Origin of the sequence: Okeania sp. SIO1H4 (genome assembly GCF_010672695.1) — a bacterium.
Taxonomy (GTDB): Bacteria; Cyanobacteriota; Cyanobacteriia; order Cyanobacteriales; family Microcoleaceae; genus Okeania; species Okeania hirsuta.
Genome location: NZ_JAAHGB010000003.1, coordinates 172,415 through 230,085 on the forward strand (window position 1 = coordinate 172,415; position 57,671 = coordinate 230,085).

Here is a 57,671-nt window from a genome sequence, read left to right on the forward strand (position 1 = left end):
AACGGGGAATGAGCGAGGAGGTAGGATTCATTAATTGATAATGGATAATGGATAATTACCTCGGATTTTAACCGTTACGGAATTGAATATAAGGAAATATCCTAGCAATTTTTTCCCCTTAAAAGGGCAGGCTTTAAACCACAATTATTTAATTAGTATATGTTGATAATTCTATAATTACTTCAAGCCTTTAATCTCCCCCACTCCCCTACTCCCAACTATACAATAACTATTCAACCGGATTCTATATTAGAACTCAAAAATGCGTAATTCCTCAAACTATATCTTCAGGAGACAACCCACCCCTAACCCCTCCCAGGAGGGGAGGGGAAGACAGGAATAACGGGGAATGAGCGAGGAGGTAGGATTCATTAATTGATAATGGATAATGGATAATTACCTCGGATTTTAACCGTTACGGAATTGAATATAAGGAAATATCCTAGCAATTTTTTCCCCTTAAAAGGGCAGGCTTTAAACCACAATTATTTAATTAGTATATGTTGATAATTCTATAATTACTTCAAGCCTTTAATCTCCCCCACTCCCCTACTCTCAACTATACAATAACTATTCAACCGGATTCTATATTAGAACTCAAAAATGCGTAATTCCTCAAACTATATCTTGTTGTTGGGTTGCGCTTGCGCTTAACCCAACCTACAGTTTTATCCCTCGGAAGCTATTAGCTATTAGTCGTTTTTTCTGGTGTTTTCATAGCATCAGAATTACCGTTACCATTTCCATTACCATTGGGCATTTCTAATTTTCGAGCTGCCAAATATTCATACATCGCATAACGAGTATTGACATCTTCCTGCGCTTGTGCTAATAACTCTTTGGCATCAGCTGGTTTACTCTTGGTGAGCATTTTGAACCTATTCTCCTGATACATCGACTCGCCTACTGGTTTCTTGGGCGATCGCGTATCTAGTTGCAAAGGATTTTTACCTTGTTGTACCAAGTCTGGGTTATACCGATACAACAACCACCGACCGCTTTCCACCAGAGCTTTCTGATGACTCATGGCAGTGGTCATATTAATTCCATGAGCAATACAATGACTGTAAGCAATAATTAAAGATGGTCCTTCATAAGCTTCAGCTTCCAAAAATGCTTTGAGGGTATGTTCGTCTCGCGCTCCCATGGCAACGCTGGCAACATAAACATTGCCATAAGTCATTGCTATCAAACCTAAATCTTTCTTACCTGATGGTTTTCCTCCTGCTGCAAATTTTGCAACTGCTGCGCGAGGAGTTGCTTTGGAAGACTGACCGCCAGTATTAGAATAAACCTCCGTATCCATAACCAAAATATTCACATTTCGACCGCTAGCGATAACGTGGTCTAAACCACCAAAACCAATATCATACGCCCAACCATCACCACCAACTATCCAAACAGATTTTTTCACCAGATAATCTGCTAAAGTCAGCATTTGCTTTGCTTCTGGCGAATCTACCCCTTGCAATTTTTCCTTGACTTGGGCGACTCGCTCCCGTTGTTCCCAAATATCAGCTTCAGATTTTTGGGAAGCGTTCAGAATGGCATCAACTAAATTATCTCCCACACTTCCCGCTACTTTTTGTAAAAGCTCCGCAGCAAATTGACTATGTTTGTCGAGAGACATACGGAAACCCAAACCAAATTCGGCGTTATCCTCAAACAGACTATTTGACCAAGCGGGCCCGCGACCATCGGCGTTTTTGGTCCAAGGAGTTGTAGGTAAGTTACCGCCGTAAATAGACGAACATCCAGTCGCATTCGCCACAACAGAGCGATCGCCAAATAGTTGACTAATTAATTTAACATAAGGAGTTTCTCCACAACCTGCACAAGCACCAGAAAACTCAAACAAAGGTTCTTGCCATTGTTGTTGACGAATACGGTCGGGATGGAGGGAGCGACGGTCGGGGTTAGGTAGACCCAGGAAGAAATCCCAATTTTCCCTTTCTTGTTCCCGCAATGGTAACTGCGCTTCCATATTTATTGCCTTGCGGGATGGCATAGATTTATTTTTTGCCGGGCAAATATCTACACACACACCACAACCAGTACAGTCTTCGGGTGCGACTTGGATAGTAAATTTCTGTCCGGAAAAATCTTTATCCTTGACATTTGTAGATTTGAAAGTTGCCGGAGCATTATCTAACAAAGTCTCCTCATAAGCTTTACCACGGATGACCGAATGAGGACAAACCATAATACACTTACCGCACTGCACGCAGACATTGGGGTCCCAAGCTGGAATTTCTTGAGTAACATTACGTTTTTCCCACTTAGTTGTTCCGGTGGGGTAAGTTCCATCACATGGTAAAGCGCTGACTGGTAGTTGGTCGCCTTCGCGAGAAATCATTTTGCCCAAAACATCCCGCACAAATTCTGGCGCTGTGTCAGGAATGGGTGGTAAACGGTGGAGACTACTGCTAACTTCCGTGGGAATTTTAACTTCGTAGAGATTATCCAAAGTATTGTCAACCGCTTGTAAATTCATATTGACAATTTCCTGACCTTTTTTGCCGTAGGTCTTTTGGATGTATTTTTTAATTTGAGCGATCGCCTCTTCTTTGGGCAAAACATTAGCTAAGGCAAAGAAACAGGTTTGCATTACTGTATTAATGCGTCCCCTCATCCCACTGTCACTAGCAACTTTATTGGCATTGATGACGTAGACTTTTAAATTCTTGCGGATAATTTGTTCTTGAATTTCTACTGGCAACTGTTGCCAAACTTCATCGGGAGCGTAGGGACTATTCATCAGAAAAATAGAACCATTAGCTGCGGAGGTCAGAACGTCTAATTTTTCTAGAAAACTCCATTGGTGACAACCGACAAAATTTGCTTGGTCGATGAGATAAGTGGAACGAATGGGGTTAGCACCGAAGCGGAGGTGGGAGACAGTAACAGCACCAGATTTTTTGGAGTCGTAGACAAAGTAACCTTGAGCATAGTTGTCAGTTTCTCCCCCAATAATTTTAATGGAGTTTTTATTTGCACCCACAGTACCATCAGAACCCAAACCGTAAAACATTGCCCGCACCACATTATCTGCTTCGATAGAGAAACCTGCATCGAAAGGTAAAGATGTGTGAGAAAGGTCATCGTTGATGCCGACTGTAAAATGATTTTTGGGTTTATCGGCACTGAGGTTGTCAAAAACGCTCTTCACCATTGCCGGGTTAAACTCTTTAGAAGATAAACCATAACGACCGCCGACTACTTTTGGCATTGCGTCTGACCATTCTTCATTCAGAGCAGTAACTATATCTTGATACAGAGGTTCGCCACTTGCACCGGGTTCTTTTGTCCTATCTAACACAGCAATTTTTTTCACTGTTTCAGGTAATGCTGCGACTAACCTTCTGGCATCGAATGGTCTATATAGTCTAACTTTCAATACCCCAACTTTTTCACCATTGGCAGTTAAGTAGTCTACAGTTTCGTGAACTGTTTCACAACCAGACCCCATGAGAATAATAACCCTGTCTGCATCAACAGCACCGTGATATTCAAAACATTGATATTGTCGCCCTGTCAGTTCGGCAAATTTATCCATTGCTTTCTGAACAATATCCGGAGTTGCCGTGTAAAAAGGATTAACACTTTCCCTAGCTTGGAAATAAACATCCGGGTTTTGAGCTGTACCCCGTAAAACTGGTCGGTCAGGAGTCAAACCACGAGCGCGGTGAGCAAAAACAAATTCATCATCGATCATTTCCCGCAAAACCATTTCTGGCAGAAGTTCAATTTTCTGTACCTCATGGGAAGTGCGGAAACCATCAAAGAAATGAATAAATGGCAGTCTTGCTTCCATAGTGGCAACTTGGGAAACAAGTGCCAAGTCGTGAGCTTCTTGTACCGAAGCAGAACACAACATCGCAAAACCAGTAGCGCGGGCAGCCATCACATCACTGTGGTCGCCAAATATAGACAGACCTTGAGCTGCCAAAGAACGAGCTGCAACATGAATAACACAACAAGTGAGTTCCCCAGCAATTTTATAAAGATTAGGAATCATTAATAATAATCCCTGAGATGCTGTGAACGTTGTAGTTAGAGAACCTGTTTGCAACGAACCATGTACTGCTCCGGCCGCCCCACCCTCACTCTGCATTTCAACCACACTCGGAACTGTACCCCAAATATTCGGCGTGCCTTGGGATGACCAAGCATCTGCCCATTCACCCATTGGTGAGGAGGGGGTAATGGGATAGATGGCAATAACTTCATTGAGTTTGTGGGCAACACGGGCAACTGCTTCGTTACCATCCACTGTTGCAAAAGTTTTGTCACTCATAGATATTCTCCTGTTGAAATTCTCTGGTTATTTACAAATATTGTGGATTTTTGACATCTCCAGGGGTTGAAACACCCTGGATTCTGCGGTTAACCCACCGCAAATGGGACGGGGCGTTTAAAGTGCGGAATTTACTTCCGCACGCAGCCCCTCATAAATCCACATTTGCTTCAAGCCTGAAGGGCAGACTTCTAGGCTTCTCGGCATAGACTATTATCTAGCTGTTAGCTTACTTTTTTTCAATAGCTTTCACGAGTGGTTTTACTTAATATGTTGGAGCAATCTTCTCGCTGCTCTAGCTGCCTTCTTGCTTTTCGGTGCTGAATGCGGAGCTAACAGCCGTCGTAGGAAATCTATTCCCCGTCTCCTGTCCACCGGAATTTCACCGCACTAGCTAGAGATCATGGCAACAAACCTTGTTCTTACTTGCTATTTCTATTATAGCAGAACTTCACTCCGCTTTATTACCCGCGTGTCGTTATTCAACCAGCCGTTAAAACGGGCACTGCGTACTTCCTCCCGAAGCTTTTTAGGTTTAGTAATTTATTAATTAGATCTATTTTGAATATTCTACCTGTTTCTTACTTCTAAAAATTGATGTTTTTTTTACACCTATATGCAGCTTTTTTTGCTAAATCTTTTGTTGAGTTGGTATTGGACGAGAACAAAATGGGGGTCATGTATTTTTTAATACACAAGGCTTTTGAAAATTAACTCTTGGGATTTATTAATAAAAAAGCTTTAAAACTTATCTAACAATAAAATTTGTGTTAAAGCGTCGTGAATACCTATTTCTGCCATCGGAGAAAGTTCCTCCCCAAATTGAAAATTGAATACAGGAATTAATATCCACCAAGCGGGAGGTACGTAACTGTAAATAGGGTCTGCTGAAAAAATTGGTTGGTGGAGGTAGGACACGGGGACGCGGAGACGCGGAGACGGGTCGATGTGTGGGGAACAGGCAACAGTTTCGGCCATTTTATGTGAAGAAATTTTCTTGAATTTCAGCAGAAAATTTCAGTAAATTGATGCCAATAAGAGCCAAGAACGACGATATAATACCAAATTCACGCAAAGGCAGTTACATCTTAATTTGTGATTTATTCCTAAAAGAAAAAATTATAAATTCTATAAATTCTAAAATTTCCACCTTTTTTCCTCTTTAATATTTATGTTTTTCTTTCTCTGTTCCCAGCTTCGGTGTTCCCTGTTCCCTGTGTCTTCACGCTTTGCAATATTTTATGAAATTGGTATAAACTGAATATAAAAAGCTCATAAGCCTTAGCTATACTGACTTTTAGCTTTATTCAGCAAGCCCTAAATAAACTGACTGAGAGCAAGTAGCGATAGAGGATCTACAACTTGCCCCACACAATTTTTAAGGTGAGGAAGGGGTGGAGCGTAATTGTAATAACCAACAAGTAATTCAGGCGAGTCCCAAGGGCGATAAACATCAACAAAAATGACTAACTTGGCTTCAGACATTGGTTTTGCTAGGTCAGGGGTAAGTTGGAGGAGAGGGAGCGATCGCAAATTCAACAATTTCCAGTTTGCTACGAACTCTGCTACTCTTCTGCCTGCACCATAATCACTGTAGAAAATATTCCCATAACCTATTATTAATATTTCAGCCATTATTTATCTGCACTCTACCTTTTGCCTTCTCACATTATTGAACTATTAGGTTATGACTTTTGAAGATATTAATAGTTCTTTCTAATAATTCATCTGAAGGAGGTTCTGTTGTTTTGAGTTGATAATCATATCCTAGTTGTTGCCATTTGTATTCTCCCATTTTATGAAAGGGTAAAACTTCAACTCTTTCAACATTATCAAAAGGCTCTATAAATTCAGCTAATCCAGTTACATTATCAATGGGATCTGTCAAGTCAGGGACTAACACAAACCTTATCCATGTTGGCTTATGAATTTCGTTGAGATACCGAGCAAAATTAAGGGTTGGTTCCAGAGAAACATTGGTTACTTTCTGGTAAATTTTTGGATCAAAAGATTTAATATCTAATAATACCAAATCTGTATATTCTAAAACAGATTTAGCAACGTTCAAATGGACATATCCCGATGTATCTAAAGCAGTATGAATTCCTAGCAGACGACATCTTTGAAAAATTTCTTTGACAAATTCAGGCTGCATCAGAGGTTCACCACCAGTTACCGTGACACCGCCACCAGAAAATTTAAAGTAAGACTGATATTTTTCAATTTCTAAAATCAATTCATCAACAGACATTGACTTGCCATTTTCCGTATGACGACAATCAGCATTATGGCAGTATAAACATCTTAAGGGACAACCTTTAGTAAAAATAACAAATCGAATTCCCGGACCATCGACCGTCCCACAAGTCTCTATTGAATGAATAATGCCAGTCGATCCCATGTAAATTACTCCTCTCGAAAATGCCTAAGTCCTGTTTTTATTATTGGAGATTGGAGAGGTGAACAGCTGTTCACCCCTACAAAATAATCAGCGATCGAGAAACTTTATCCTTTCTAACCTTTTCTTTCCTCCTGCCTCCTGCCTTCTGCCTTCTACAACTGATTGTGGAATGTTCGGTTAATCACATCTAATTGTTGTTCACGACTCAGTTTAATGAAGTTAACTGCATAACCTGATACTCGAATAGTCAACTGAGGATATTCTTCAGGACGGTTCATTGCATCTAGCAAAGTTTCTCGGTTGAGAACGTTAATATTGATATGATGTCCCGTGTCGTGGAAATAACCATCTAACATTCCTACCAAATTGTTGACTTTTCCATCGTCAGTTTTCCCTAATGCTTCTGGCACAATAGAGAATGTGTATGAAATTCCATCTTTAGCATTTTCATAAGGTAATTTGGCAATGGAAGCCATAGAAGCGATCGCTCCTTTAGTATCTCGTCCGTGCATGGGGTTTGCTCCCGGTGCAAATGGTTCTCCTGCTTTTCGTCCATCAGGTGTGCTGCCAGTTTTCTTACCATAAACCACATTTGAGGTAATAGTTAAAATTGACTGAGTAGGTGTTGCATGACGATAGGTTTTGTTTTTGCGGATTTTATCCATAAAACTGCTTAAAACGCCAGAAGTGATTTCGTCAACCCGCTCATCATTATTGCCAAACTTTGGATAATCTCCTGTCACTTCGTAATCAACCGCTAACCCCTCTTCATTCCGAATAACTTTGACACTTCCATATTTAATTGCCGCCAGCGCATCTCCTACCACAGACAAACCAGCTATTCCACAAGCCATAGTTCGATATACATCGCGGTCGTGTAATGCCATTTCTAAAGTTTCGTAGCAATATTTATCGTGCATATAATGAATGACATTCAGACTATTAACATACAATTTCGCTAACCAGTCCATCAAAACATCAAACTTAGCTTTCACTTCTTCATAATCTAGGTACTCACTGGTAATAGGAGCATAAGCAGGGGCAATTTGATCGCCATGTTTTTCATCCTTACCACCATTAATAGCGTAGAGTAACGCTTTTGCTAGATTAACTCGTGCCCCAAAAAACTGCATTTGTTTACCAATTCTCATTGCCGAGACACAACAAGCGATACCATAATCATCCCCAAATTCTGGACGCATTAAGTCATCATTTTCATACTGAATAGAACTGGTATCAATGGAAACCCTAGCACAATATTGTTTAAAAGCGCGGGGCAACTGTTCAGACCAAAGAATCGTTAAATTTGGCTCAGGTGCAGGTCCTAAATTGTAGAGAGTATGCAAGAAACGGAAACTATTTTTAGTCACGAGGGGACGACCATCTGTTCCCATTCCACCAATTACTTCTGTCACCCAAACCGGATCTGCTGCAAATAACTGATTATATTCAGGAGCGCGCAAAAAGCGAACCATCCGCAGTTTCATCACGAATTGATCGATTAATTCTTGAACTTCAGCTTCAGCGATCGCTCCTGATTTCAAATCCCTTTCAATGTAAATATCCAGGAAACTAGAGACACGTCCTAAAGACATAGCTGCACCATTTTGCTCTTTAACAGCAGCTAAATATCCGAAATACGTCCATTGTACAGCTTGTTGACTATTCGTTGCGGGATTTCCCAAATCAAAACCATAACTTGCTCCCATGGTTTTCAATTTTTTCAAGGCTTTGATTTGGTCTGATATTTCTTCTCGTAAACGAATTACTTCCTCATCCATGACATCGTATTCAAGGGAATACAACTGTTCCTGTTTATCTTCAATCAGAAAATCAACCCCATATAGGGCAATGCGACGATAATCTCCAATGATACGTCCCCGTCCATAGGAATCAGGTAAACCTGTGATAATGCCAGAGTGACGAGCTTTCCGCATTTCCCGGGTATAAGCATCGAAAACCCCGTCATTATGGGTTTTACGATATTGAGTAAACACTTCATGGGTTTGAGGATCTATTTGATAACCATAAGCTTCTAAAGATTTCTCAACCACTCGAATGCCCCCAAAAGGCATAATTGCCCTTTTGAGGGGTTTATTCGTTTGTAAACCGACAATTTTTTCTAAATTTTGATTGATGTAACCTGCCCCGTAAGCAGTAATACCAGAAGGGATTTTCGTTTCTGCATCTAAAATGCCTTTTTCCCGTTCTTGGTTCATTAATTCTTTAACTTCAGTCCAGAGAAAGTCTGTTGATTCACTGATGTTTTCCAGAAAAGATTCATCCCCTGTATATGGAGTATAATTTTTCTGAATAAAATCTCTAACGTTAACTTCTTTTGTCCACGTTCCTTGTTTAAATCCTTGCCATGCTTCGTCTTTTGAAGTTATTTTGCTTTGTAGTTGCGAGAGGTTTTGTTCCGTATTAATATTGCTAACCATAAAACTTTATTGAGTGTATTTCTATTCTTTAACACCCACCTCCTTCACTATTATTATCCAACTATTTTTTGCTAATTGAACTATCACTTAAAGTTTTTTTACAAAACTTGATTTTGGCACATAACAAAAACTTGAGAAAATAACTGCTAAATTAAAAAAAAATTGTCAATAAAACTTTTAAACTTTAATTAACAAAAATATGTTGAATTTGTGCTAAAGCATCTGTAATTCCTTGAGCTGTTTCCCTCGAAAAATCTTCCCCAAATTCAAAATTAACTGCGGGTATTAATATCCACCAACTCGGAGGTACATTTTTATAAACAAATTGACTAAGAGCAAGTAGCGATCGCGGATCTCCTGTATGCCCAATATTTAAACCCTGACTCTCAAGTTCCCCCGTTTCTAGAGTGTGTGGAGTGTGGGGAACGCAAAGTTGATGTATCTGTAAACCTTGTTCAGAAGTTGCCGGATAAACATCAACAAAAATAACTAATTCTGCTTGAGATATAGGTTCTGCCAATTCTGGAGTAAGTTGATGAACTGGGAGCGATCGGATGTTCTGAAATTCCCACTCTGCTACTAACTCTGCCACCCGTTGACCAGCACCATCATCACTGCGGAGAGTATTACCGTAACCTATTACTAATATTTCAGTCATAATTTATAAGTATTTTTGTATTGCAGTAATTAAATTATAAGTAGACATCTCCAAAAATAAAAATATAGCAATGTGCGCTGGCATATTTACAAATTGTAGGAATTGTCCAATAGCTAAAAGTCTTATATTATTCCAACGGAGATGCTGCGCAAACAGATTTTTATTCCCCCTATTGCCTCACAGGAGTGCGCATTCCGCAAGCGAGCTGGCGTCGTCGCGGGGTCGCACCGCTGTTGCCTTCCGGAGCTGTTGCCTGCGCGCAGCGCTATAAAATCAATTATCGTATAGAAATTATCAATTATTTCTTCCTATTCCCTCTTTTGGAGGAGATGTTTAGTGTTTCATCAAATACGATCTCAAGAAAGTTTGACCAACAAGAGTAATGAAATTATTGACTATGCAGAAGAAATTGATTTGGATTATAGTTTAGAAGACTTACCTAAAATAATTGATTCGATGACTATAGCGTGGGACAGATTAAAAAATATTAGCACTTCTCTGGGTACTTTTTCTCGTGCAGATAAAGATTATCAAGTACCTTTTAATATCCATGAAGGTATTGATAGTACTCTGTTAATTCTCAAACATCGCCTCAAAGCAAATCAACATCGCCCTGGGATTGAAGTAATTACAAATTATGGAGATTTACCAAAAAATTATTGTTTTACCGGTCAGTTAAATCAGGTATTTATGAATATTATTGCCAATGCTATTGATGCGTTAGATGAATCAAATACAGGTTTAAGTTTTGCAGAAATTGAGGTTAATCCTAACCGAATTAAAATTACAACTTCAATGGAAAATCAAGGAGTTAAAATTTCTCTTGCTGATAATGGTCAGGGGATGAATCAAGAAGTTAAAGCCAAGATTTTTGACCACTTATTTACAACTAAAGATGTGGGAAAAGGGACGGGTTTAGGATTAGCGATCGCCCATCAAATTATCGAACATAAACATGGAGGAAATCTTGGTAGTGCAGAGCGCAAAGTGTGGGATCAGTAATTATATCATTCCAGTCCCAAGGGGCGATATAGCTGCCGCACTTGCTCCACCAACGCCAACCCCGAGCTTTGGGCAGCAGTATTGTGATGGCGATTATGAACCCAAATCCAATTCAAGTAGGCCATACGCCTGACACCACGCTCCGCGAACGCTAACCTAACTGTGATCTTTGTTTGTTCCCCTTCCTGACCAAATTTATTCTGGGGTGCGATGCCACGGACCTATCTGCTGTCTGACATTCCCTTGAGCGCTCTAGTTGTTGAGTCTGGTCTTTACCGATCATATGCTTGACTTCTGGGGGCCAAACTCGTTGAGACCCACCCCAATCATCAGTATGCCACTGTTGACAATTAATTTTCCCTTCTGTGTTGGCGATTAATTCTAGGGTGAACTGGTCACTGTGTTTTCCGACTAAGCGTGGCCAAAATCAATCCACGTTCTGGATGGTTGAGTCATCCCCATCTCACAATCCCCTTGTGTCAATTCATTGATCTGAGAGTTTTTTTGTGTCTTGAGTACGTCTTACATTCTGGGGAGACCCCAGAATTACCCACTCGCTTTTTTTGGACGAATGACCAAAACTCGCCACTGCTGATTTGTGGGGTATTGATATTCTCGACATCAGCTAGATCAATCATTTACTTATCTTTCTATGATACCCGAGTTTGATGATGGCCACATAGAGGACATTCCATGATCATAGAAAGTGTTTGAGGACAATGATTATATTACCATTCCCACACTTTCGCACAGGCACTACCGAAATCTTTATGTGACTTCAACTCCTCGAGAAGGAACAGAATTTACAATTGTCCTTCCTCTTCAGTCAACAATTTCCTGAAACTGATAAAAAAGTCTTTATTCTAAATAATACAACCTAAAAACATGAAAGAATAACTGAAACTGAGTCGAAATCTTATATCAAATCCGTTGGCTACGGTTCCCGAGAAATCGGAGTAATATAATTTCTTCGATCTTCATACAATGGGTAAGGGCGAATGGCCATTTGCTAACGCCAAGCTGCCGCTAACGCCCCTACAATAGACATCTGGTAAAAATCAAAAATTAAATCAATTCTTATCCATAAATTATCAATTACTCCCCTCCTGGGAGGGGGAGGGGCGAGGGGTGGGTTCCCTGTTCCCTGTTTCCTGTTCCCTATTTTCTGGAGATGTCTAATATAGACTCTGATCTTTAAAATACTGAATAACATCGATGCTACCGGATTTGATGTTACTAGCACAATTCTATCAAACTTTATTTTAATACTAAATTTTAACACTAATTGAGAAAACAATGGCAGGAAATATTGCAGAATCTTGGAACTCACATAGAAACAAACATCGGTGGAGAACGACAATTGTTTTGCTCTGCTTGCTGTTGGCAGGGTATATGGGTAATTACTTCAAAATTCCCATAATTCTTCATATCGACTGGCTGTTTGGTAGTATTTTTACCATGCTGGTCGTCAGACTGTACGGGTTCGGTTGGGGCACGATCGCTGCCGCGATTTCCAGTTCCTATACAATTTTGTTGTGGCACCACCCCTCTGCCTTTATTCTCTACACCCTGGAAGCGATTTTTGTCGGTTGGGGACTGCGACGGCGCAGCAGCAACTTATTACTCCTTGATGTTTTTTATTGGGGAATTATCGGATTTCCACTTCTGTGGTTCCTCTATATCGTTGTCGCTAAAATTCCCCCTGAAAGTGTTTTATTCATTTCCTTCAAAAATCCACTCAACCAAATTTGCAATGCCTTAATTGCCAGTATGATTCTAACTCACACACCCATTGCTCAATGGTTTAGCATCAAGAATAAAACTCATGCCTTTGAGCAGACCCTCCTTAATTTGCTAGTAGCTTTTGTCTTACTCCCAGCAATGGTACTGACCATGTGGAACTGTCAGGATGCTACCTCTGTTCAAGAGAACAACGTTTTAGTTCGCCTAGAAGAAACCAGACAAAATGTCAGTACCGATATACAGAACTGGCATCAACAAAACCTGGAGAAGTTGGAAGCACTCGCATCCAATATTCAAGATAGCGTTCCGCTGTGGAATCGCTCAAACCGTTCCCAGAACCAGGAAACAATTCAAATTGCTCAACAAACCGTTCCCGATTTCCGCAATCTTTATATTACAAACACATATGGGCAGATTCTCAATTCAACCACTGTCGAAAACGCTAATCAAAATGTTACTCAACTAAACAGTTTACCACTTCAGGGTTTGTTAACAGCAAAACAGCCAATGCTCTCTGAGATGATAATGATATCCGATTCGCCAACGATCTTTCAGAGTATACCCATTTGGCAAGATGACAACCTAGTGGGTCAATTTGTTGCAGAAATTGATGTAAATAACCTGAAAAAAAGATGGCTATCCAGTCAGTCTACATCAACTCGGCTAGTGAGTTTACTAGATATACGAGACCGGGTCATTACTACCACTCGCGAAGATCTGAAAGTAGGGCAACCCTTTGATCGAGACCGGAATGGTGAAATTTATTGGATCGATCAAAATAGCTACCTTTGGGTACCGAATATTCCCAACACTGCTAAAGCCGTGCTTTGGAGAAAGTCATTTTACGTGCACAAGAGTGCTATTGACGGCGAGCTTCCATGGATAGTGGCGATCGAAACACCGACTGCTTACTATTTGGTAAAACTTGAGGGATTTTACACCAAAAGCTTCGCTATTCTGATGGCGATCGCTATCCTAGCACCTCTTTTAGCAAAACCCATTAGCAGTAGTCTAGTTAAACCCTTACTGCAACTTGCCAATCTCACCAGCAATTTACCCGATAAACTCACAGAACATCAATCGCTACAAATTCCAGCCAGTTCAATTACTGAAATTGAAACCCTGTCTAGTAACTTTCAATGTATGACAAGTGTTCTGCAAGATAAATTTCAGGAAATTCAGCAAGCCAGTTTGGAACTTCAGCAAGCAAAAGAAACTGCTGACAGGGCCAACCAAGCCAAAAGCGAATTCCTCGCTAACATGAGTCACGAGTTACGCACTCCACTTAATGGTATTCTTGGCTATGCCCAAATCTTAAAACGCAGCGAACCTCTCACCCAAAAAGGGCAAAACGGCATTGATATTATTTACCAATCCGGTTCTCACTTGATGAACCTAATCAACGATATATTGGACCTCGCCAAAATCGAAGCCCGAAAATTAGAACTGCATCCCACAGCCATCCATCTGCCTTCCTTCCTGCAAAGTGTTGTTGAAATCATCCGCATTCGTGGCGAACAAAAAGGGATTACCTTTAATTTCCAGGTTAGCTCTCAATTGCCTACGGGTATTTGCGCGGATGAAAAACGTTTGCGTCAGGTTTTGATCAACCTTCTGGGCAATGCCATTAAATTTACCGAACGCGGTAGCGTGACTTTTAAGGTTGAATCCATTGGGGCAAAAATTCGCTTTCAGGTAGAAGATACTGGGGTGGGGATGACTCCAGAACAAACCGAAAAAATCTTTTTGCCCTTTGAGCAAGTTGGCGATCATAAAAAGCAAGCAGAAGGCACGGGACTCGGACTAACTATTACCCGTCAAATTGCTGCGTTGATGCAAAGTGAAATCCAGGTTCAAAGTATTTTAGGTGAAGGCAGCACCTTCTGTTGGGAAGTTGAACTGCCTGAAGCAGAAGATTGGGCAGACACTTTGAGAGTCATGCAACAAGGCGTAATTCAGGGTTACAAAGGTGAGAAACGCAAAATATTGGTTGTTGATGACCGTTGGGAAAATCGTTCCGTATTAATTAATATTCTAGAACCCATCGGCTTTGAAATGATCGAAGCTAACAATGGAAAAGAGGGTATCGAACAGGTACTAAAAACATCGCCGGATTTAGTTATTACTGACTTATCTATGCCTATAATGAATGGGTTTGAGTTTTTACATAAGTTGCGTTCAGGAACTGACTCCGAAGGAGTATGCCATCCCCAACTACAAAACAAAATTGTTCTGGTCTCTTCCGCCAGTATTTTTGATATTGATCGCCACAAAAGTCTAGATGCTGGGGGAAATGATTTCTTACCAAAACCAGTGCAAGCTAAAACTTTACTAGAACTGCTGCAAAAACATCTACAATTAGATTGGATTTATGACGCAAATAACACTGAAAAACAGAATATAGAGGTTGTTGCCGATGAAATCCAGCCACCTGAAACAGAAATCTTGCAGCAAATCTGGGAATTAGCCCAAGATGGAGAAGTTGATGGCATCATAGAAATCGCTGAACAACTTCAGGATAACAATACTGCTGCCTTTACCCAAGAATTGATCCGCCTTGCAGAAGCTTGCGAAATCAAACAAATGCGAGCATTTATTCAAAACTACCTCGTTTAATAAGGAGCAGAAACCCATGCCAGATCCAACCCAACCATTTATTTTGATTGTGGATGACAAACCCACTAACTTATCTGTGTTGTCAAAAGCCTTAAAAGCTGCGGGCTATAAAGTCCGCATGGCAGTTGATGGTGAAGATGCTCTAGCCCAAGTACAACGCCATCACCCAGACATGATTCTGCTGGACATTGATATGCCGAAAATAGATGGTTTTGAAACCTGCATTCGTCTTCAGGCAAATCAAGCAACTAAAGGAATTCCAGTCATTTTTATGACAGCTATCGCTGATACCGAAGACAAAGTCAAAGGTTTGTCATTAGGTGCAGTCGATTACATCACCAAACCCTTTGAAGAAGCGGAAGTGTTAGCTCGCGTCAAAGTCCACTGGCGATTAAAGCGACTGACGGATACTTTAGAACAGCAGGTGAGTGAACGGACTCAGGCGCTGCAACAAGCTCAAGTGCAATTGGTACAACAGGAGAAACTCTCGGCGCTGGGGCAATTAGTGGCTGGGGTTGCCCATGAAATTAATAATCCAATTGGTTCCATGGTCGGTAATGTTAGTGTTGCACAAGATTACATCAACGATCTATTAGGTATCATCGATCTCTATCGCGAGAAATTTCCTCAACCCGGTGCAGAAATTGAAGAAGCACTGGAAGCAAGCGACTTAAACTATATGCGAGAAGATTTACCAAAGTTAGTTAAATCTATGAAAGACGCTGGCGATCGCATTCAATCAATTAGCAGAAGTCTTCGCACCTTCTCCCGCGCTGATAGCGATACAAAAAGACCTTTTGACTTACATGAAGGGATTGATAGCACTATCCTGATTTTACGCCATCGCCTCAACGCTAACGAAAATCGTTCCGCCATTGAAGTTGTCACCGACTACGGCAATATTCCGAAAATTGTTTGTTTTTCTGGACAATTAAATCAGGTGTTTATGAATATTTTAGCCAATGCCATTGATGCTTTAGATGAATCCGATCGGGGAAGAGATACAGAAAATCAAGCTCATTCTAATCTAATTACCATTAAGACGCAACTGGTAGATGAACAGGTGAAAATTGCGATCGCTGATAATGGCAAAGGAATGTCACAAGAAGTGAAAGCCAAGATTTTCGACCATCTATTTACGACTAAAGCAATAGGGAAAGGAACAGGATTAGGATTGGCGATCGCTCGTCAAATCATAGTCGAAAAACATGGTGGAGAGATTCACGTTGATTCTATACTAGGAGAAGGCACTGAATTTATAATTAGTTTACCTACAACAGCAAACAGAAAAATTTAACTAAGCTGGATAGCAAAAGTCATCTAAAGATGACTAAAGGGAACTGACTATTATGATTAATTAACTAGGTACCAGCTTTTCGCTCCGGAATGCGACCCTTGCCAGCATTTAGCTGGAGTGCTTGAAATTCGAGGGTAACGGTCCCCCACAAGAGCTTGAAAAAATTAGTGGTGCGCCTTTTATGAGGGGAAAGAATCCCCCATTATACACCGTGAAAAGCTGTTTTGCTACGCAACATGTTTGCGTAGCATTCCGCAGGAAAAGGCCGTAGCCTTGGGTTAGCAATATGCTGTTAAGGTTTGCGCAGCATGACCTAGGAAAGTTCCTCCTACGGAGGCTAGCTGAGTGCTGACTGCTACTTCAATGAGACTTGATATAAAGCCTTCCCTCTTTCTTCTTCCTTTTTAAATTATAACTGTTAAACCCAATATGGTATTATTGAACTCTATTTGACTAATATCGGATAATTATGGAAGCAATTTGGCAAATCATCAAAAATCTCACAATTCTGAATATACCAGTAAGAATAATATTTTTTATAGTCCTGGTTTTAATAGCCACATTAGCCTTAAAACAATTATTAACCACAATTGTAATTAACCGAATTGAGGCTTTAACTCGTAATACAAAAACAACCCTTGACGATCAATTAATTGCAATTATTAAACAACCTATCGCATGGTTCATATATTTACTGGGATTTCGAGTTACACAATTAATCTTAACAGATTATATTTATCCCCAATTCAATCAAACAATTACAGGAATTATTAACCTAGCAATAGTAGGTAATGTCACACTAATTATCTACCGTACATCTCCAATTGTAGGAGGATTTTTTAGAATTTTATCAGCTCAAACAGACACTGAATTGGATGATATTATTAGCCCCTATATTCCGAAACTATTGAGGTTAACTGCCATAGTAATTTTTGCCCTAAAAGCAGGAGAAGTATTACTGGGAACTTCTGCTACTGCAATATTTGGTTTAATCGGCGGTTTTGGTCTGTCATTAGGCTTATTATTTAAGGATGTTATTGTTGATTGGGTAGGGACAATTGTAATTTATACTGACGCTTTGTATCGAGTAAATGACTGGCTTTTACTGCCAAGTGGTCTGAAGTGTACTGTACAACATATAGGTATTAGAAGTACAACAATTTATATACCCGATAAGGGAGTTACCCAGAAAATTCCTAACTCTAAAATGATTGATGGTAGCATCAAAAATTTCTCTCAACAACCAATTGAAAATAAGACAGCAGCTTTTATGTCGTATATTAAAATTGACGGAATTTCATCTAAAAAAGTAGTCGATCTTAATGATAAAATTCGAGCAATTCCCAAAAATTTTGACCTTTTATATGATTCTTGTATAGTCAGATTTAATGGTTTGGAAAGAAATGCTCGTGTGATTAGAGTAATTGGATTTACTAATGATTTAGATAATTATTCGAGAGCTTATGACCAATTAAATTTAGCAATATTGGCTTTATTAGAGCAGGAGGGAATAGATTTATTTTATGTGAATATTCTTAGTGACACAGAAACTTATAAAACTTGGCAGTATAGTGAAAATTAGGCAATAAATATCTAATATTATGTTCAGTGCTCAGTTGCATTTAATCCTGGCTCAAATGTTAATCTAGTTGGAATTAATTCTGGCTGAAAAAGTTCCTTATTGCTAGTCCACGGCTTTCTTATTGCTGGTCGCTACAATTTATAATCAAGGAGCAAATTTCACTTCTGTGATCGCTTAGTTCTAGGGAGTATGGCAAAAAAAAGAAATGGAAATTAATTACCCAAAATATAGGTAAACAATTTGTATTTATTTGCTAAAATCTTGCTAATTAAAGAAAGAAAGGTCTATTCTACCAAAATTTGTACTGAGGGCTATTTGCATATTTTCCAATACTTTGACTAACCATTGAACTTTTTTTTGTGTTGAAAATTGATAATGCTTAAATAAGAGTGCAAATCGTTTTTCTAAGTTAGGTTTAAGTTGTTGACAAACTAATAAGATTTTTAGTAGTAGTCCTGTTGTGATTACAGGTCCTAAATTACCAATCAGATTAATAAAAAAGAAATGCTGTGACTTCTTTGAACTATGGACAATAAAAAAGCTTAATAATTTATGGCAAGTCTTCATCATTAAAGATTCATTTAATAACTCATCATTACGTTCAGACATAATACTTCTTAAATAGTGGTAGAGTTTATTCTTAAAGTGAACTTGAATATGATGAGATTCAACATCAAATGATGAACTTAGATATTCATAAAAACTGTGTTTAAAAAGGTGATATGATTGGGGGACTGTGGTATAAGCTAAAAACCGTTTAGCATAATTTCGATATGTTTCATTCCCTTCTACTTTTCCCACAAATTGTTTGATAGATAATAATAGTTCGTCATTAGACAATAAGGTAGGATTTTTAGCTGATGTAGACTTTTTAACTTGACTAACTTGTAGTCTAGCTTGGTGACTAACATAATGGGATAAATCAATTTCATATTTTTGCTGTTTTTCTACTTGCATTTTTCTGATAGCTTGTTGATGTTCTTTACTGCTATTTGGAGTAATTAATAAATATTTATATAAATAAGGATAGTGGGAATTAAGATTTTTTAAAGGTTGATTTAGAGGATCGTGGGTATGATTTGCAGATGATATATTTATTACTTCTACCATCCGTTTTAAACTCAAATACTGTTGGCTTTGAGTAAAACCTTTGACAAGTTCTAACATTTTTTTTGTTAGGCGAGGTCTGTCATAGGAAGAGTCATATTTATCAATTGCTTGCTCAAATAAATTCATCAGTTGTTTTAAAACATTTTTTTTATCTTGAGGTAGTTGTTGATGATTAATCAAGATATAACAACAACGATTCAGCAGATAATTAAATTTTTCTTGGCATTCTGGGAGTTGTATGATTTTCGAGAGTGCTGTAGATATTTCTGGAATTCGGTATGGGGAACATCGAGTAAATAGTATCCGAAATCTCTCAATTATTTGATCGATTGATTCAGTTAAAACCAATTCCAAAAAGTGATGATAAATCTTTTGTTCTTCTCTATAGATTTGTTGATCATCAAAATCTGTAGTGATGATTTTTTTTCCTGTAGATTTCATCGAAATTTGCCTCCCTGAAAAAAGAACGTTATTAGTCACTAGGTATAATATACACTAACAATCATTTATTGGTTAGAAAGTTAGGTTTGTGACTGGATAGTTTTAGATATTGTATTATGTACTTCTATCACCGCCTTCACTCCAGTTATCAAACTGTAGCATTGGTTTGTATCCTGAATATAGTCGTTTAACTTAAGGATGAGACAAAAACAGAGTAAAATTTTCAAATAGAATTGAGAGTAGTTGAAAGTAATGACTTATAGTTTAGATATAAGACAAAAGGTAATAGATTACATAGAAAGTGGTGGGAAGATAACCAAGGCAGCAAAAGTATTTGCTTGGAGGAAGAGCGTCCATATATAGATGGTTAGAGAGGAAAAAGCTTGAAGCCACAAAGGTAAAGCATCGTCACAGAAAACTAGATTGGAAAGAATTAGAAAAATATATAAAGGAAAATCCGCAAGTAAAATTAAAACTCATAGCAGAAAAATTTGAAGTTAGTACAACGGCAATCTGGACTGCCTTGAAAAAAATGAAAATAACTAGAAAAAAAAGAACTTCGTTATCAAGAAAGAAATAGAGAAGAAAGAATAAAGTATAATAGAACCATTCGAGAATTAATAAAAATATATGGAAGTAACAGTTTAGTATATATTGATGAATCAGGATTTGAAGAGGTAAGTACTTGTATTTATGCTTGGTCAAAAAGAGGAAAGAAAATCTATGGAGACCAACAAGGAAAACGAGGGAAAAGAGAAAACCTAGTAGCAGGGAGAAGAAAAAGAAATCCATGACTTAATAGCCCCAATGATATTCACAGGAAGTTTGAATGCAGAAGGTTTTGAAGGATGGTTATCACAATATTTATTACCATCATTAGAAATTATCGAGCGTCTTAATCATGGATAATGCTCCAATCCACCGCAAAAATGTAATTAGAGAAATGGTAGAAGAGGCAGGGCATCAAGTAATATTCCTTCCCAAATATTCTCCTGATTTAAATGATATTGAACATGATTTCAGTGCATTAAAAAGAGCCATAATGTATGCTCCTACCCATAAATCTTTAGATGAAATAATCCGTGATTATTGTGTAGCTTAATGTCTCACTCTTAAGTTAAATAACTATATATTCTCATTATTAATGTATTTATGGATGAGGAGCGATAATGTGTATCAATTGTCACAAAAAATTCTGCTGCTGTTCTGAGATGTGCAAAAAAATACACATTGACCTAACTTATATCATGTTTAAAATAATGCTGTTTAAAACTTCTGGCGTAAAGGGATTTTCATCTTTTTTCAGAGATTCAATCCAAAGCAGTCGTTGTGCTTTTTGTTCAGTGTTTTTTACCTGCTTAATAAACGCTTCAAAATCTTCAACAGCACTGTTAAAATCACCTGTTAATGCTCTGGCCAAACCTCGACTATCTCTAAACTGTTCATTTTCTGGCTCAAGCTCCACTGCTTTATCACAAGCAAACATCACATCCGTTGCATGACCATGTAAACTACCGTATCGACAGAGTTTATCCCAGTGTTTGCCCAGAATTTGTAAGTTCGGATGATAGTTTTGAGCCACATTATAAGCACGAATTGCTTCCTTAATTTTTCCTTCTTTTGCTAATATTCCCCCTTCATCCCGCACGCCTGGAGCTGCAATCATTTTGGCTTCTGTTAATGGATCAAACTTCAAATTAGGATTTAGTTCTAACGCTTTGCGATATTCAGCAGCAGCACCTTCAACATCGCCATTATTGGTTACTATTCTGTTACCTTTTTCTAGGAAAAGTTGTGCTGAAGGTTGAACATCATCACACAGATGCTTATTAGGATAATCTTCAGGTCTACTTTTGAGATAGTCCTCCACCCAGTCGCAACCTCTAGCTAGCAGATCGTCGATATCCAAATTCCATAGTCTAATAGTTTTGTCATCACTAATTGAAACTATCTGGTTATTATTAGGGTTAAAAGCCAGATTCTCCACCTGTTCTGTATGACCGCTAAGAGTAAGTAGTAGAGTGCCATCAGGTTTCCAAACTCTGACTGTTTTGTCATTACTTGCTGTAGCAATTAAGTCTCCCTTGGAATTAAAAGCAATGCCAAGCACTGAATTAGTATGCCCACTTAAAGTATGTTTGACGGTTCCATTAGGAGTCCAGAGTTTGACCGTTGTATCTCGACTAGCAGTAGCAATGAGGTCTCCCTGAGGACTGAAAGCAATACTGTAAATAGAGCCTTTATGTTCTTCAAATGTATTGAGTAGTTTGAGTCTATCTCCATCAATTTTCCATACTTTTGCAGTCCCGGTTAGACTGGCAGTAACAATGAGGTCTTCTTTGGGACTGATGGCAACATCGGTAATTTGATGGCCATGTTTTGTGTCTATTTCTAGGAATTCTTCAACTAAATTACCATCAACTTTCCATAGTTTGACTTTTTTGTTTAAGCCAGCAACAATAAAATTGCCCTTGGAACTGAAGGCAATATTATAAGAGTTGCGAGCACCTAATTTTTTATCGGTCAGGTCAATGACTTTTGTACCATCAGGTTTCCAGAGTTTGGCTATACCGCGATGGGTCATGGTAGCGATCAACTCACCGTTAGGACTAAAGGCGACATCTGTTACCCAATTATTGTGCTTGATGTTAGGCTGTATTAAAGTACCATCAAGTTTTCGCAGTTGAAGTGTATTTTCGTAATAACAACCCAAAGCAATGAGGTTATTAGGACTAACGGCAACACGCCTACAATGATAATTATCAAGTTGGCTTTTGCCGAATGTGTCTTGATAAGGGATGGTATTCCAAAGTCTTACTGTTTGGTCAGCACTAGCACTCGCTATTAAGTCTCCTTTGGGACTGAAGGCAATGCTATAAATTTTTTTGTTGTGTCCTTGAAGGGTGTCTACAAGAGTACCATCTGGTTTCCAAATTCTGACGGTATTATCTTCACTAGCACTAGCTATTTGTTCGCCGTTTTTGCTGTATACAACACTATAAACTTTATCGGCATGAGAGAGGGTATCTAAGAAAGTACCATCAATTTTCCAGAGTTTGACCTTATTGTCAAAACTAGCAGAAGCAATTTGGTCTCCGTTAGGACTGAAAGCAACATCAAAGACTATTTTTTCGTGTCCTTCAAGGGTTTTTACTGCGTTACCATCAGGTTTCCAAAGTTTGACTTTGCCACCCTCATCTCCAGTAGCAATGAGGTCTCCTTTGGGGCTAAATTCAATATCATATACATTCCCCTCAGCAGGAAGAGTTGCAACCAAACTACCATCTACCCAACTACCATCTGTAGATTTCCAAATTTTGGCTGTGTCATCTTTACTACCAGTAACAATAAGGTCTCCTTTTGGGCTGAAGGCAATACTACGAAGCTCTCCTGTATGTCCTGTTAGAGTTTTTACGAAAGTGCCATCAGATTTCCAAATTTTAGCTGTGTTATCTTTACTCGCAGTGGCAACAAAGTCTCCGTTGGGGCTAAACACTACTCTGGTAACTTGGTTATCGTGATTTAAGGTTGCTACTAATGTGCCATCAGATTTCCAAATTTTAGCAGTTTTATCTTTACTTGCTGTCGCAACAAGGTCTCCCTTGGGACTAAAAACTGCTCTATAGACTGCTCCGCCATGGCCTAGAATTGCCATCAAAGTACCATCTGCTTTCGAGAGTTTAGCAACGTTATCGCTACCTGTCGTGGCAATGAGGTCTTCTGTGGGGCTAAATGCCACGCTAATAACTTCGTTATCGTGATTTAAACGATTATATTCCATCTTCCCAGGGGTAGAAATTATCTCTCGTAATGTATCTATACCTAATAGTCGAGTCTCAGGTTTTGCCCAACCAGCATTTTTTAATTTTTTCCCCAGCTTAATACCGTTAACGAGTGTATCCCATGTTTGAGTAGAATTGAAACTGTCTTTTAGACTCTCAAACTTATTTCTAATTTTGGTATTCCAGTTGTTAACAGTAGCACGTCTCCATCCGAACACAGCAACTCCAGCCAAAACTGATATCAAAACAAAACTGCTAGTAACTGCCACAATATTCCGTCGCCGTTTTTGATCGCGAAATTTCACACTCTCTCGAATAAACTCTTGTTCTTTTTCTGAAAGTTCATCGCGACGGTCTTTTAGTTGTTCCTGGGCCTGAGCGAGTGCTGCCCCCCGTAATAGTTGTCCCTCATCTCGCCCCATTTCTTGCCACTGACGCATAAAACCCCGCAGTCTTTCTTGCCATGCACGAAATTCTCGGTCTGTTTCCATCCATCCTTTCAGTTGACCCCAATTTCTAATTAAGGCTTCATGGACTACCTCAACTGTTTCTTGCCCTGAATTTTCTTCTGTTTCACTGGTAATAACAGTACGACTGGTGACAACTAACCGTGCATCAGCTAATTTTTTGACTAAATTCCATGTCTGGTTTAATTCTGCTTTAGTTGCCACTCTTCGGGTGTCTTCTGTACCTTCTCCGGGTCGTACTAATTGCACAAAAATTCGATGGACTTGTTGTTGTTCTTCTGGTTTAAGTTTACTAAATTTGTCATCAGCATAACGAGTTAATGCACCAGAAACTTGACCTATTTCTTCATAAGCTTTATGAGTTAATTGTTTGCTTTTTCGTTGTTTCCAAAGTTCTGTCAGAGCAAATTCTAATAAGGGTAAATTTCCTGGTTCTTTATCTACATCTTCAAGAATACGTTCTACCAGTCCGCTTTCAAAATTGATACCTAATTTTTGAGCAGGTTTTTCAATAACATCTCTTAGTTCTTTTGAGTTCATGGAGCGGATTTTTACATCCCCATTTCGCAAGACATCTGCTAATGGTGGATAAGATAATACATTCCCTAAAAAATCAGCCCGCATTGTGGCAACTAATACGGTTGATAAGGATGATTGTTTGCTGAAAGACCGGAATGTATATAAGAGAAGATCGAGAAATTTTCGGCGGGTTTGTTCATCATTACAAAGGGTGTAAATTTCCTCAAATTGGTCGGCAATTAATAAAGTTCTGCTATTGGGATGATTATGTTGTATTTGTGTAAAAACTTTGGATAATTGATTGGTTTTTTTTGTATCTTTTAGATACTCAGATAAGTCGTCAGTTTGAGTCAGAAGTTGAGTTTCATTTAGGTTCGGTGCGTAGAGTGGAATTAAAGCACGAGCTAGAGCATAAAATGGGTCTCCTCCTGGACGAAAATGGGTAAATTGCCAATGTCCAGCTTTGACTAATTTCGGTACTAATCCTGCTAAAATAACTGAAGATTTGCCACTGCCAGAGGCTCCTAATACGGGAATAAAATTACGAGTTTCTGTATATTCATAGAGTTCTTCAATAAATACTTCGCGCCCAAAGAAATATTCAGCATTTTCTGAGTTAAAGTGATATAAACCTTGATAGGGACAAAGTAATTTATCGTCTATATCTTCTTCAGTAGATGTTGTAATTGTTTGTTTTTCATAATAATAGTTATAGATTACAGTACGAGATTGATTAATACTTGTAGTGCCCTCTGTTGTATTGACAAAATTTACAGGATTTTCACTACCTGAAACTGTCAAATCTCTGGCTGTTTGATTTTGATTGGATAGGGATTTGTCATTTTGTTCCGTAGTCATAATATAGTTATTGAAGATATTATTTGAATCTAATTAACTAATACCAATTCACTTTACCTCTCCCCTACTCCCTCACTCCCCTACTCCCCCGCTCAAGAAAATGTAGCAAACATTTATCAAATTGGTATAAATAGGGCTTGCTGATTAAATCTAAAAGTATTTACAGATAAAGGTTTTAGCCTTTTTGATATCGAAAAAAGTGCGCCTGTTTCAGCTCTTCACGCTCAAAAAGTAGCGTATTTTAGGTGCATAGTTAGGCAGAAAAATCATTCTTACAAAACTTAGCTCCTACCTCCTCGCTCATTCCCTTTTCTCCTGTCTCCTGTCTCCTGTCTCCTGTCTCCTACCCTCACCCATAAGGCTTTTTCAGCAAACCCTAAATAGGTAGACGCAAACCCCCTGAAGCAATCTCACCCTTGATTAAGAGAGAAAATTAAATCCAAACTTTGGCTAAAATTGTTGCAACTTTCATCACAGGTCCAGCTAATTTTTCTACACCTTCTAATCCTTTTTTAAGTGCCTCAACTGCTTCATCTATCAAGCCTTTGTCAGGTTGAGGTTTCTTTAATTCTGTTTCTAGTATTTCAACAGGAATTTCTGCTTGTTTTTTCTGAATTAAACTTAGAGCATTTGTGGCAGCAATTTCCTGTTTAAGCTTTCCTAATTCAGCTAATGCTGTATCTATTTTTGATTCAGAATTTTCTCCGATAGTTTGAGTGTGGCTTTGGTCAATATTCACATTGCTACTTCTAGTATTTGTTGGGTTAAAAGGATTATTTGTTCCACCAATACTAATGTTGCCAAAATTTTGGGATTGATTGAAAGATTTGGGATTTGATTGAGAAGAATTATGATTAAATTTGTTTTGAGAATTCATGGCTAAATTTTCCTTCCTAGGTCGATATTTTAATTGCGGTTTGTCTGACTCTGGAATACTGTTTAAATCAATTAAAGTACAGCCAGATTCAAAGCAGCGATCGTAGGGTTCTCCAGCACCTAATGCTCGATAAAAACCAACGGCAAATTTGATCGCAGCTTCGTCTCCCATAGCTTGATTTATGCCAATAACACAATCAATATGTTGATGAATAGCTTGAGCTTGAATTTCACTATAACAAGCATTAAGTAAAACACATTCTAATTGATTTTGAAAACTTTGAAATAATCGAGCTAAAGCTTCTTCACTAACTAATACAGTTTTACCATAATTATCTTCTAAAACTAACCCATTATTTCCTGTTCCATGACCGGAAAAGTGGACAATTGTGGGATGATAATCATAGAGTGTTTGTTGTAAATCATCAATCTGAACCGCTCCAACTGGAATAATTTGAAATTCGTTTCTATGGTTTGATTGTCTAAGAGTTTTGCGGATATCGTTGACTTCTTTTCCCAGACGTAATCGACTTGTATCTGAGGGATTTGCTGAGAGAATTAAAATGTTTTTCATAAGTTTAAGTTACTAAATCAAATCTATAAAATTAGTTGAATATTATCGCCAATTTATCACCATTAATATCATGTCCGGTTAAACAGTTATAGCGGGGAACAGGGGGAAAAATATTTCCCTGTCTGAGGTTCATCATCAGCATAAGTCCTAAGCAACTTGTTCATTGCTATATGAGGGGAAAATTTAAGCATTATTTTGGTCAAGAGTTGAGCAGAACAATCTTGGGACAAAACTTAGCTCCTACCTCCTCCAAATTCCCATTTCTCCTGTCTCCTGTCTCCTGTCTCCTGTCTCCTACCCTCACCCATAAGACTTTTTCAGCAAACCCTAATTAATAATTAATAATTAATAATTAAATAATTCTGGTTTAAAGCCTCCCCTTTTAAGGGGAAAAAAGCGGTTGAGGGATGGCGAGGTCCCCTCGCCATATCCAATCAACCAAGACAGCGGTCGTTAGCGCAGCTTCCCGAAGGGTGAGATGGCGATCTTCGGAGCGGCTCTGTCAAGAGCGGGTCTCCTCGCCATCTCCAATCGACCAAGATAAGAAATAATATTTCCTTATATTCAATTCCGTAACGGTTTTAACCAGAGGTAATTATCAATTATCCATGATCAATTATCAATTAATGAACGCCTCGCCATGACATGATTAATATTATTTCTTCACCACTAGCACCACTTTTTCTGTTGTCCATTCCTCACTAGCGTCAGTAACAACTTTAATATTTCGCTGAGGACTATCTTCATCTACAACAGCAGCCAATAATTCCTCTAATTTATTAGTAGGTTGTTGATTACCAAAACCTCTTCGAGATTGGTCTAATACTGGTAATTCCAACAATTCAAAATTCGTTCCATCCACAGTCGCAAATACTTTAACTATATCCACCCCTTCCTGATAATTTTTTGGCAGTTCGAGGTCAAAGCGAGTGTCTTTATATTTTCCTGGTTCTAACACTTCATAAGGCACAGCTTTTGGATAGAATTTTACAATACTTAAATCTTCCTGAAGTATCAAAGCCGTAATATTTAAAGTTTGATTAGATAGATTATGAATTCGGAGAAAAACCCGTTCGCCCTCTTCCAATTCATAAATATTATTGTCAGTTTCTAAAGGTACAAATTCTCGTTTCACTGACGTACCTAATTCAAGCTTAAGCTTTCCATTTAATGGGGCAGAATATTCTTCGTTATCCAAATCCCAAATAGTCTGATATTTGGCAAGATGAATTAAGCGATTAATTAGCTTTTCACTAGCTTCTGGATCATCCGCTTTTATTGGAAAAATAATATTTTTAATTGGCTGTTTCAGAGCATCTAAAACCCAATATTCTCCAGCAGCATTCAGTGAAACAAAATAATCTACATCAATTTCTGTTTCCGAACAAAATTCTATCCAGCGATGACCTTCAATTTGTTCTTTCTTAGCTGCGAGAATATTAGGCAATAATGCCACATTTACACCAGGAATTTGCGGTAATGGGTCTGGAAAAAGAACACAAACTTTACGAATTTGTTTCACCCCTGGTCCTAAATATATTGCAGGTGAACCTATTTCAATCATTCCTTCGCTCAAGTTATTATTGATGGTTCTGATATTGTGTAATTCTGTTACTTCTGCCCAACAATCAGATGCTCCTAATTCTACTACTTTTACTGTAGCAATTAGATTTTGGCTGTCTTGAAAATCCCTGGTTGTAAATCGGAAAATATCAAATTCCGCCCCTTTTTTGATGCCATTAGCTTGACCAGCTTGGATTTTGACTCGGTTTTTAGTAATATCTACATCCATGACCGTAGGAGTAGGCCTACTAACAACAGATTGACCACCAAAAAAAGTCTGCTTTGTCTGTCCAATTAGCATCGGTGTTTGTCGCTCAAAGCGATTATGAACGAAATTAGAAATGCGATTAAATAGCTCTTCTACAGCAATTTCTGTGCCAAATTTGCGCAGATTTTTTAAGAGAAAATAAGTTAAAGCGCCGTTGCGTTCTGTTCCTTCAAAAACATCCTCATAAGCAAATTCATTATCCCGACAAGCTGCGATTAAAGTATAACCTTTTGGTTGTGGCAACAAACCATTGGCCACGGTAAGGTTGCGACTATTTGCTGTTAGATTTTGCCAATTTTTTGTTAGTTCTTGAATAGGTGCAACTAAACTATTAGTTCGTCGGGGAGTCATATCAATAAAACCTCCAGCACGAATCTTGTCTTCTCCACCTCTTGTTGCACCACCGGAATGACAGCTATCGAGTACCAAAGTTACAACTAATTTTTTATTCACCATTTCTTCGAGAAGTTGGGCAAATTCTAAGTCACGTAAATAGCGTGAATTTGGTTGACCAATATCTGTGGGAACTAAGCCTTGATCTATACCAGAAATACCCTTAATATCTGTAAAAATTGTTTTCGCTTGTCCACCATGACCAGAGTAATGAATATATACTTGGTCTTGAGGTTTTGCTTTAGCAGTTACCTCTTTAAATTTAGCAACTATATTCTCATAAGTTGGTAAAAATTCGGGTGATTCTTTGGGTTGCTTAGGATTATCTGAAGCAGTAGCTGTGAGTTTAATAATTTGGTCGGATGTGAGGTTGAAAGTATTTTTTAAATAGGTTTCAACATGATTAATATCTCGAACACAACCCCGTAAATTTTTATAGCTGCCACCTTCTAATTCATGGGGAAAATAGAAGTCAATTCCGATGAGCAAAGCGTGAAAGTTGGGGGTTTGGTTAGGTGTTTCAGGAAATAATATTGAATCATCATCTGTATTTCCTCGACGGCCTCCGTCTGTTCTATTTTCTGGTCTATCTGCAACCCTAGATGTACTTCCTCGACGGCCTCCGTCTGTTCTATTTTCTGGTCTATCTGAAACCCTAGAACTTCCTCTACGACCTCCGTCTGTTCTATTTTTTGGTCTGTCTGAAGCCCTGGATTTTTCGGAGTGCAAAATATTAGTAGTTGTTATGCCAAGATTTTCTTCGGATGTTACTAATAATCGAAGCTGATGAATAACAGTAGTTAAAACAGCTCTTACAGAAAAAATTGACCAATTATTTGATGATAATAATGTTGTTAAATTCATAGTCTTCCTCTGTTAATTTTTTTGTTATTGAAACTTCATTTTTAAGGATGGGGGTTGATATTTTAAGCTGAAAAAACTTTCAGCAAAAGCAAAACATTTCCTACTCTATTTCAGGTGGTTTAGACCCATCAAAACTGTCTTGCCACATTGAGCAAATTGTCTCACCTGCTGCACTAGCAATTTTCTGCACAATTAAGGTAGCAACAATAGCAGCGATCGCCGGAGCTAACCCTAAATTAGTAACCAAAATGGGAGTTAACATACCCGCAGCTTTTGTGGAACTTTCATTGTAAGCATCCTCAATTTTTTGCATTGTTTTACAACCGTCACCAAAGGGGTCACGATCGCATAAGAAATCGTAAGCTTCTCCATTCAGGCGTTTAAAAAAATTCTGACCAAATTCTATAAATTTATTACCCTCTAGACCTCTGGGAACAGCCGTCAGGGTATTGATATTGATAGATTCTACAGAAGCACTTGTGGTTAAATCATCTTCCAAGCTTTGTAGTTGCATCCCAAGTTGAGCTTGCAATGTCTCCTCATCAAGTTCTGCCAGTTTTTCAATTAACTCATTAATGTCTGCCATAAAGTTCCTCTAATATTTTCTCAAGTTGTTGTATTGACCTCTGAGAGAATTTGTAGGAGTCCAAGTAATTCAGGACAGCAAAGTCCCAATAAAGCTTGTGAAATTACCTATGACTATCATATCACAGTAATTATGCTGGCAATTCCGGTCAAAAATATTATTGGGTATTCTAGTATTTATACTTAGAAACCTTTGTACTCGTAGGCTCAGTTGCAACGCACCTTATGCCACAAGTAGGCCTTAACGAAGTCAGAAGTTAGAAGTCAGAAGTCAGAAGTTAACCCACCCCCGCCCCTCCCAGGAGGCAGGGCTAATTCATTGTCGCCAGAGAAAAATATTGAGGAGTACAAGTTTGGCCATGTTATCAAGTATTTCATGGTTTTTTCCCGAAATTATCACTCTTAAACAGAAAAAATTGTTACGGAGTCAGTCGCGATNAAAATTTTGGTATTTTTGACAGTGATTTGAGAAGCGATAGACTGCCAGTCCGCAACGCGATCGCATATTCTCCATTTGAAATTTTATTTTTGGTCATTTGTCAAAAAAATTAGATGCGTTTTCCCTGGCTAAACAACTTGCTCCTTACCTTCAAGACCCTGAAGCTTTTCGTCGAGAGAGTGGTGCTTTGCTCAAACGACTGCAAAATATTCAGGATTTGCTCGCTAAACACAATAATTCTGGAAAACCAGCAACCCTCAAAGATTTGCAAGCTTTTTTAGAAGACTATGCAGTAACTGTTGAGGAGTTTAGGGAGCGTGCAATTACCTTTACAAAAACAGTACAACCCCTGACCCAGAAACTTGAGGGTTTAGAAACTGCTGAACAACTCTTGATAAATTTAGTTAAAAGTCCAGAATTTGTTGCTTTTATTGAAGCTCCCGATATGATGGGAGAGTTTTATCAGCTCACAATTCAAAGAGAAATAGATGCCGAGCAAGCCTTAAATAATGCCCAACTTCTACGAAATCAAATCATTGTTTTTAGCTTTGGCCTTTCAGGAGGGGTGGCTCTGATTCTAGCTTTATATACCAGTCATGCAATCGCCAAGCCACTGCAAACAGTTACAGATGTTGCTCAATTAGTTACTCGTGATTCTAACTTCAATCTGCAAGTACCAGTTCAAACTAATGATGAAGTAGGTGTATTAGCAACATCCCTAAATCAACTGATCTGCCGTGTCAAACAGTTAATGACCGAAGAACAAGCTTACATCTGGCAATTGGAACAAGCGAAAGAAACTGCTAATGCAGCCAACCAAGCCAAAAGTGAATTTCTTGCCAATATGAGCCATGAACTCCGCACCCCCCTCAATGGTATCCTTGGCTATGCTCAAATCCTTCAGTATTCTGAAACCATGAGTGAGGAAGAAAACAAAGGTCTTGATATTATCAAACAATGTGGTCTTCACTTACTGAAATTAATCAATGATATTCTCGACCTCTCCAAAATTGAAGCCGGCAAACTCGACCTCTTGGCAAGCGAGTTTCTTTTCCCTCTTTTCTCCAAGGAGTGGTGGAAATATGTCGCATTCGAGCCGAACAAAAAGGCATAAATTTTTACTACTCCCCCGATAAAAATTTACCTATAGGCATTTGCGCTGACGAAAAACGACTACAGCAGGTATTGATCAATCTCCTGAGCAATGGGATTAAATTTACCGATATTGGTAGCGTTACCTTTAGCGTCACCGCACAAAAATTGTCAGACCAATATCGCCTCAACTTTGAAGTTAAAGATACAGGAGTAGGTATGACCCCAGAACAACAAGAGAAAATATTCCTGCCATTTGAACAGGTGGGTGACTGCAAAAAACAGACAGAAGGCACAGGTTTGGGGTTAGCCATTAGTCAAAAGATTGTCAAACTCATGGGTAGTCAACTGGAAGTAAAGAGTGAAGTAGGTAAAGGCAGTACTTTCTGGTTTGATGTGGAAGTTCCAGAAGCAAAAGAATGGGCAGTGGCTTCGAGAACTGTGAAGCAGGGAACTATATTGGGTTATCAAGGTAAAAAATGTCGTGTCTTAGTTGTTGATGACCGTTCGGAAAATCGCTCGGTGGTGGTGATCTTGCTAGAAATGCTTGGCTTTGAAATGAGTGAAGCGAAAAATGGAAAGGAAGCTCTAGAAAAAATGATGGTATCTCTGCCGGATGTGGTGATTACTGATTTAATGATGCCAGTAATGAATGGTTATGAATTACTTAAATATATCCGCAGTTCGGAAAAGTTGAAGGATGTAGTGGCGATCGCTTCTTCTGCTAGTGTGTTTGAAAGTAATCAACAAGAGGCAATTGATAACGGAGCTGATGTATTTTTGCCCAAACCTATACAGACTGACAGATTATTAGAAATTTTACAGCAGTGTCTTGACTTAGAGTGGGTTTATGAGCAAAAGACCGCAGCATCAGCTCAGGTGACTGAGGTTAGAAAAAGTGAAGAAATTGTTTCTCCAGCTATGGAAGTCTTACAAGAATTACTCACTTTAGTAGAAGATGGCGATATTCAAGGTATTGTGGAAGTTGCTGAACAGCTTCTAGAATCGGATGTTACTTTAACTCCTTTTGCCCAAGAAATTTTGCAATTGGCGAATAGTTTCCAACTTAAACGGTTGAAAACTTTCATTAAAGAGTATCTTGATTCGGCGTTGCTGAACTAATGGATGAATCTTTGCAGAAAAAGTAACCCATCTTTATACTTCCTGTTTTTCTCAAACAAGAATTCCAATGCGCACTCTATGTAAGGTCCCCTACACTCCCCACACTCCTTGCAATACGCAAATATGCAACGCCTAATTCTGATGATGGGTGAATGGTTGTAGGTAGTGTGTTGATCTTTTCTCCGTCCTCAATACACCGAAATAAATTATTAGAATCACAAAGCTTCCTTAACCTATTAGCTATTGTCGTAAAAGTAGTCTTATATCAAGTCTCATTCATTAGCCATAATAAATTAGCTATCTTTAGTCATCTAAAGATGACTTCTGCTTTGATCCAAGAAATAAATTTCTTGGCGGATGATATGGTTCGCCAAGCCAAGGATTTAAATCCTTGGCTAATAGTTTAAGTCATCTTAAGATGACTCTTGAGGAGTATGCCATCTTTTTTATCTTTTTATATTGTGGTTAATCAGTAGAACTTGATATGACAAGAACAATGCTTGAGACCCATATTTTCCTCAGACTTTTCACCTACCACCTAATACCTACCACCTACAACCTTCTTTATTCTTTAGCCTTAGCCTCCAAATTTTCCAAACGACTTTTCAATTCCTGATTTTCCTTTTTAATCTTATCAAATTCCTGACGTAACTGTTTCAAAGCCTTATCAGAACCAATATTTTTCTGCACTCTCTGTACCGCTTCCTCAGCTCGACGACGTACTCGACCATCAGTAGTTTGATCGACTATACTCTGCAAAATTGAAATCGCTGTAGCAGTTTCCATTTGCGACAAAGCAGCTACTACAGACATCTGAGTTAAGAAAAAATTTTCCCGTGATAATTCCGTTAGTCGTTGCAAAATACGTTCCAAATTAACAGGAGACTGAGCAGTAGAAATTGTCCCTAGAGACCGAATAGCACTCAAACGTAACGTCTGCGGTACGCCAAGAACAGTATATTTCAAAATCAGATTTAGAGCAGTTTCAGAAGTCTTCATCTTACTCAACGCTGATATAGCAGCAGAACGCACGACCTCATTCCAACCCCGTTTTTCTGCCAATACCCACTTCAACAATTTAATTACCTTTTCCTGAGTTGGCTTTTGATCGGAGTTAGCATTGGCAGCAGCAATATCCCCAATTCCAGACACAGCAGCAGCTTCTACATAATAACTAGCATCGCCATTTTTCACTATAGATTTTAGTTGCTGATAACTTTTATTGGTTTTTATTTGTGTTAGTGCTTCCACCACAGCACGACGCACGCGAGCATCTTCGTCGTTTAAACCTGTAACCAAACTATCAAAGACCTGGTCTAGTTGAATTTTTGCCAGTTGCTTCACTACTTCAACACGCACGCCCCAAAAAGATTCCTCTATCAGCGCTTTTGATAATACTTTCACAACTTCTAAACCACCCTTTTTCACCAACGCTTCGGCAGCATAAATACGAGATATAGGGTCTGGATCGAATTGTAATTGTGCTTTTAGCTCCGCCAATGGATATGCCAATTTCACTGTTTTGAGATAGTTATTACCAACATCAAAGCTGATAAATTTTGGTTTTTCTGCCAGGGGAAAATAAAAGGTTTGTTCCTGCTCATGTATTCGTACAGTAAAAGTTGTCAATTCTGGCTTTTCTTCTTTGAGATAACCGAAAGCAATAGGAATTTTTAGGTCAAATAATTCTTTACTTGAATCCCCATTTTTATCATTATTTACCAGAGTTTGTTTAACTGTTACTTTAGCTAATTTACTATCACCATCCCAAACATAATTAACCTGATAATCAGGATGACCGCCCCGAAAAACATATTGGTCAAATAAGAATAATAAATTCCGTCCTGTTGTCTGTTCAATTGCTCTTAATAAATCGATAGTTTCCACCGTTTTATGAGCATTATTTTCCACAAAAGTATGAATAGCTTTTGTAAATAATTCATCTCCTAATTCAGTTTTAATCATGTGATAAACACAAGCAGCTTTTTCATAAAGATGACGGTCATAAAGCTCTATTGCTTCCCGATAAACATTAGTAACAATCGGACGACGATAGCGAGACTTATCCTCAGCAATATAACTTCGAGCTTCTTTCAATCGATAATAAGCAGCATCATCTTGACCATATTCATGCTCTGTCCATAATACTTCTGAATAGGTAGCCATTCCTTCTTTAATCCAGGCATGAGACCAATGTTTAATTACAATTAAATCGCCGAACCATTGATGGGCAAGTTCGTGAGCAACTAAACTTTCAGAATTACGATTATCTAAAGCTGCTCTTTCATCTAGTAAACATCTATCTGTTAGTAAAGTTGTAGAGGTATTTTCCATCCCTCCAAAAATAAATTCATTAACGCAAACTTGAGCATATTTAGGATAGGGATATTTATAGCCAAATTCTTGACTAAAAAATTCTATCATTTGGGGAGTTTTTCCCATAGTTCGTAGAGCATCATCTTGACGTTTTTTTTCTACATAATAAGTAACAGGAATACCATTCCATTCATCTTTAATTTCGACAAATTTACCCACTGCTAAGGTCATTAAATATGTAGGGTGAACTTGTTTTTGCATCCAATGATAAGTTTTGTTATCTTCACTTTCTTCGGTGTTAATAAGTTCACCATTGGAGATAGCAATAAATTTATGGGGTACTTTGACACGAATTTCTGATGTCGATAGTTGACCGGGGTAGTCGAAACAGGGAAACCAGTAACGAGAGTCTTCGTCTTCGCCTTGAGTCCAGACTTGGGTGGGTTTGTTTGGATAATGTTTGTCAGGAGTGATGAAATAGATCCCTCTTTGAGGGTTGTTGGCCGCGTAGGCGATCGCTACTTTTATTCGTTTACCTGCTTCAGTCGTTGGTTGTAGATAAATCTGTAATTCTTCGCCGTCGTAGTCAAAAGTTTGTTCAGTGTTGTTAACTTTAATAGATTTAATTTCTAAGTCAACTGCATCAAGAGTTAATTTATCAATCCCACTCCGTACAGGGTTTAAACTAATGATACAATTGCCATGAAAACTGTGATTAGGAATGTCGAGTTCTAGATCGAGGAAAATATGTTCTACTTTGCCTGGACTATCAGGGTTATAATGGGGTTTAGCACCTGGTAATTCAAAAGATTTGGAATTATTTTCAGAATCAAAGTAAATATTGGACATTCGATGTGATTTATTGATATGTATTGGACAAAAATCTAGTATATCTGTTAGTCGTAGCCCTGACAGCAATACCTAGATTATTGTAAAATACCATTATACAATTATCCTACAGCTTAATCCTGGGATTGATACGAATTTAATATTCTCAAAATTTGTATTCAGTAATACATACAGCAGATTCCACTAGGGGTGAGGTACACCCATAGCAGGCAAGATGTTATGGCGGGCAAGATGCTATGGCGGGCAAGATGCCCGCACTAGGAATATTTAATTGTTAATAGTAGTCTACCAAAATGAAAACCGCTGTATAATATAGCGCTATCAAAAAAACTATACTAACTCCTGATAAAAATTAAATAACTGTCTGGCTAAAGCTTGATTTGTATACTGATTCATTGCTTTTTCATAACCCTTTTTCCCTAATTCCTCAGTTAATTCTTTTTGCTCCATCAACTGCATTAAACAACTTCTCAATTCCTCAACATTTCCCTCTGGAAATACCAAACCAGCATCCCCAATTACATAAGGAATTTCTCCAGAATCAGAACCTATTACAGGCACTTGACAAGCCATTGCTTCAATTAAAACATGACCAAATTGTTCTTTCCAACCCACAGAAGTTAAAGTTTTAAACTTATAAGTAGTTTCTGATGGCAATACTAAAGTATTCATCAGATTAATATATTTTTGTACATGGTCATGGGGAACACTTTCTACTAAAATTAGCCTCTCTTTAATTCCTAATTTTGCTGCTTTTTCTAATAAAGTTGATTGTAATTCACCCCTTCCTAATAATAACCATTTCCAAGGTTTTTCTTGTAAACCTCCCAAGGCTTCAGTTAATGTGAGTAAGCCCTTTTCCTCAACAAAACGACCTACAAAACCCACCACAAAATCATCAGTTTTAATTCCCAAACTATCTTTTAATTCTGGTTGTGTTTCTGGTTTAAACAAACTTTCATCTACTCCCAATTGAGGCATGACTTTAATCGGCCCTTTGTAGCCTCGTTCTCTTAAAATATCTTCTCCATCTTTATTTCCAGCAACAATTCCATCAGTATTTTTGAGATTATAAGATTCTAGTAAAGAAATGGGAAACTTAAGTTCATAAGGTAGATTCCACCAAGTAAAAAAGAGATTTTTTGCTTTGAGTCCTAAAAGTTTATTAAAAGTAATGAACTGAGCATAAGTTAAAGCTTTAGAACCCTGTTCTACTTGAATAATATCGGGCTTGAATTTTCTTAGTAAACTAATTAAGTCAGGGCCAAAAGTCAGTAAAGCTTGATTATTTTCGCTGTAATTAGAAATAGGTACTACTTGAAAAGAACCTTCATCAATAAATTGGGTTTCAACTATTTGACTTTGTACTCCTTTTGGATTCCAACGTTTAGGAACAACAACCATAACTTCAATACCCGGTTCAAGTTGAGCTAAAGCGCGTAATTTTTCCCGGTTTAAATCAACAATATAGGTGTGGCTCGCTACTAATATTTTCATGGTTATTATTGGGTGATTTAGTATTTATGAAGGAGTATTTGTTAGAAGTTTTCAGAAAAAAATTGAAGTCAGCAGTATTATTTTTACTTTCTCTTAGTATGACTTAAATATTGATTTTTTATCAAAAAAATAGTTTCCCTATTTATTACCTATTTGTGTCACTCTTCATCTCTGACTTGCTCTAACCAAGCTACTAAATCAGATATATTTTTGAACTCTAACATTACCTGACTTAATTCTTCTAATTCCCTATTTGATAATTGATTAAAGCGTTCTTTTATATTGGAATCAATTGTTCCTAATAAACGCTCTATTAAATTTATAATTAATTCCCTTTTCCCTTCTTCACGACCTTCTATTTTCCCTTCTTCACGACCTTCTTCTTTACTAAAAGCAATTGCCCCTTTCCGGTCAAGAAGAAATTGCTCTTGCTTTTCCAATTGTTGCAATTCATCTATAGTTAAATTAGCCTTATTAGCAATAGTAAAAGCTTGACTAATTTCAGGAACTACTTCCATTGATTCCGGTACGACCTCCAAACTATTAGTATGTTTCATAAAGTAGAGCCATTTATCTGTAATATTTTCTAAATTTGCCAATTTTTTCTTAAATTTAGGTAACTCCACAAAAAATAGTTCTATATCGCTGTCTGGATAAACAAAAGAATTCTCCCATTCTTTAAATGCAAAGCGTGTAATAATTTTTTCACTCTCCTTAAACATCGTAAAATCAGCAATAGTTAAAGAAATTACTGGTTTTAGACCTGTATAAACTTTACCTCGCTGGAGTTGATTAACATAAACTTTTGCAGCATAATAAATAACTCGTTTATTAAAACCTTCGATATTTAAAACCTGCATTTCAATAATCACTGTAGAGCCATTATCAAGTTTAGCCCTCACATCTAAATATGAATCTTTGAGAATGGCTACTGACCCAGGTTCATAGGTATCAATAAATTCTAAGTCACGGATAGTATTCTGACCTTCATAAAGTAGTGCATTGAGAAAACTAATTATAATATCTTTACTCTGTGCAGAACTAAAGATTTTTTTGAAGGCATAATCTGTTTTAGGATCGATAAATTTCATAATAAATAGCGTGTTAATTCTTGATTTTTTTACTTCAACCTATGGACTGATGTTGCATACAAAGTCTCTACTTATTTCTAATTTTTAACTTTCTTTAAAGACATCTCCAAAAATCAACAGTAAAATCAATTATTATCCATAAATTATCAATTATTCCTCCCTGTTCCCTGTTCCCTATTCCCTGTTCCCTATTCCCTGTTCCCTTGTATAAATTTGCCCATCATCCCAAATAGATTTAACCTTTGTTTGAACAGCACTCAAAAAACCAAGAGTATAGAAACCTCCACGGGTAATTATTTTGATAGGGGAGCCACCTTTATAACAAGGAGGGTTGCCCAACACATGACAATCAAATAATTTGGCAAAGAAACGCAGACATTGATTAAGAGTCAGATTTTTTAATCCCATGAAAAAGTGATTGTGATAAAAAGTAACTTGATATTTGAGCGATCGCGTTGAAATATCATGACAACCTCCACTTTCTTCACCCAAGTGAACTAGAGAAGCTTCTGGGTCAAACCAAACCTGATAACCAGTTTGTCGTAACCTCAAACAAAAATCTGACTCTTCCCGTACTGCACTACCTCGAAACCGCTCATCAAAACTCAGACCATACTTAGTAAAAATATCTCGGCGATAAGACATATTACAACCTCTTGCTGATATCACTCGTTGAGCCTTAACTGTATGTACCAAATCGATATGATACCAAGCAATACCGGGGTCTGATGCTTCAGGGGGTAAATCTTCTATTTCCAGCTCTCCACCAGAATCTCCTAATTTCATGCGATCGAATACTCGTCCCGCCACTGCTCCTACTTCTGGGCGATCAACATAGTTACGAGCATGGGCAGCCAAAAATCCTTTTTCCAAGCGTACATCATCATCAATAAAAAGAATTATTTCGCCACTACAATGTCTGACCGCATAATTCCTTGCCCCTGGTAAACTCGCCCAAGTCAGACGGAACAATTTAATTTTTCCAGAACTTGCTTGTTCTTCTAAATAAGCTTGAGTCTCTGGTTTATGAGTAGCAGTTTGGTCAACTACCAAAACTTCAAAATTAGGATAGTCTTGTGCAATAACATCCGCGATCGTATCTACCAGAGCTTCTTCACGATTATAGGTAGGAATGACAACAGAAATAGGAATAGCTAATTGTTGATTTTTTTCTTTTAGAGATTGTGCGTTCATTTTTCTCCTTCTTATTTACCATTTTCCATTTCTTCTTCCGCTTTAATTCTTGCTTGTTCCTGTTTATCAATTGCTGGCAACCTCAGAACTACTCCAGCAAAATACCAGTAATAAACCGTAACTGGATCTACATCTAGAGGATAGTAATAAGTGTTGTAGCTAATAATCAAAACAAAAACCCAATAGCATGCACCATAACTGCGTAGACTCTTGTCTTTAATAGAGCGATAAGCTTTGAAACTAGTAAAAGTAATAGTGGTTAGCAAGACTAACATTGCAATTGCGCCGAACTGTCCTATTTCATAAATTAACTTAGGATAATAAGTCTCAATTAACCTAGTTCTACCAAAAGTTCGGGCTGAATTAGTAGCCCGTCCTAACCCTTTGCCCAAAACTCCTACATAGCTGACTTCGTGAAATTGTCCGGTAATAAAAGCAGTGGGTGGTGCAGCTTGCCAGCGACTAACAAAACTATCTATCCGCTCCTGAACAACTACAGGATTGGATACTATTACTCCTCCCAGTACAACACCTAGTCCAATACCTATAGGAAGAAACCTTTTGAGGTTAGCGATCTGACCTGTCAGCACCAGAAGAATTATAGTTACTGTGGGAACCAGAGCTAGAGCAATTCTTTGACCGCTAATAGCTGCATTAACAAAAACCACTGCCATTCCAAATAAACCTCCTATTCGCCAGATAGGAGAGGGGTCACTAAAAGCAACTGCAAAGGTAAAGGCAGCATTAGAAATCAAAAACCATCCCCACTGCCAAGGTGCAACAAAAGTACCCGGTAAACGAATCACACCCTGACTAGGACTAAATAATAGAGCGCCTCCTACTAAACATTTAGCTTTTAGAGTTGCTCTAAATAGTTGTTGTCCAGTAAAACCACGAGTACCTTTACACTTACCTGAACTGAGAAATTGGTACTGTACTATACCAAGTAAACAACAGATAATAGCTAAAATTAGTGTAAGACGCGCAGCAAGTAATAATTCTTTTTTAGTTTTGAGTTTATAGTAAGCACCTGTAATTAAAGGTAGGTAGCCGATCAATGCTTTGAGTCCCAATATTCCCATCAATATTGGTTGTTCATTAACTTGTTCATTAACATTTGGTCTGAGTGGGTCTGGTGGTTCCAACTGTTGAGCACCATTAACGAATAGTAAAGTAAGTAGACAAAAGCCCAATAAAATGTATAAGGGATTTTTCACTACCTTGGGAATGATGAATGGATTTCCTGTTTTTTTGCACCACATACCAATGCCAATCATTGCTGGAATGAAAAAGCCATCTTTTGCTAACTGAAAAATGGGACTTCCTCCACCGATCCAGTAAGTCACAGTGCCAGCAAAGGGCATATAAATTAGGAAGGCCCAAAGTCCTAAAATTGGATACTTGAAGGAAAAACCTAAAACTGCCACACCACCACCACCAGCGAGGGCTATTTTTGGCTCCGCTATGAAAAATAACGTTATACCAATAACAAGACCAAGACCACCATAAGTAACAAGAGCGCCAATAACCTGCTGAATTTGTTTAGCTCTTTGGCGCTTTCTGGCAGCTAATTCCTTTTTGCTAACCTGGGGAGCAGCAGGTTTGCCTTTCTTTTTTGATTTGCTTTTTGATTTTTTTTTAGACTTTTGTTTTGTCGGCATTGTTAAGTCAGTTTTAGGCCAGATATTGCTGGACTGCTAAAACTAAGTTCTCTGTCCAGTAGCTTGCGAGTTCAGCATTAATTGCCTCTACCATAACTCTAATTAGTGGTTCTGTGCCAGAGGCTCGGACTAAAACCCGCCCTACATCTGCTAAAGCTGTTTCTGCTTCTTCTATAGCTCTGACTAATGGTTCGCAGTTTTTCCAGTTAGCTCGGCGATCGCGGTCTTCTACCCGGACATTTCGGAGCAATTGGGGATAGGTCTGGAAGCTTTGGTCTACTAATTCTGCTAGGGAGACTTCTGAGCTTTTGACTAGAGCTGCTAAATGTAGGGCTGTCATTAGACCATCTCCTGTAAGGCCATAGTGAGGACAGAGAATATGTCCTGATTGCTCGCCGCCTAACATTGAGCCTGTCCGCTGCATTTCTGCATGAACATATTGGTCTCCTACTTTAGTCCTCAATATTTGTCCACCCTGTTTGTGCCAAGCACGTTCAAATCCTAAATTGGCCATGACTGTCGTGACAATCAAGTTGTTTGGCAATAACCCGGCTTTACTTAAGCTTTGGCCCCAGAAGTAGAGTATATAATCTCCATCTATTGAACGACCTTGAGAATCTACTGCTAATACTCGGTCAGCATCTCCATCAAAGGCAAATCCTATATCAGCTTTGTTTTCTACTACTGCTTGTTGCAGGGAATGGAGATGAGTAGACCCACAGTTGACATTGATACGATCGCCGTTTGGTTGGTCATGTAAACAAATGACTTCTGCCCCCATTCCCTGGAAAACTTCTGGGGCGGTATGAACTGCTGCTCCCCAAGCTAAGTCCAGAACTATTTTCATTCCCTGGAAATGTCCTGGTATTAAAGGAGAATGTAGAGATGCTTGGTACTCCTTGACTAATTCTGGTCTATGGTAATGCTGTCCCCAGTTATTGTGAATAGCTGGAAAATCTGCCATTCCTCTAATTCCAGATTCTATTTGTTTCTGTAATTCTGAAGAGAGTTTTGTACCATCGGAACCAAAAAATTTAATCCCATTATCTTCGGGTGGGTTATGACTAGCAGAAATCATTACCCCGCCTATTGCTTCTGAAACGCTAGTAAGATAAGCAACACAAGGGGTAGGGCATAAACCTAAATTCCAAACTTCTAACCCTGCTGCGGTTAAACCTGCTGATAGAGCCATTCCTAGCATATTGCCTGAATTTCTGGTATCTTGACCCATAATTACAAGGCCACAGTTTGGAGAATATTGGCGCAATACCTGTCCTGCCCAAAAGCCTATTTGTAAGGCTAGGGGGGCGTTTAGTAGTTCTCCTGCTTTGCCCCGGATGCCATCTGTACCGAATAGGGGTGTTGTGGGCAGTAAGGTATGGTTCCAAGGCAATGTTGTTGTTATTGCTGTGGGTGATAAGTTAAAAGTATTTTGTCCATAAGTTGGTTTGAATGATGGTATTGCTACCATAATTTTCACTCCTCGTCAATATTTAGTTATTCTCACTCTCAAGAAAGAGAATAGCACTTCCTGATTGAATAGATAATTTTGAATTATTTATAGCGCTGTGTGCAGGCAACAGGCAATAGTGTCAGTCCAGTAGGGTGTGTTAGCGGTAGCGTAACACAAAACCCTATATTTATTGTCAGTGCCTAATTCCTGAGAGTTTCGACTTAGTTAACGATTTGCGATACGGAGCGCGATATAATACGCTAGTTCTCTTCACATATTTGTAACGAAGGTGAAATTTGTATCTTCTGCACTAATCGCTGCAAGTAACATTTCTGGGGTGTCTATCTATGAAAGGGCGATCGCTCCATAGCTAAGAAGGAGGCGATCGCTTTTTTTCCAGCCTACTCCTGGGCCTTTGAAGTATAGCGCTGCGCGCAGGCAACAGGCAACAACTCCGGAAGGCAATAGGGGGAATAAATTGCGGATAGTATAAGACTTTTAGCTATTGGACACCTCCTGCAATTTGTAAATATGCCAGCGCACATTGCTATAGGAGTTTCTGGCCTCCCTCTGGGGAGTAGGGGAGATGGAGATCAGATGGAATATTTAACTTCTGACTTCTGACTTTTGACTTCGTTAATGCTTGCTGTCTATTGTTTGTTGAATAAATATTCATATAGATTTTATGAGATTGACAAATGATTCAATTTGTGCAGGTAGCTAATAACGGTTGATTTTCACTATGAAGAAAAGCCTAATTATATGAACTTTTATATGAACTTTGATGAGTCATATCAGTAAATATCCTTACGTCTTTAGAAAGGGTAGGAGATATAAGTCCTGAAGAATACTTCCCACAGTTTAGTACATCACAACCTCCTATAAAACTTAAACTGTCTGGTGGAAGTGGAGTAATAAAAGATGGAGACACAGTAAAAATAGAGACGACGAAGCTTCTGTAGGAGACAAGAAAACTCTTGGTGCATGGAGTACTCCCGCACTATACTACTATGATGGCTTGTACGAACAACAAAAATGGACTATTCGGAAAAGAGATAATAGTGATCCAATTATTAATTATGGTGATGAAGTTTATTTTCTGAATAATTATTATGAAGGGCAGTGGTTGTGTATTGAAAATAATGGAAGGTGGCTAACAACAAAAACAAACGCAAATGTTTATTGGGTAATCAAATAGTTGAATAGTTCTCAAGAAAAAATAGAGTTTTCAAAGCTCTATTTTTTTCTTATCATCTTAAATTATTAATCAGATAATTCTGAATTATCTCCCTAGTAGCTAAACCAGTTTTTTTCCAACTAAACTCTTTAGCTCTAGCCAAACTTAAGGTCGAGAGGCGCGATCGCTCTCCTCCATCTTTAGCAATAATATTCATCGCATCTGTTATTTCTCCTACATTTTTCGGGTTAACTAAAATAGCAGCATCTCCCGCAACTTCTGGCAGGGATGAAATATTAGAAGTAATAACAGGAGTACCACAGGCCATTGCTTCTAATACGGGAAAACCAAACCCTTCCCACAGACTAGGAAAAACCAGAGCGATCGCTTGATTGATTATTTTGGGTAATTCTGAATCAGGAACATAGTCTAGAAATTTGACTAATTTTGTTAAACCTAATTCTTTAATTTGAGTTTTTAATGTTGGTGTATAAGTATTATCTGTAGGTCCGGCAAACCATAATTCATACTCGGAAAAATTCGGCAATTTAGCAAATGCTTCTATCAACCGATGCAGATTTTTATAATGGTCATGGCGACCGAGATAAAGAAAGTAATTTTGTGTAGGTAAGTCTAAAAATTGGAATATTTGAGAGTCATAACCTAAAGGAATAGGTGTAATTTTTTGAGGTGGTATTTGGAAAAAATCAGTAATATCTGTTGCCGTTGCTTGAGAATTACAAATAATATGTTCTGCCTGGTTTAATACTTGAGGAATATAATATTTGAAATAAGCAGTTAAGCGAGAACCAGGTTTAGGAAAACGTAAAGGAATTAAATCGTGAGCCATTACTATATAACGACACTGAGAAAATAAAGGCGCTTCTGGAAGGGGAGAAAAAAGTAGATTTGCTTGTAATTTTTTATAGATATTTGATAATTGAAATTGAGTCCATAATAATCGTCGTAAATGACCTTTTGTTCCCTGAGCGGGCGTCATGTTGTTAGGGATTAGATGGCAGTTAAAATTGGAAATATTATTGGCTACTAACAGGGTAGGATTAAGTTGTTGAAGTTGTGGCAGGATGTTATTAGCGTAGATGGATATTCCTGTTGGTTTTGGAATTAATACTGATAGATTAATTAGAAGTTCCTTAGACATTTGCGCTCACAGGGATTATGGCACGGATATATGGATTAAGAATCCAGCAATAAGTGTAGGTTGGGTTGAGGAACGTTAGCGCCAGCTTATCCGTTAGGATAAACCCAACATTTTCAGCAAACTAGGTTCAAATCAGACAAAAATTCTTCCTAATTAAATGATACTTTGTTGGGTTTCCCTTCAGGAAGCTCCGCTAACACTTGGTTCTACCCAACCTACAATTATATCTGATAAATTTCCTAATTGCTTTGATTTTAACATGAGCTATTTGATAATTTATTGGTAGCTTAACTAAAGCAGCTATAGACATTTATAGTTAGAGTCAAAAATTTTGAATAGTTTAGGTTGGGTTGAGGAACGTTAGCGCCAGCTTATCCGTTAGGATAAACCCAAAATTTTCAGCAAACTAGGTTCAAATCAGACAAAAATTCTTCCTAATTAAATGATACTTTGTTGGGTTTCCCTTCAGGAAGCTCCGCTAACACTTGGTTCTACCCAACATACAATTATATCTGATAAATTTCCTAATGGCTTTGATTTTAACACGAGCTATTTTATAATTTATAGGTAGCAGAATCAAGGCTGCTATAGTAATTCTGAGTAATCTATATATTAAAACTAATTTATTTGTATGTTTTTCTAAGCTTAGTAGATAACTATAGATGCTATGCTCAAGTTTTAATTCGGGATTTTTATTGGTAATGGAAGATGGTTGATGAATTACAGATATTTTTTGGGTTATGGCAATTTTATGACCTTGTTTTACATAGCGTCTACAGAAGTCAAAGTCTTCATAATATAAAAAATAATCTTTATCAAATTCAGGACAGTTTTTAAAGTTTTTGAAGTTAATTAACATACTGCATCCTGTCACCCAATCTGCGATTGATGTTTCTGTGTTGGAGATAAATTCATTAGCAATTATTTTGCCAGTTTTAGGAATAAATTTTCCGCCACTAAACCAAACTTTTCCTGTGGGTTCGTAGACGGTTGTTCCTAATATGGAAAATTCGGGATTTTTGGCTAAAAAATGATGTGCTTTTTCCAGGGAGTTTGGTAATAAATAAGCGTCGGGATTAATTAACCAAATTATGGCTTGAGGGTTTTGGTCATAAATCCAGTTTAATCCTAAATTGCAAGCTTTTCCATATCCTAAATTAGTTTCTGAGTCAATAATAATTGTGGTGTTCTTTTGGAGTTGATAAATAGAATTATCATCCGTAGAATTATTGATGATAATAATTTCCTGAAATAGTTGGGGAGTTAATGTAATGGAATTGATTAATTTTTGAATTAATTGAGTGGAATAGTAATTAACTGTGAGAAAGTATATAGTTTTTATATTAGTTTCTCCTTCGGGGTGGGGTAAAAGTTCAGTTAAGTGAAGCTAAAACAACTAAAATGGTGCGTTACGATGGATTTCTAAATACCGTTCCGAGTCTAAATTTTAGCCGTCTAACGCACCTACTGGACCGACTAAAATGGTGCGTTACGATGGATTTCTAAATACCATTCCGAGTCTAAATTTTAGCCGTCTAACGCACCTACTGGACCGACTAAAATGGTGTGTTACGACGGATTTCTAAATACCGTTCCGAGTCTAAATTTTAGCCGTCTAACGCACCTACTAGACCGACTAAAATGGTGCGTTACGACGGATTTATAATACCGTTCCGAGTCTAAATTTTAGCCGTCTAACGCACCTACTAGACCGACTAAAATGGTGCGTTACGACGGATTTATAATACCGTTCCGAGTCTAAATTTTAGCCGTCTAACGCACCCTACAATAATGCTAAAAATACATAAAAACTCGGAAACTTTTATCCCTTATCCCTTATCCCTGTTGCCTGTTGCCTGTTGCCTGTTGTCTATTGCCTAATTATGTTAATTCTATTTGACTATCATCACCAATCATAAATCGTAATGCTTTAGGACGTTGTGGAGCATTAATTAGTTGGGCACGACGACCGAGTAAACTATCAACAATACGTTGGTGAATTTCAATAATTTTTGCTCCTTGTAATATCACACTATGCTCAATGTCAACATCAATTAAAGTTACATTATCGGCAATACTACTATAAGGACCAATAAAACAATTTTCCAAGTGACAATTATCTCCTATAATCACCGGACCTCGAATACTACAATTAATTAGTTTAGTATTTTCACCAATTTTTACTCGCCCAATAATTTGACTTTGAGAATCTATTTCCCCATTTACTGAATTAGTTAAACGAGTATCTAAAATAATTTGATTAGCACTGAGTAAATCATCTTTTTTACCTGTATCTAACCACCAACCTTCTAAGGTACGTGCTTCAACAGAAATTTCTTGATCTGCACCGGATGTTTGTTGGTCAATTAAATATTGAATAGCATCAGTAATTTCTAATTCTCCTCTAGCTGAAGGTTTGATATTAGCAATGGCATTATGGATTTTATTTGAGAAGAAATATATTCCCACCAGTGCCAAATCAGATGGAGGAACTTTCGGTTTTTCTACTAACCCTAAAACTTTCCCCTTTTCATCTACTTTTGCTACACCAAATGCTGTGGGATTAGGTACTTTTCGCAGCAGAATTAAAGCATCTAATTGTTCTTTTTTGAAAGTCTCTAAAAATTGTTCTAGCTGACTCTCAATAATATTATCTCCTAGATACATAATGAAAGGAGAATCTGCCAAAAATGGTTGGGCAATTTTCACAGCATGAGCTAAACCAGCAGGTTGCTCTTGCAGAATATAGGTAATATTAGCTCCAAATTTTTCGCCGTTTCCTGTTAATTCTTGTACTTCTTTTCCCGTTTCTGGACTAATAACAATGCCAATGTCGGTAATACCTGCTGCGATAATACCCTCAATGCCATACCACAAAATAGGTTTATTCGCAACTGGTACTAATTGCTTTGCTCCTGTATAAGTAAGAGGACGTAACCTTGTACCTTTTCCACCAGAGAGAATTAATGCTTTCATGTCAATACTTCCAATTGCGGATTTTTATTGTAGTTTTTGTTCTTAGGGCTGAATTTTTTCTCACTTTAGCATAAGAAGGAAGAAGGAAGAAGCAAGAGGGAAGAAGGAAGAAGCAAGAGGGAGAAAGGAAGAAGCAAGAAGAAAAAACTATTAGTCAATTAATTGTGATTATTTTGAGAAAGTGATAAATAGGATAAGAAATTTTTTCTGTAGGAAAATTATCTGAAATTTTGCCAAAAAGTTTCACTACTGAAGAGGGGAAAAAATTTCTCGGTGATTAGGGAAAATTTGCCATTAATTAATTCTCGCTATTTTGGTCAAGTGACAAACAAGATAAGAGATTTTTCTGCGAGGAAATTCTGTGAAATTTTGCCAAAAATCTCCACTACTGAACAAGAGACAAATTTCTCCATTTTCAGAACATGACAAACAGGGTCAGAGATTTTTTCTGGGGAAATTCTGTGAAATTTTGCCCAAAATCTTCACTACTGAAAAAGAGACTAATTTCTGGGTGATTAGGGAAAATTTGCCATTAATTAATTATCGTTATTTTCAGAACATGACACACAGTGTCAGAGATTTTTTCTGGGGAAATTCTGTGAAATTTTGCCCAAAATCTTTACTACTGAAGAGGGCAAAAAATTTCTCCCTCATCAGGGAAAATTTGCCATTAATTAATTCTCGCTATTTTCAGAACATGACACACAGTGTCAGAGATTTTTTCTGGGGAAATTCTGTAAAATTTTGCCAAAAATCTCCACTACTGAAGAGGAGACTAATTTCTCCCTCATCAGGGAAAATTTGCCATTAATTAATTCTCGCTATTTTGGTCAAGTGACAAACAAGATAAGAGATTTTTCTGCGAGAAAATTCTGTAAAATTTTGCCCAAAATCTCTACTACTGAAGAGGGGAAAAAATTTCTCGGTGATTAGGGAAAATTTGCCATTAATTAATTCTCGCTATTTTGGTCAAGTGACAAACAAGATAAGAGATTTTTCTGCGAGAAAATTCTGTGAAATTTTGCCAAACAGCTCCACTACTGAAAAGGGAAAAAAATTACCGCTCATCAGGGAAAATTATCCATTAATTAATTCTGTCTATTTTGGCAAAGTGACACACAGGATAAGAATTTTTTTCTGTAAATGATATTTCCAAAGATATAATAAGACGGTAAAATTCAGAAAAGTTTGATATTAGCTCAATAGAATTGTATGAGAATTATATGGCAAGACCACAGCTATAGCACTACAAGAATTGGTTAGGACATTTTTCAATCCTAAAACCCTATTCCCTATTCCCTATTCCCTAGCGCTATATCTAATTTCGGGATAAATATGAAAAATCACTCTTTTTTCAAATCATTAAATACTAAACTTAATTCACAGTCTAGCTTTCTGATTAATAGCATTATTTTTTTAATTGTAGTTTTGATAATTACTGTCATAACATCAATATATATATCTCATGAACATACAATTTATTGGTGGGACTTTGTGGGATATCAGAACGCAGCAAATAATTTAACAAATTTATTTCGAGCATCACCTCAAAGAGCTATTGATGATATTTTAGGTTCTTTATCTCAACAGAAAAATTATTTGGTTGTGCTGCCGTTAATTCCATTTCTTTATCTGTTTGGTAATCAAAGAATTGTTTATATTTTGAGTATTAATCTGGTCTATTTATTACCATTTAGTTTGCTGGTCGGTTCTATCGCGACAAAATTAATTCCAGTTCCTTCTCGGTGGGTATTTTGGTCAACAGTAGCGATCGCTTTATTAATACCTATGACTTGGAGTCCGAGTTTAAGAGGATATCCTGATATTGGAGCGACTTTATTTATTTTATTGGCGATTTTAATTTACTTACAAAATATTAGATTGACTGCTTGGTGGCAAATTCCTGTCATTGGATTATGTTTGGGCATATCTATTGTTTTAAGGAGACATTTTGCTTATAGCGCCATAGCTTTTCTTGCTGCTGTTAGTTGCCAAACTATGATTAACTTTTTGACTACTTTCAATTCTGTCAATAATTCCTGGAAAAGACTTTTAGAAAGCGCCATTAAAATTAGTCTGATTTCTCTCAGTAGTTTCCTGACTATATCAATTTTTGCTTGGGGTTTTATCCAAAGTTCTTTGACAGAAAATTATCGAACTCTTTATGCTGCTTGGAGTTTATCAATACCTGACATTTTCTGGCGTTATGCCTGTTTTTATGGATTAATAACTTTACTATTAGTTGCCACAGGATTTTCTGTTGGTGTTCTGACAAAATATTTAATTCCATCCACTACTATTTTTCTCTTATTATTCGGATTTTTTTCTTTAGCTGAATGGTTGATTTTACTCCGTTATGGCAATATTCATTACTCTCTACATTTTACGCCAATAATAGTTTTAGGATTAGCTTCATTTATCTGGACGACCATTAATATTTTTCCAGACAAAACTAGATTAATCATTTTAAGTCTCACGGGAATATTGTTACTTGGAAATTTTTTCCTTGGCATAACTACAATTGGCAAATTTCATCATTCTCTACGACCATTATTTGCCACTAATTTTTCTCCATTAATTCGTTCCGACTATGATGAAGTTTTACGTCTGAGCGATTATCTAAGTAAATTAGCCAAAAATCGAGAATTAGTATATGTAGCTGCTTCCTCAAATCTTTTTAATGCCAATATTATTAGAAACGCTAATCGGATAATTAATCCTGAAACTTGGCCGAATTTAAGAGCAATAAGTAAACCACATATTGACACCCGCGATACTTACCCATTGCCAGAATTATTAGAAGCACAATATATAGTTATTGCTCACCCATTTCAGAAAGTATTATTAACTGATGAACAAGTCTTAAAACCAGGGCAACAAGATTTAGTTAAGTTTGTCTATGATGCTTTTACTCAAAATTTTCCCATTGCTCAAGATTTCCGAAAATTGCCAGAAGAATTTATCTTAGATGGTGGAATTACTGTCAGTTTTTATCAAAGATTTCGCCCTACTTCTGTAGCGACTGCTGTACAAACTTTATCAGCAGTACAAAAACAAATTCCTCAACGTCCAGGTAGACAGTTAGACTGGATGAGTTTAAATCAATCTCCTTATATTACTTATAATTATTCGGCAGTTACTCAAATTTCTGAAAATGGTTATAAATTAATGACAGACCCCTCGGATACTACTAAACAAACCTCTAAATATTTTCTCTATTTAGGGCAAATATCCGAATCAGTAAAAATTACTGGTAAACTGAATTTTCTGAATCAAGAATGTGATGGTTTGTCTCTTGCGTTTTCTTCTTTAGATGAGCAAGGAAATTTGCTTGATACAACTGCCAATAATTATTTTCCTGGAGATTTGTCTGACTTGAATTTTTCACTCGCTGGTAAAAATTCGGTTTATTTGCTTTTGGAAAATATGACTATTGATGGGGATGAATTAACGGATAAATGTGGATGGGTAATCAATAATCTTATTGTTGATGACTAGAGAAAATTTTCTGGAGATAACCGCCGATAATTAGGGTTTGCTGAAAAAGTCTTTTTCAGGAGTAGATGAGTGGGGGAGTAGAGAGTAGTTAGGAGATAGTTGGATATATTTGTAAGAGTGATTTTTCTGCTATTATTCTGCATTTTATGCTAAAGTTTTGAGGGTTTTCAACTGAAAACCAGGCATTTTTTTCAACCTAAAAAGGCTAAAACCTTTATCTATCAGTGCTTTTATATTTTATCAGCAAGCCCTAATTATTTCCCTGGGGTGGGTAATAGTTTTACTTTTTATCTTCAGGGTAAAAATTCTGTTTATCTACTTCGGCAAAATCTGATTCTTCACAGTAATAAGTTAACTGATATGGAGAATTTTCTAGAGACAACTGCCGATAATTATTTGTTTAGGGTGGGTGATAGTTTGACTTTTTATTTTCAGGGTAAAAATTCTGTTTATCTACTTCGGCAAAATCTGATTCTTCACAGTAATAAGTTAACTGATATGGAGAATTTTCTAGAGACAACTGCCGATAATTATTTGTTTGGGGTGGGTAATAGTTTGACTTTTTATTTTCAGGGTAAAAATTCTGTTTATCTACTCCCGAAGCTGGCAAGATGCCCGCACTGATAACATTCAATTTTTAATCTCTTTACTTCATATATTTGGAATATGCTGTATGTATAAAAAAATGTTCTATTTTCAATCATTGCCAAATATTTCTCAATTATATTCCATTATTACCCCTGTCAGGGCGGATAACCATTTGTCCCTATAAGATATAATTACACCCATGTTACCAGATTTGATATTAGGCGATCGCTATATTTATCCCATCTATATAATATCCCAAATAAATATATTCTAATAGAAGAAAAATATGAACAAATTACAAGGTTGTGTAATTATTTTGTTTAACAGTTCTCAGCAAATTTTACTCGTGCTTAGAGATAATAAAGATTCTATTCCTTTTCCTAATACTTGGAATTTATTAGGAGGATTTATTGAAAATGGTGAACTTCCTGAACAATGTATATGCAGAGAAATAAGGGAAGAAATCGAAATTGAATTAACAGATATTAACTTTTTTCAAAAGTACAATATTTATGATAGAGAACATTACGTTTTCTGGAAGCAAATAGACTTAGATTTAAAGCAAATTCAACTTAATGAAGGTCAACGTTTAGCTTATTTTACTAAAGATGAATTAGATCAAAATCAACTGGCATTTCAATGTAACAAGATTTTGAATGATTTTTTTGTCCAGGTGTTATGGCCTAAATTTGGTAGGTAGAAAAATAATATGTACGGCAGGAAAAAACTATAGCACTATACTTATGTAGAAAATTTACCCCGAAAATAGGTAGATGATTTGCAAATTCCCAAATCTCACTCCTGTTGCTTCCTTCCCGAAAAGATAATAGTGCTTTGAAAATCTCTCTATTGCTAGAAGAGTCTTTCCAAAGTTAGGGAAAAAACTATAGCACTATACTTAATCTAGAAAATTTATCCCTCAAATAGGTAAATGATTTGCAAATTCCAAAATCTTACTGCTGTTACTCCCTTCCCGAAAAGATAATAGTGGTTTGAAAAGCTTTCTATTCACAGAAGAGTCTTTCCACAGTTAGGAAAAAAACTATAGCACTATACTTAATCTAGAAAATTTATCCCTCAAATAGACAAATGATTTGCAAATTCCAAAATCTTACTGCTGTTACTCCCTTCCCGAAAAGATAATAGTGGTTTGAAAAGCTTTCTATTCACAGAAGAGTCTTTCCACAGTTAGGAAAAAAACTATAGCACTATACTTAATCTAGAAAATTTACCCCTCAAATAGGTAAGTGATTTGCCAATCAAAAACCTAACTACCCTACCCTCCTTCCTGACAAAAGAATGGTACTTTGAAAACTTCTCTATTCGGAGGTCATAGAGTAGAGGTTTTTCTAGATTTTTTGACTGTACAAATATCCTTTTAAAAAATATTCTACTAACGCAATGCGCGGATTAATTTGATTGCTGAGTGGGCAATCGCACAAATAACAATAGAACTTCCCAATGCTCCAGCAGGAATTAAACCAGCATCACTATTTTCAATTGCCAGGTCGGCAACTTTATAAATTAAATTAATAGGAGTCACTTCCTGGGTTTCGATACAACTTGGGAATGTTTGATTTTCTTGAGTAGAGTTATTTTCCGTTTTTATTCTCCGGTATTTTTCAAAACTGATTATTTATTGGGAGATATCTAATACCAAATCTCAAAAGTATTGCTACATCTCCTTGAGAGTAGGGAGTAGGGAGTAGGGAGTAGGGTTAAAAGAGATAAGATATCTTGGTTTAATGCCGATAATCGTTATAAACATTACTAAACGATTATTATTGCTTAATAACTGAAGTTCATCGGAAGTATAGCATTAATGCATGGGAATTGGTCTAATAAAAAACAGGATAACTTTACCTCAATCAATAATATTGAGACAAAAAAGAGAATGTTGAGTTGATTTTGAAAGTTTTTTTATGACTCCAAACTTTTACTGTGACAATACTAACGGTGTCACATTGATGTTTTTCTCTGAACTATTCAATTTAGTTCTATTTTGGCTCTTTTTGTATATATTATGGCCAATTTATTTCTGTCTGTTAGTACAGTTAATATACTGCAACATTACTTGTTTTCATTTGTTTCTGTTCTATATATATTCTGACTCATTAATTTCTTTCCAAAGAAATATACGCTAATAGCAATATTTAACGACCATATACTGGAGGTGTTGTATGAGCAGAAAAAAAACTTCAAGTTCTATATGTCTTTCAGAAGAAGGTATTAAAAAAGTAAATATAGCTAGAATCAAAAAAAGTTGGAAAAAAACACAAAAAGAGTGGTATGAATCAGCATTTGTTTCAATATCAACATTGAAGTGCTTTATGAGTAGCACATCTATTTCTCCTGATTCTTTCAAAAAGTTGTCTGAAGTTGTAGGAATAGAAGACTGGCATTCCCTTGTTAATTGGCCTCTAAGTCAATCTTTTACTCAGAAAAAATCAAAATTCAAAGCTGGAGTAGGTATAACTGGCATTTTTACTTCAGACAAAAAGCTGGAAGTAGAAATTGCTTTGGAGTATTTGAAGCAACTTTTGATTAATTGCAAATTTGTTATACTATTTCTCAAAAACTTTTCTATATTTTCTTGAGTAGGGTACCCACTCCTAACTCCTACCAGGAGGTGAATAAAACATAATAATAATTGATATTAACTTACCTTAAAGTAGCAAAAAAGTTATTCTATATAAGTTAATTACTTAATAACTGAAGTTCTCATGAACTATAGCATTATTTTTGGGAATTGGTATTATTTACAATGATGATAATTTAGCACAATAATATAGTTTCCAAACTTCTTGGGAAAGCTTAAACTATTGTTTTTTTATCGCCCAGTTGTATCACTTTTTTCACTGAGTGATATTGTTAAATTAACACTCCCCCAATCAAATCAAATTAAATAGCTTCTGATGAAATTAGTCCAATTGTGGTGATGGTTAAATGTAATCCTGTGGTCAAGCAAAAATATATAGCCTATGGTTAATTAATCTATTTTTTTGCTTAATTAAATTTAGATATTACTTCATTAAAACCTGAGTCGCAAAATTTTCATTTCTTGTGGGAGAGAGAACTCTTGCTTTTAAAATAGCCGCCCCTAAAAAAGCATAAGAAATAACTCCCACAAAAGCCAAAAGAAATATATTTAAAACTCCAGAAGCATTCCATAAAGCATGAAGAATAGATGCAGTCAAATAACCAACGCCTAAAATCAACCAACTATTACGACGTCTTAAAACACTTAACCCAATAAAATAACCAAAATAACCACTATAAGCCATGTGTCCAGCTACTGAACCTAAAATTCTGGGAATTAACAATTGTAATCCTACCAATTGACCCGCATCTACTCCCAATTGTAAACTAGCACTATCCACAATACTCGGAACATATTGTCCCAGAGTTTCTAATAAAGTAAATCCTACTGCAGAAGCTGTTCCTAATAAAATTCCATCTAAAGGTTCCCAAACACCAATTTTATTTCGCCAGGGATCAGGTAAATTACGACCTATTAATAGTGCTAAAAACACAGGTAATGCTTTTAACAACTCCTCCATTAATCCCGCGCCAAAAAACATTCTAATCAGGAAATCAAGAAAGCCAACTTGCTCAGGATTTACTGATATATCACCAGGAAGTATAAAACGAAATACTCCAATAAACAATGTCAAAATTGGACTTAATAAGATAATAACAGTTGTTAAAGCTACTCCGAATAATACCCACCAAGGTTTCTGTTTGCCACAAAGTTGATAAACGAAATAATAAGCAGCAGTAGCAATATAAGCTGCTAATAAAAAATTGAAAGCTATTGCTCTACCCACGGTTAAAAACATTAAAATCACAAAAAATACAGTGATAATACCTGGATAAAGATAGGCTTTTTTAGCTAATTGCTTTCCTGTGGAGGCAATAGGAAATAACTGGGTCAAAGTTATCGACTCAGTATCTTCAACATCTTCAACATTAGGAACAGAATTGACAGGAAGTGAAGTAGAGTTTACTGATTGTGATACTGATAAGGTTGATTTTTGGTAGGATAAATTATCGAAGATGAATTCTGGTCCTTTGTAACCCAGACGAATACGATCGCCCACCTGTAAAATTTGACTTCCCTGTATTCTTCGTCCATTAATATAAGTACCATTAGAACTATTGAGGTCGCAGATTTCCCATACTAAACCAGTAGTTTTGGCCTGTTTGGTATGAATACGAATTAGGGCATGACGGCGAGAAACCGTTGTATAAAATTTTGTCTCTAGGACAATTTGACACTTGGGATCGCGTCCTAGCACTATCTCCTCTATCTCAGATAGATACTTTTTTATGAGCTTTTCCTCGTATACCCCTCTTGTAGACAGTTGTCGCAGAAATGCCATTTTTTAGATATCTTTAAAATTTTTAGTCAAAATAATTATTGATAAGCAATGAACAATTAATTGTCAATTAAATATAGCGCCGTGCGCAGGCAACAGGCAATAGCTCCGGAAGGCAACAGCTTATCTGGGGGAATAAAAAACCGATAATATAAGACTTTTAGCTATTGGACACCTCTTGTAATTTGTAAATATGCCAGCACACATTGCTATACAGCATATTTCATATCAGTGGGGTACATCTGTTGTGGGCAAGATGCCCACACTACGAAGACTTTATCATCAATATTTGTACCTCATATACCTGCAATCTGCTGTATTGTCCATTGTTTATTGCTTAACTAGCGATCCGTATTTTCCGTACCAGAATGCTCCGCAAAAAGCACTCAGCTTTCAGACTGCTAAAAGCTTGGGTTTAAATCTCTGACTTCTAGCTTGTCGTTTAATCTTAGGAGGTGTCCCCTATCCCCTTCTGGCACTTTAAAAAAAGTAATCTTGCTGAGTGCTGAGTGCTGACCGCTTCTTTAATTTCTATTGATTCGCCTTAGCGTCTTGAATTGCTAAATAAAAGAGTAAAGTAGCTAGAGGAATGCTCAGACTCAAAATTATCCCTGTTACTAGACCACCTAATTCTGGTTCCCCAGAAGATAACTCAAAAATAGAACCAACTGCTGCGATCGCTGCTATACAAGACCCACCCAAAAGCAATGTTGATTTAGGAGTTCCTACCATAACTTTCTTCTCCAAAAATATTGACTATTTTAATTTTTTATGATAATCACTAAAGTTAAGAACTAATAAATCTTAAACTTCTGGACTATTGCTTTTGTATTAGACATC

The 57,671-nt window shown here is 37.2% G+C and carries 35 protein-coding genes and 2 pseudogenes; 12 read left to right on the forward strand and 25 right to left on the reverse strand.

Translation table 11 applies throughout. The annotated features are described in order from the left end of the window. Nucleotides 1–685: 685 nt before the first annotated feature. The 6 genes from nifJ to F6K06_RS01880 all read right to left on the reverse strand — a co-directional run bounded on the left by nifJ (nt 686) and on the right by F6K06_RS01880 (nt 9,797). Nucleotides 686–4,297 carry a pyruvate:ferredoxin (flavodoxin) oxidoreductase gene (nifJ, locus tag F6K06_RS01855; protein WP_287239801.1) on the reverse strand — a complete coding sequence of 1,204 codons (3,612 nt, stop codon included), beginning with the start codon at nt 4,295–4,297 and terminating at the stop codon, nt 686–688. Between the two features lie 741 nt (nt 4,298–5,038). Further along, nucleotides 5,039–5,275, reverse strand: a complete 237-nt coding sequence (locus F6K06_RS01860) for a hypothetical protein (RefSeq protein ID WP_124146233.1) — start codon at nt 5,273–5,275, stop codon at nt 5,039–5,041. 339 nt (nt 5,276–5,614) lie between these two features. After that, nucleotides 5,615–5,932, reverse strand: a complete 318-nt coding sequence (locus F6K06_RS01865) for a hypothetical protein (RefSeq protein ID WP_124146232.1) — start codon at nt 5,930–5,932, stop codon at nt 5,615–5,617. 34 nt (nt 5,933–5,966) lie between these two features. Then, complete coding sequence (gene pflA / locus F6K06_RS01870; protein WP_124146231.1) at nt 5,967–6,698, reverse strand: pyruvate formate-lyase-activating protein; 732 nt, start codon at nt 6,696–6,698, stop codon at nt 5,967–5,969. Nucleotides 6,699–6,850: 152 nt separating this feature from the next. Then, nucleotides 6,851–9,139: a formate C-acetyltransferase gene (gene pflB, locus F6K06_RS01875; RefSeq protein WP_353734837.1), complete on the reverse strand. Its 2,289-nt coding sequence runs from the start codon at nt 9,137–9,139 to the stop codon at nt 6,851–6,853. A gap of 184 nt (nt 9,140–9,323) precedes the next feature. Further along, entirely contained in the window at nt 9,324–9,797 is a 474-nt protein-coding gene (locus F6K06_RS01880; protein ID WP_124146229.1) for a hydrogenase maturation protease, read from the reverse strand. Between the two features lie 381 nt (nt 9,798–10,178). Between F6K06_RS01880 and F6K06_RS01885 the strand changes: the two are divergent. Further along, a pseudogene (locus tag F6K06_RS01885) lies at nt 10,179–10,799 on the forward strand (sensor histidine kinase); the annotation flags it as partial. Between the two features lie 1,009 nt (nt 10,800–11,808). Here the strand turns inward: F6K06_RS01885 and F6K06_RS01890 are convergent. Next, the gene (locus F6K06_RS01890; protein WP_124155656.1) at nt 11,809–12,012 is read right to left on the reverse strand and encodes a hypothetical protein; all 204 of its coding nucleotides are present in this window, start codon (nt 12,010–12,012) and stop codon (nt 11,809–11,811) included. An 83-nt stretch (nt 12,013–12,095) separates the two neighbouring features. Here F6K06_RS01890 and F6K06_RS01895 point away from each other — a divergent pair, with 83 nt between their 5' ends. From F6K06_RS01895 to F6K06_RS01905, 3 genes are all read left to right on the forward strand, one after another. Then, a complete protein-coding gene (locus F6K06_RS01895) occupies nt 12,096–15,158 on the forward strand; it encodes a hybrid sensor histidine kinase/response regulator (RefSeq protein WP_124155657.1) in 3,063 nt (1,020 codons plus the stop codon). 16 nt (nt 15,159–15,174) lie between these two features. Beyond that, the gene (locus tag F6K06_RS01900; RefSeq protein WP_287239806.1) at nt 15,175–16,455 is read left to right on the forward strand and encodes a response regulator; all 1,281 of its coding nucleotides are present in this window, start codon (nt 15,175–15,177) and stop codon (nt 16,453–16,455) included. Between the two features lie 469 nt (nt 16,456–16,924). Continuing rightward, nucleotides 16,925–18,037, forward strand: a complete 1,113-nt coding sequence (locus tag F6K06_RS01905; protein WP_287239808.1) for a mechanosensitive ion channel family protein — start codon at nt 16,925–16,927, stop codon at nt 18,035–18,037. Nucleotides 18,038–18,301: 264 nt separating this feature from the next. On the opposite strand, the gene F6K06_RS01910 is transcribed toward F6K06_RS01905, so the two are convergent. Continuing rightward, complete coding sequence (locus tag F6K06_RS01910) at nt 18,302–19,588, reverse strand: hypothetical protein (RefSeq protein ID WP_287239810.1); 1,287 nt, start codon at nt 19,586–19,588, stop codon at nt 18,302–18,304. 252 nt (nt 19,589–19,840) lie between these two features. Between F6K06_RS01910 and F6K06_RS01915 the strand changes: the two are divergent. Further along, nucleotides 19,841–20,690 (forward strand): annotated as a pseudogene (locus F6K06_RS01915) (IS630 family transposase). 138 nt (nt 20,691–20,828) lie between these two features. On the opposite strand, the gene F6K06_RS01920 reads toward F6K06_RS01915, so the two are convergent. The 4 genes from F6K06_RS01920 to F6K06_RS01935 form a co-directional block, all read right to left on the reverse strand. Continuing rightward, entirely contained in the window at nt 20,829–25,214 is a 4,386-nt protein-coding gene (locus tag F6K06_RS01920; RefSeq protein ID WP_124155315.1) for a WD40 repeat domain-containing protein, read from the reverse strand. 433 nt (nt 25,215–25,647) lie between these two features. After that, nucleotides 25,648–26,664: a CHAT domain-containing protein gene (locus F6K06_RS01925; RefSeq protein WP_287239813.1), complete on the reverse strand. Its 1,017-nt coding sequence runs from the start codon at nt 26,662–26,664 to the stop codon at nt 25,648–25,650. Nucleotides 26,665–27,319: 655 nt separating this feature from the next. After that, complete coding sequence (locus tag F6K06_RS01930; protein WP_124145592.1) at nt 27,320–29,752, reverse strand: caspase family protein; 2,433 nt, start codon at nt 29,750–29,752, stop codon at nt 27,320–27,322. Nucleotides 29,753–29,852: 100 nt separating this feature from the next. Then, nucleotides 29,853–30,338 carry a hypothetical protein gene (locus tag F6K06_RS01935; RefSeq protein ID WP_124145591.1) on the reverse strand — a complete coding sequence of 162 codons (486 nt, stop codon included), beginning with the start codon at nt 30,336–30,338 and terminating at the stop codon, nt 29,853–29,855. Between the two features lie 535 nt (nt 30,339–30,873). Between F6K06_RS01935 and F6K06_RS01940 the strand changes: the two genes are divergently transcribed. Together F6K06_RS01940 and F6K06_RS01945 are read left to right on the forward strand one after the other, a co-directional pair. Continuing rightward, complete coding sequence (locus F6K06_RS01940; RefSeq protein WP_205127202.1) at nt 30,874–31,890, forward strand: HAMP domain-containing sensor histidine kinase; 1,017 nt, start codon at nt 30,874–30,876, stop codon at nt 31,888–31,890. Beyond that, nucleotides 31,851–32,990, forward strand: coding sequence for an ATP-binding protein (locus tag F6K06_RS01945; protein WP_205127203.1), 1,140 nt, complete (start codon nt 31,851–31,853; stop codon nt 32,988–32,990). Before F6K06_RS01940 ends, F6K06_RS01945 begins: the two co-directional genes overlap by 40 nt. A 564-nt stretch (nt 32,991–33,554) precedes the next feature. On the opposite strand, the gene F6K06_RS01950 is transcribed toward F6K06_RS01945, so the two are convergent. From F6K06_RS01950 to glmM, 6 genes are all read right to left on the reverse strand, one after another. After that, entirely contained in the window at nt 33,555–36,155 is a 2,601-nt protein-coding gene (locus tag F6K06_RS01950; protein WP_287243370.1) for a M1 family metallopeptidase, read from the reverse strand. A 330-nt stretch (nt 36,156–36,485) separates the two neighbouring features. Further along, nucleotides 36,486–37,652 carry a hormogonium polysaccharide biosynthesis glycosyltransferase HpsO gene (gene hpsO / locus F6K06_RS01955; protein WP_124142874.1) on the reverse strand — a complete coding sequence of 389 codons (1,167 nt, stop codon included), beginning with the start codon at nt 37,650–37,652 and terminating at the stop codon, nt 36,486–36,488. Between the two features lie 158 nt (nt 37,653–37,810). After that, complete coding sequence (locus F6K06_RS01960; RefSeq protein ID WP_287243368.1) at nt 37,811–38,743, reverse strand: Rpn family recombination-promoting nuclease/putative transposase; 933 nt, start codon at nt 38,741–38,743, stop codon at nt 37,811–37,813. A gap of 174 nt (nt 38,744–38,917) precedes the next feature. Next, nucleotides 38,918–39,937 carry a hormogonium polysaccharide biosynthesis glycosyltransferase HpsN gene (gene hpsN / locus F6K06_RS01965; RefSeq protein WP_124142876.1) on the reverse strand — a complete coding sequence of 340 codons (1,020 nt, stop codon included), beginning with the start codon at nt 39,935–39,937 and terminating at the stop codon, nt 38,918–38,920. Nucleotides 39,938–39,948: 11 nt separating this feature from the next. Beyond that, the gene (hpsL, locus tag F6K06_RS01970) at nt 39,949–41,598 is read right to left on the reverse strand and encodes a hormogonium polysaccharide biosynthesis protein HpsL (protein ID WP_287243367.1); all 1,650 of its coding nucleotides are present in this window, start codon (nt 41,596–41,598) and stop codon (nt 39,949–39,951) included. A gap of 13 nt (nt 41,599–41,611) precedes the next feature. Further along, entirely contained in the window at nt 41,612–43,069 is a 1,458-nt protein-coding gene (gene glmM, locus F6K06_RS01975; protein ID WP_124154233.1) for a phosphoglucosamine mutase, read from the reverse strand. A gap of 1,000 nt (nt 43,070–44,069) precedes the next feature. Here glmM and F6K06_RS01980 point away from each other — a divergent pair. Next, nucleotides 44,070–44,249: a hypothetical protein gene (locus tag F6K06_RS01980; protein ID WP_124154232.1), complete on the forward strand. Its 180-nt coding sequence runs from the start codon at nt 44,070–44,072 to the stop codon at nt 44,247–44,249. Between the two features lie 52 nt (nt 44,250–44,301). Here the strand turns inward: F6K06_RS01980 and F6K06_RS01985 are convergent, their stop codons facing one another. From F6K06_RS01985 to F6K06_RS01995, 3 genes are all read right to left on the reverse strand, one after another. Further along, entirely contained in the window at nt 44,302–45,390 is a 1,089-nt protein-coding gene (locus F6K06_RS01985) for a glycosyltransferase family 1 protein (protein ID WP_287243365.1), read from the reverse strand. Nucleotides 45,391–45,868: 478 nt separating this feature from the next. Next, a complete protein-coding gene (locus F6K06_RS01990; RefSeq protein ID WP_353734847.1) occupies nt 45,869–46,732 on the reverse strand; it encodes a glycosyltransferase family 2 protein in 864 nt (287 codons plus the stop codon). A gap of 539 nt (nt 46,733–47,271) precedes the next feature. Then, nucleotides 47,272–48,366, reverse strand: a complete 1,095-nt coding sequence (locus F6K06_RS01995; RefSeq protein ID WP_287243363.1) for a glucose-1-phosphate thymidylyltransferase — start codon at nt 48,364–48,366, stop codon at nt 47,272–47,274. 744 nt (nt 48,367–49,110) lie between these two features. On the opposite strand from F6K06_RS01995, the gene F6K06_RS02000 reads away from it, so the two are divergent. After that, complete coding sequence (locus tag F6K06_RS02000) at nt 49,111–49,299, forward strand: hypothetical protein (RefSeq protein WP_287308819.1); 189 nt, start codon at nt 49,111–49,113, stop codon at nt 49,297–49,299. A 561-nt stretch (nt 49,300–49,860) separates the two neighbouring features. Further along, on the forward strand, nt 49,861–51,864 hold the full coding sequence (locus tag F6K06_RS02005) for a hypothetical protein (protein WP_287243361.1): 2,004 nt from the start codon (nt 49,861–49,863) through the stop codon (nt 51,862–51,864). Between the two features lie 400 nt (nt 51,865–52,264). On the opposite strand, the gene F6K06_RS02010 is transcribed toward F6K06_RS02005, so the two are convergent. Beyond that, nucleotides 52,265–52,498 (reverse strand): hypothetical protein, encoded by a 234-nt coding sequence (locus F6K06_RS02010; RefSeq protein ID WP_287323166.1) that lies wholly within the window; start codon nt 52,496–52,498, stop codon nt 52,265–52,267. A gap of 240 nt (nt 52,499–52,738) precedes the next feature. Here F6K06_RS02010 and F6K06_RS02015 point away from each other — a divergent pair, with 240 nt between their 5' ends. Beyond that, on the forward strand, nt 52,739–53,152 hold the full coding sequence (locus F6K06_RS02015; protein WP_124154226.1) for an NUDIX domain-containing protein: 414 nt from the start codon (nt 52,739–52,741) through the stop codon (nt 53,150–53,152). A gap of 693 nt (nt 53,153–53,845) precedes the next feature. On the opposite strand, the gene F6K06_RS02020 is transcribed toward F6K06_RS02015, so the two are convergent. Beyond that, nucleotides 53,846–53,995, reverse strand: coding sequence for a hypothetical protein (locus tag F6K06_RS02020; RefSeq protein ID WP_161564919.1), 150 nt, complete (start codon nt 53,993–53,995; stop codon nt 53,846–53,848). Between the two features lie 637 nt (nt 53,996–54,632). Here F6K06_RS02020 and F6K06_RS02025 point away from each other — a divergent pair. Next, a complete protein-coding gene (locus F6K06_RS02025; protein WP_124154225.1) occupies nt 54,633–55,049 on the forward strand; it encodes a hypothetical protein in 417 nt (138 codons plus the stop codon). A gap of 426 nt (nt 55,050–55,475) precedes the next feature. On the opposite strand, the gene F6K06_RS02030 is transcribed toward F6K06_RS02025, so the two are convergent. Both F6K06_RS02030 and F6K06_RS02035 read right to left on the reverse strand, forming a co-directional pair. Further along, nucleotides 55,476–56,834: a PrsW family glutamic-type intramembrane protease gene (locus F6K06_RS02030; protein ID WP_287243357.1), complete on the reverse strand. Its 1,359-nt coding sequence runs from the start codon at nt 56,832–56,834 to the stop codon at nt 55,476–55,478. Between the two features lie 528 nt (nt 56,835–57,362). Beyond that, on the reverse strand, nt 57,363–57,563 hold the full coding sequence (locus tag F6K06_RS02035; protein WP_124142883.1) for a hypothetical protein: 201 nt from the start codon (nt 57,561–57,563) through the stop codon (nt 57,363–57,365). Nucleotides 57,564–57,671: the final 108 nt, after the last annotated feature.

Bases quoted from the DNA above. Each gene is read 5' to 3' on its own strand.
- nifJ (WP_287239801.1), bottom strand. From the start codon at position 4,297: ATGAGTGACAAAACTTTTGCAACAGTGGATGGTAACGAAGCAGTTGCC.
- F6K06_RS01860 (WP_124146233.1), bottom strand. From the start codon at position 5,275: ATGGCCGAAACTGTTGCCTGTTCCCCACACATCGACCCGTCTCCGCGT.
- F6K06_RS01865 (WP_124146232.1), bottom strand. From the start codon at position 5,932: ATGGCTGAAATATTAATAATAGGTTATGGGAATATTTTCTACAGTGAT.
- pflA (WP_124146231.1), bottom strand. From the start codon at position 6,698: ATGGGATCGACTGGCATTATTCATTCAATAGAGACTTGTGGGACGGTC.
- pflB (WP_353734837.1), bottom strand. From the start codon at position 9,139: ATGGTTAGCAATATTAATACGGAACAAAACCTCTCGCAACTACAAAGC.
- F6K06_RS01880 (WP_124146229.1), bottom strand. From the start codon at position 9,797: ATGACTGAAATATTAGTAATAGGTTACGGTAATACTCTCCGCAGTGAT.
- F6K06_RS01890 (WP_124155656.1), bottom strand. From the start codon at position 12,012: ATGTTATTCAGTATTTTAAAGATCAGAGTCTATATTAGACATCTCCAG.
- F6K06_RS01895 (WP_124155657.1), top strand. From the start codon at position 12,096: ATGGCAGGAAATATTGCAGAATCTTGGAACTCACATAGAAACAAACAT.
- F6K06_RS01900 (WP_287239806.1), top strand. From the start codon at position 15,175: ATGCCAGATCCAACCCAACCATTTATTTTGATTGTGGATGACAAACCC.
- F6K06_RS01905 (WP_287239808.1), top strand. From the start codon at position 16,925: ATGGAAGCAATTTGGCAAATCATCAAAAATCTCACAATTCTGAATATA.
- F6K06_RS01910 (WP_287239810.1), bottom strand. From the start codon at position 19,588: ATGAAATCTACAGGAAAAAAAATCATCACTACAGATTTTGATGATCAA.
- F6K06_RS01920 (WP_124155315.1), bottom strand. From the start codon at position 25,214: ATGACTACGGAACAAAATGACAAATCCCTATCCAATCAAAATCAAACA.
- F6K06_RS01925 (WP_287239813.1), bottom strand. From the start codon at position 26,664: ATGAAAAACATTTTAATTCTCTCAGCAAATCCCTCAGATACAAGTCGA.
- F6K06_RS01930 (WP_124145592.1), bottom strand. From the start codon at position 29,752: ATGAATTTAACAACATTATTATCATCAAATAATTGGTCAATTTTTTCT.
- F6K06_RS01935 (WP_124145591.1), bottom strand. From the start codon at position 30,338: ATGGCAGACATTAATGAGTTAATTGAAAAACTGGCAGAACTTGATGAG.
- F6K06_RS01950 (WP_287243370.1), bottom strand. From the start codon at position 36,155: ATGTCCAATATTTACTTTGATTCTGAAAATAATTCCAAATCTTTTGAA.
- hpsO (WP_124142874.1), bottom strand. From the start codon at position 37,652: ATGAAAATATTAGTAGCGAGCCACACCTATATTGTTGATTTAAACCGG.
- F6K06_RS01960 (WP_287243368.1), bottom strand. From the start codon at position 38,743: ATGAAATTTATCGATCCTAAAACAGATTATGCCTTCAAAAAAATCTTT.
- hpsN (WP_124142876.1), bottom strand. From the start codon at position 39,937: ATGAACGCACAATCTCTAAAAGAAAAAAATCAACAATTAGCTATTCCT.
- hpsL (WP_287243367.1), bottom strand. From the start codon at position 41,598: ATGCCGACAAAACAAAAGTCTAAAAAAAAATCAAAAAGCAAATCAAAA.
- glmM (WP_124154233.1), bottom strand. From the start codon at position 43,069: ATGGTAGCAATACCATCATTCAAACCAACTTATGGACAAAATACTTTT.
- F6K06_RS01985 (WP_287243365.1), bottom strand. From the start codon at position 45,390: ATGTCTAAGGAACTTCTAATTAATCTATCAGTATTAATTCCAAAACCA.
- F6K06_RS01995 (WP_287243363.1), bottom strand. From the start codon at position 48,366: ATGAAAGCATTAATTCTCTCTGGTGGAAAAGGTACAAGGTTACGTCCT.
- F6K06_RS02015 (WP_124154226.1), top strand. From the start codon at position 52,739: ATGAACAAATTACAAGGTTGTGTAATTATTTTGTTTAACAGTTCTCAG.
- F6K06_RS02025 (WP_124154225.1), top strand. From the start codon at position 54,633: ATGAGCAGAAAAAAAACTTCAAGTTCTATATGTCTTTCAGAAGAAGGT.
- F6K06_RS02030 (WP_287243357.1), bottom strand. From the start codon at position 56,834: ATGGCATTTCTGCGACAACTGTCTACAAGAGGGGTATACGAGGAAAAG.
- F6K06_RS02035 (WP_124142883.1), bottom strand. From the start codon at position 57,563: ATGGTAGGAACTCCTAAATCAACATTGCTTTTGGGTGGGTCTTGTATA.